This window comes from Pseudoalteromonas sp. S3260 (assembly GCF_005886925.1).
Lineage (GTDB): Bacteria > Pseudomonadota > Gammaproteobacteria > Enterobacterales > Alteromonadaceae > Pseudoalteromonas > Pseudoalteromonas tetraodonis.
This window is the reverse complement of sequence record NZ_PNCV01000063.1, coordinates 1-57429: the sequence shown is the minus strand read 5'-3', so window position 1 is coordinate 57429 and position 57429 is coordinate 1. Positions and strand designations below refer to the sequence as shown.

Annotated in this window: 59 protein-coding genes, 3 tRNA genes and 1 riboswitch (1 of these 63 only partly in view); of the genes, 37 read left to right on the top strand and 25 right to left on the bottom strand. The window is 39.0% G+C overall.

The features are described 5' to 3' along the window. Nucleotides 1-439 carry the 5' portion of a glycosyltransferase family 2 protein gene (locus CWC14_RS11525; protein WP_008115452.1) on the bottom strand. The gene continues 302 nt to the left of window position 1, outside the view, so the window shows 439 of its 741 coding nt (coding positions 1-439); the start codon lies at nt 437-439; the stop codon falls past the left edge of the window. Between the two features lie 210 nt (nt 440-649). Between CWC14_RS11525 and CWC14_RS11520 the strand changes: the two genes are divergently transcribed. Beyond that, complete coding sequence (locus CWC14_RS11520; protein WP_008115454.1) at nt 650-1480, top strand: sulfurtransferase; 831 nt, start codon at nt 650-652, stop codon at nt 1478-1480. Between the two features lies 1 nt (nt 1481). On the opposite strand, the gene CWC14_RS11515 is transcribed toward CWC14_RS11520, so the two are convergent. Next, nucleotides 1482-1832 (bottom strand): DUF5522 domain-containing protein, encoded by a 351-nt coding sequence (locus tag CWC14_RS11515; RefSeq protein ID WP_035112598.1) that lies wholly within the window; start codon nt 1830-1832, stop codon nt 1482-1484. 43 nt (nt 1833-1875) lie between these two features. On the opposite strand from CWC14_RS11515, the gene CWC14_RS11510 reads away from it, so the two are divergent. After that, nucleotides 1876-2202 (top strand): hypothetical protein, encoded by a 327-nt coding sequence (locus tag CWC14_RS11510; protein ID WP_008115457.1) that lies wholly within the window; start codon nt 1876-1878, stop codon nt 2200-2202. Nucleotides 2203-2315: 113 nt separating this feature from the next. Here the strand turns inward: CWC14_RS11510 and CWC14_RS11505 are convergent, their stop codons facing one another. Beyond that, a complete protein-coding gene (locus tag CWC14_RS11505; protein WP_008115459.1) occupies nt 2316-3284 on the bottom strand; it encodes a class 1 fructose-bisphosphatase in 969 nt (322 codons plus the stop codon). A gap of 154 nt (nt 3285-3438) precedes the next feature. On the opposite strand from CWC14_RS11505, the gene CWC14_RS11500 reads away from it, so the two are divergent. Next, nucleotides 3439-5868, top strand: coding sequence for a zinc-dependent metalloprotease (locus tag CWC14_RS11500; RefSeq protein WP_008115460.1), 2430 nt, complete (start codon nt 3439-3441; stop codon nt 5866-5868). A gap of 139 nt (nt 5869-6007) precedes the next feature. Beyond that, on the top strand, nt 6008-6781 hold the full coding sequence (locus CWC14_RS11495) for a YggN family protein (RefSeq protein WP_008115461.1): 774 nt from the start codon (nt 6008-6010) through the stop codon (nt 6779-6781). 75 nt (nt 6782-6856) lie between these two features. Here CWC14_RS11495 and rsuA read toward each other — a convergent pair whose 3' ends face one another. Continuing rightward, nucleotides 6857-7555, bottom strand: a complete 699-nt coding sequence (gene rsuA, locus CWC14_RS11490; RefSeq protein ID WP_008115462.1) for a 16S rRNA pseudouridine(516) synthase RsuA — start codon at nt 7553-7555, stop codon at nt 6857-6859. A gap of 58 nt (nt 7556-7613) precedes the next feature. Between rsuA and zapE the strand changes: the two genes are divergently transcribed. Next, nucleotides 7614-8723 (top strand): cell division protein ZapE, encoded by a 1110-nt coding sequence (gene zapE / locus CWC14_RS11485; RefSeq protein WP_008115463.1) that lies wholly within the window; start codon nt 7614-7616, stop codon nt 8721-8723. Between the two features lie 83 nt (nt 8724-8806). On the opposite strand, the gene galE is transcribed toward zapE, so the two are convergent. Continuing rightward, complete coding sequence (gene galE / locus CWC14_RS11480) at nt 8807-9823, bottom strand: UDP-glucose 4-epimerase GalE (protein ID WP_008115464.1); 1017 nt, start codon at nt 9821-9823, stop codon at nt 8807-8809. A 251-nt stretch (nt 9824-10074) separates the two neighbouring features. Here galE and CWC14_RS11475 point away from each other — a divergent pair, with 251 nt between their 5' ends. After that, nucleotides 10075-10563 carry a DUF3016 domain-containing protein gene (locus CWC14_RS11475; RefSeq protein WP_008115465.1) on the top strand — a complete coding sequence of 163 codons (489 nt, stop codon included), beginning with the start codon at nt 10075-10077 and terminating at the stop codon, nt 10561-10563. Nucleotides 10564-10616: 53 nt separating this feature from the next. Here CWC14_RS11475 and CWC14_RS11470 read toward each other — a convergent pair whose 3' ends face one another. Then, entirely contained in the window at nt 10617-10907 is a 291-nt protein-coding gene (locus tag CWC14_RS11470) for a hypothetical protein (protein WP_008115466.1), read from the bottom strand. 116 nt (nt 10908-11023) lie between these two features. On the opposite strand from CWC14_RS11470, the gene CWC14_RS11465 reads away from it, so the two are divergent. Continuing rightward, nucleotides 11024-11233: a hypothetical protein gene (locus CWC14_RS11465; protein WP_008115467.1), complete on the top strand. Its 210-nt coding sequence runs from the start codon at nt 11024-11026 to the stop codon at nt 11231-11233. On the opposite strand, the gene epmB is transcribed toward CWC14_RS11465, so the two are convergent. Continuing rightward, nucleotides 11230-12243: an EF-P beta-lysylation protein EpmB gene (epmB, locus tag CWC14_RS11460; protein WP_138563020.1), complete on the bottom strand. Its 1014-nt coding sequence runs from the start codon at nt 12241-12243 to the stop codon at nt 11230-11232. The two genes, CWC14_RS11465 and epmB, sit on opposite strands and share 4 nt — an antisense overlap. A gap of 40 nt (nt 12244-12283) precedes the next feature. Here epmB and efp point away from each other — a divergent pair, with 40 nt between their 5' ends. Beyond that, complete coding sequence (gene efp / locus CWC14_RS11455) at nt 12284-12850, top strand: elongation factor P (RefSeq protein WP_010390517.1); 567 nt, start codon at nt 12284-12286, stop codon at nt 12848-12850. A 60-nt stretch (nt 12851-12910) separates the two neighbouring features. Then, on the top strand, nt 12911-13885 hold the full coding sequence (gene epmA, locus CWC14_RS11450) for an elongation factor P--(R)-beta-lysine ligase (RefSeq protein WP_138563018.1): 975 nt from the start codon (nt 12911-12913) through the stop codon (nt 13883-13885). 101 nt (nt 13886-13986) lie between these two features. Here epmA and CWC14_RS11445 read toward each other — a convergent pair whose 3' ends face one another. After that, complete coding sequence (locus tag CWC14_RS11445; RefSeq protein ID WP_138563016.1) at nt 13987-16086, bottom strand: TonB-dependent receptor; 2100 nt, start codon at nt 16084-16086, stop codon at nt 13987-13989. 102 nt (nt 16087-16188) lie between these two features. Between CWC14_RS11445 and CWC14_RS11440 the strand changes: the two genes are divergently transcribed. The 8 genes from CWC14_RS11440 (at nt 16189) to CWC14_RS11405 (ending at nt 23816) form a co-directional block, all read left to right on the top strand. Further along, nucleotides 16189-16587 carry an acyl-CoA thioesterase gene (locus tag CWC14_RS11440; protein ID WP_008465083.1) on the top strand — a complete coding sequence of 133 codons (399 nt, stop codon included), beginning with the start codon at nt 16189-16191 and terminating at the stop codon, nt 16585-16587. A 126-nt stretch (nt 16588-16713) separates the two neighbouring features. Further along, a complete protein-coding gene (locus CWC14_RS11435) occupies nt 16714-17112 on the top strand; it encodes an META domain-containing protein (protein WP_283957450.1) in 399 nt (132 codons plus the stop codon). Nucleotides 17113-17212: 100 nt separating this feature from the next. Further along, nucleotides 17213-17319: riboswitch (TPP riboswitch) on the top strand. A 139-nt stretch (nt 17320-17458) separates the two neighbouring features. Continuing rightward, complete coding sequence (thiC, locus tag CWC14_RS11430; RefSeq protein ID WP_138563014.1) at nt 17459-19411, top strand: phosphomethylpyrimidine synthase ThiC; 1953 nt, start codon at nt 17459-17461, stop codon at nt 19409-19411. 103 nt (nt 19412-19514) lie between these two features. After that, complete coding sequence (locus CWC14_RS11425) at nt 19515-20516, top strand: FAD-dependent oxidoreductase (protein WP_028834527.1); 1002 nt, start codon at nt 19515-19517, stop codon at nt 20514-20516. Between the two features lie 7 nt (nt 20517-20523). Continuing rightward, nucleotides 20524-20718, top strand: coding sequence for a sulfur carrier protein ThiS (gene thiS / locus CWC14_RS11420; RefSeq protein WP_033104272.1), 195 nt, complete (start codon nt 20524-20526; stop codon nt 20716-20718). Nucleotides 20719-20722: 4 nt separating this feature from the next. Then, a complete protein-coding gene (locus CWC14_RS11415; RefSeq protein ID WP_013463960.1) occupies nt 20723-21514 on the top strand; it encodes a thiazole synthase in 792 nt (263 codons plus the stop codon). A gap of 12 nt (nt 21515-21526) precedes the next feature. Continuing rightward, nucleotides 21527-23053, top strand: a complete 1527-nt coding sequence (thiE, locus tag CWC14_RS11410) for a thiamine phosphate synthase (protein ID WP_138563012.1) — start codon at nt 21527-21529, stop codon at nt 23051-23053. Then, the gene (locus CWC14_RS11405) at nt 23037-23816 is read left to right on the top strand and encodes a HesA/MoeB/ThiF family protein (protein WP_138563010.1); all 780 of its coding nucleotides are present in this window, start codon (nt 23037-23039) and stop codon (nt 23814-23816) included. The genes thiE and CWC14_RS11405 overlap by 17 nt, the downstream gene beginning before the upstream one ends. Nucleotides 23817-23924: 108 nt before the next feature. Here the strand turns inward: CWC14_RS11405 and asd are convergent, their stop codons facing one another. After that, nucleotides 23925-24791 (bottom strand): archaetidylserine decarboxylase, encoded by an 867-nt coding sequence (gene asd / locus CWC14_RS11400; protein WP_171036845.1) that lies wholly within the window; start codon nt 24789-24791, stop codon nt 23925-23927. A gap of 14 nt (nt 24792-24805) precedes the next feature. Continuing rightward, nucleotides 24806-25864, bottom strand: coding sequence for a small ribosomal subunit biogenesis GTPase RsgA (gene rsgA / locus CWC14_RS11395; protein WP_076922723.1), 1059 nt, complete (start codon nt 25862-25864; stop codon nt 24806-24808). Between the two features lie 122 nt (nt 25865-25986). On the opposite strand from rsgA, the gene orn reads away from it, so the two are divergent. The 4 genes from orn (at nt 25987) to CWC14_RS11375 (ending at nt 27178) form a co-directional block, all read left to right on the top strand. Further along, nucleotides 25987-26532 carry an oligoribonuclease gene (orn, locus tag CWC14_RS11390; protein WP_008115490.1) on the top strand — a complete coding sequence of 182 codons (546 nt, stop codon included), beginning with the start codon at nt 25987-25989 and terminating at the stop codon, nt 26530-26532. A gap of 154 nt (nt 26533-26686) precedes the next feature. Continuing rightward, nucleotides 26687-26762: transfer RNA gene (locus CWC14_RS11385), tRNA-Gly, on the top strand. Between the two features lie 165 nt (nt 26763-26927). Beyond that, a tRNA-Gly gene (locus CWC14_RS11380) sits at nt 26928-27003 on the top strand. Nucleotides 27004-27102: 99 nt separating this feature from the next. Next, a tRNA-Gly gene (locus tag CWC14_RS11375) sits at nt 27103-27178 on the top strand. Between the two features lie 149 nt (nt 27179-27327). Here CWC14_RS11375 and CWC14_RS11370 read toward each other — a convergent pair. From CWC14_RS11370 to CWC14_RS11360, 3 genes are all read right to left on the bottom strand, one after another. Next, nucleotides 27328-27756: a secondary thiamine-phosphate synthase enzyme YjbQ gene (locus CWC14_RS11370; protein WP_076922707.1), complete on the bottom strand. Its 429-nt coding sequence runs from the start codon at nt 27754-27756 to the stop codon at nt 27328-27330. Then, nucleotides 27753-28220 (bottom strand): chemotaxis protein CheX, encoded by a 468-nt coding sequence (locus CWC14_RS11365; RefSeq protein WP_076922706.1) that lies wholly within the window; start codon nt 28218-28220, stop codon nt 27753-27755. The genes CWC14_RS11370 and CWC14_RS11365 overlap by 4 nt, the downstream gene beginning before the upstream one ends. Before the next feature lie 63 nt (nt 28221-28283). After that, nucleotides 28284-28718 carry a transcriptional repressor gene (locus CWC14_RS11360; RefSeq protein ID WP_076922705.1) on the bottom strand — a complete coding sequence of 145 codons (435 nt, stop codon included), beginning with the start codon at nt 28716-28718 and terminating at the stop codon, nt 28284-28286. Nucleotides 28719-28810: 92 nt separating this feature from the next. Here CWC14_RS11360 and CWC14_RS11355 point away from each other — a divergent pair, with 92 nt between their 5' ends. Beyond that, on the top strand, nt 28811-29431 hold the full coding sequence (locus CWC14_RS11355) for a MarC family protein (protein ID WP_008115498.1): 621 nt from the start codon (nt 28811-28813) through the stop codon (nt 29429-29431). A 425-nt stretch (nt 29432-29856) separates the two neighbouring features. Here the strand turns inward: CWC14_RS11355 and CWC14_RS11345 are convergent, their stop codons facing one another. Then, nucleotides 29857-30156: a pyocin activator PrtN family protein gene (locus CWC14_RS11345; protein WP_138563008.1), complete on the bottom strand. Its 300-nt coding sequence runs from the start codon at nt 30154-30156 to the stop codon at nt 29857-29859. Then, nucleotides 30153-30512, bottom strand: a complete 360-nt coding sequence (locus CWC14_RS11340; RefSeq protein ID WP_138563006.1) for a hypothetical protein — start codon at nt 30510-30512, stop codon at nt 30153-30155. The genes CWC14_RS11345 and CWC14_RS11340 overlap by 4 nt, the downstream gene beginning before the upstream one ends. Nucleotides 30513-31107: 595 nt before the next feature. Here CWC14_RS11340 and CWC14_RS11335 point away from each other — a divergent pair. From CWC14_RS11335 to CWC14_RS11305, 7 genes are all read left to right on the top strand, one after another. Beyond that, entirely contained in the window at nt 31108-31563 is a 456-nt protein-coding gene (locus CWC14_RS11335) for a hypothetical protein (protein WP_138563004.1), read from the top strand. Further along, nucleotides 31556-32092: a hypothetical protein gene (locus CWC14_RS11330; protein WP_138563002.1), complete on the top strand. Its 537-nt coding sequence runs from the start codon at nt 31556-31558 to the stop codon at nt 32090-32092. Before CWC14_RS11335 ends, CWC14_RS11330 begins: the two co-directional genes overlap by 8 nt. Then, the gene (locus CWC14_RS11325; RefSeq protein ID WP_138563000.1) at nt 32092-32403 is read left to right on the top strand and encodes a hypothetical protein; all 312 of its coding nucleotides are present in this window, start codon (nt 32092-32094) and stop codon (nt 32401-32403) included. Before CWC14_RS11330 ends, CWC14_RS11325 begins: the two co-directional genes overlap by 1 nt. Beyond that, nucleotides 32396-34228 (top strand): type IV secretion system DNA-binding domain-containing protein, encoded by a 1833-nt coding sequence (locus CWC14_RS11320; protein WP_138562998.1) that lies wholly within the window; start codon nt 32396-32398, stop codon nt 34226-34228. Before CWC14_RS11325 ends, CWC14_RS11320 begins: the two co-directional genes overlap by 8 nt. Beyond that, nucleotides 34221-36698, top strand: a complete 2478-nt coding sequence (gene mobF, locus CWC14_RS11315) for a MobF family relaxase (RefSeq protein ID WP_171036844.1) — start codon at nt 34221-34223, stop codon at nt 36696-36698. Before CWC14_RS11320 ends, mobF begins: the two co-directional genes overlap by 8 nt. A 234-nt stretch (nt 36699-36932) precedes the next feature. Continuing rightward, complete coding sequence (locus CWC14_RS11310) at nt 36933-38729, top strand: DNA methyltransferase (RefSeq protein WP_138562994.1); 1797 nt, start codon at nt 36933-36935, stop codon at nt 38727-38729. A gap of 5 nt (nt 38730-38734) precedes the next feature. After that, entirely contained in the window at nt 38735-41347 is a 2613-nt protein-coding gene (locus CWC14_RS11305; RefSeq protein ID WP_138562992.1) for a DEAD/DEAH box helicase family protein, read from the top strand. Between the two features lie 72 nt (nt 41348-41419). Here CWC14_RS11305 and CWC14_RS11300 read toward each other — a convergent pair whose 3' ends face one another. Both CWC14_RS11300 and CWC14_RS11295 read right to left on the bottom strand, forming a co-directional pair. Further along, a complete protein-coding gene (locus CWC14_RS11300) occupies nt 41420-41695 on the bottom strand; it encodes a hypothetical protein (RefSeq protein ID WP_138562990.1) in 276 nt (91 codons plus the stop codon). A gap of 446 nt (nt 41696-42141) precedes the next feature. Then, on the bottom strand, nt 42142-43356 hold the full coding sequence (locus tag CWC14_RS11295) for a tyrosine-type recombinase/integrase (protein WP_138562988.1): 1215 nt from the start codon (nt 43354-43356) through the stop codon (nt 42142-42144). A gap of 180 nt (nt 43357-43536) precedes the next feature. Between CWC14_RS11295 and dusA the strand changes: the two genes are divergently transcribed. The 7 genes from dusA to CWC14_RS11260 all read left to right on the top strand — a co-directional run bounded on the left by dusA (nt 43537) and on the right by CWC14_RS11260 (nt 48333). Beyond that, on the top strand, nt 43537-44505 hold the full coding sequence (dusA, locus tag CWC14_RS11290) for a tRNA dihydrouridine(20/20a) synthase DusA (protein ID WP_138562986.1): 969 nt from the start codon (nt 43537-43539) through the stop codon (nt 44503-44505). Between the two features lie 236 nt (nt 44506-44741). Beyond that, the gene (locus CWC14_RS11285) at nt 44742-45422 is read left to right on the top strand and encodes a PspA/IM30 family protein (RefSeq protein WP_138562984.1); all 681 of its coding nucleotides are present in this window, start codon (nt 44742-44744) and stop codon (nt 45420-45422) included. Between the two features lie 10 nt (nt 45423-45432). Then, nucleotides 45433-45639, top strand: a complete 207-nt coding sequence (locus CWC14_RS11280) for a PspC domain-containing protein (protein ID WP_013463970.1) — start codon at nt 45433-45435, stop codon at nt 45637-45639. A gap of 10 nt (nt 45640-45649) precedes the next feature. Continuing rightward, entirely contained in the window at nt 45650-45976 is a 327-nt protein-coding gene (locus CWC14_RS11275; protein ID WP_016900286.1) for a hypothetical protein, read from the top strand. A 78-nt stretch (nt 45977-46054) separates the two neighbouring features. After that, nucleotides 46055-46564 (top strand): copper chaperone PCu(A)C, encoded by a 510-nt coding sequence (locus CWC14_RS11270; protein ID WP_076922702.1) that lies wholly within the window; start codon nt 46055-46057, stop codon nt 46562-46564. Between the two features lie 8 nt (nt 46565-46572). Next, nucleotides 46573-47559 (top strand): DUF2333 family protein, encoded by a 987-nt coding sequence (locus CWC14_RS11265; protein ID WP_013463973.1) that lies wholly within the window; start codon nt 46573-46575, stop codon nt 47557-47559. A gap of 3 nt (nt 47560-47562) precedes the next feature. Then, the gene (locus CWC14_RS11260; protein WP_138562982.1) at nt 47563-48333 is read left to right on the top strand and encodes a TIGR04219 family outer membrane beta-barrel protein; all 771 of its coding nucleotides are present in this window, start codon (nt 47563-47565) and stop codon (nt 48331-48333) included. 76 nt (nt 48334-48409) lie between these two features. On the opposite strand, the gene CWC14_RS11255 is transcribed toward CWC14_RS11260, so the two are convergent. Together CWC14_RS11255 and CWC14_RS11250 are read right to left on the bottom strand one after the other, a co-directional pair. Further along, complete coding sequence (locus tag CWC14_RS11255) at nt 48410-49294, bottom strand: TIGR03899 family protein (protein ID WP_138562980.1); 885 nt, start codon at nt 49292-49294, stop codon at nt 48410-48412. Further along, nucleotides 49263-49811, bottom strand: coding sequence for an SRPBCC family protein (locus CWC14_RS11250; protein WP_138562978.1), 549 nt, complete (start codon nt 49809-49811; stop codon nt 49263-49265). The genes CWC14_RS11255 and CWC14_RS11250 overlap by 32 nt, the downstream gene beginning before the upstream one ends. A gap of 289 nt (nt 49812-50100) precedes the next feature. On the opposite strand from CWC14_RS11250, the gene CWC14_RS11245 reads away from it, so the two are divergent. Then, complete coding sequence (locus CWC14_RS11245; RefSeq protein ID WP_138562976.1) at nt 50101-52284, top strand: YgiQ family radical SAM protein; 2184 nt, start codon at nt 50101-50103, stop codon at nt 52282-52284. Between the two features lie 87 nt (nt 52285-52371). On the opposite strand, the gene mgtE is transcribed toward CWC14_RS11245, so the two are convergent. From mgtE to CWC14_RS11215, 6 genes are all read right to left on the bottom strand, one after another. Continuing rightward, nucleotides 52372-53730, bottom strand: a complete 1359-nt coding sequence (mgtE, locus tag CWC14_RS11240; RefSeq protein WP_024601347.1) for a magnesium transporter — start codon at nt 53728-53730, stop codon at nt 52372-52374. Between the two features lie 139 nt (nt 53731-53869). After that, entirely contained in the window at nt 53870-54142 is a 273-nt protein-coding gene (locus tag CWC14_RS11235) for an HPr family phosphocarrier protein (RefSeq protein WP_013463979.1), read from the bottom strand. 19 nt (nt 54143-54161) lie between these two features. Beyond that, nucleotides 54162-55004 carry an RNase adapter RapZ gene (gene rapZ, locus CWC14_RS11230; RefSeq protein WP_138562974.1) on the bottom strand — a complete coding sequence of 281 codons (843 nt, stop codon included), beginning with the start codon at nt 55002-55004 and terminating at the stop codon, nt 54162-54164. Between the two features lie 19 nt (nt 55005-55023). Further along, nucleotides 55024-55476, bottom strand: coding sequence for a PTS IIA-like nitrogen regulatory protein PtsN (gene ptsN / locus CWC14_RS11225; protein WP_013463980.1), 453 nt, complete (start codon nt 55474-55476; stop codon nt 55024-55026). A gap of 4 nt (nt 55477-55480) precedes the next feature. After that, nucleotides 55481-55768 carry a ribosome hibernation promoting factor gene (gene hpf, locus CWC14_RS11220; RefSeq protein ID WP_010390562.1) on the bottom strand — a complete coding sequence of 96 codons (288 nt, stop codon included), beginning with the start codon at nt 55766-55768 and terminating at the stop codon, nt 55481-55483. Between the two features lie 26 nt (nt 55769-55794). Further along, complete coding sequence (locus tag CWC14_RS11215; protein ID WP_138562972.1) at nt 55795-57294, bottom strand: RNA polymerase factor sigma-54; 1500 nt, start codon at nt 57292-57294, stop codon at nt 55795-55797. Between the last annotated feature and the right edge of the window lie 135 nt (nt 57295-57429).

Below are 57429 nucleotides of genomic sequence, written 5' to 3'. Positions count from 1 at the left end.
CATGCACTAAGTTTCTGTTGTAACTTGTTTTTTTCTTGTTGTATATACGGGCAATATGATCAGGGTGCCAGCCACTGTGATAAATAAACTGGCCACAAAAATATGTTAGCCGATTTATTCTTAATACATTTTCTTCACTACACCTAGGCAAAGTATTAAGTATCTCATTTTTTAATGTTTCACTAACTTCTTCATCGCAGTCAATAGCAAAAATCCAGTCGTTACTAGCTAACTGTTCAGCTCTTCGACGTTGCTCGCCAAATCCTTGCCAATCCTCTCTAATGAATATCTTATCGGTGTATTTTTTTGCAATTTCGAGTGTATTATCTGTACTGCCTGAGTCAAGCAGAATAATCTCGTCAGCCCATTTAACTGATTCTAAACAGCGGGCAATTGTATTTTCCTCATTCTTACAAATAATACAAACAGATAGTTTCAAAATATTCTTCTCATAATTAAGTTACTGACGATAGATCCTAACATAAATCCATCTACAAATTAGTTACTATAGTATTCCAAAGTATTACTTCTATGACCATTTTTATAGCTATTTTTAAATAACCAATGCTAAAGTTGATATTACCTAATTACTTAGTATTGTTTAATCTAATAGTTTGATTATATGGTTCTTTACTCTAGGGGATTTTTTATGAAACATCTTGTTGATGCAAAGTGGCTTAACATGCGTTTAAAGCAAGCTAACCTGGTTATTTTTGATGCGGGTATGTTACGTCCCTCAGCTGCGGGGGAGTACTCACCCGTTGCCATGCTACCTAAAGCACAACGGTTTGATATCAAAAAAGAACTCGCAGATCCCTCAAACCCATTGCCTAATACCTTGTGTAGTGCAGAACAATTTACTCAAGTGATGCAAAAAGCGGGAGTGAATCACGATTCACTTGTGGTGATTTATGAAGATGCAGGGTTATTCAGTGCAGCTAGAGCTTGGTGGATGTTTAAAGCCATGGGGTTTGATAACGTAAAAGTCCTCAGTGGCGGTTTAGCCAAGTGGCTTGAACTTGGGCTTCCGGTTGAATCAAACTATACACAAGCATCATTAAAAGGCGATTTTATTGCTCAATACCGGCCTGATTACTTTATTGATAAAAAACAGGTGCTAAGTGCTACTGAGGATGCCAATACAGTTATTTTAGATGCACGCGCTTATGAGCGCTTTACCGGCAAAAGTAGTGAGCCAAGAGCCGGAATGCGCAGCGGCCATATTATTAATAGCTATTCGCTACCTTTAAATAGTCTATTAGAAAATGGCGAGGCAAAATCACTCGACTTTATAAAGGCAAAGTTTAATGAATTAGTTGGTAATGCAACCCACTTACAATTTAGCTGTGGCTCTGGCGTTACTGCCTGTGCGCTTGCGCTGTTCGCTGATGAATGCGGCTATAGTAATTTAAGTGTGTACGATGGCTCGTGGAGTGAATGGGGAGCCGACAGTTCACTGCCAATTGCAGCGGGAGAGTAGATTAATTGTAGGGACAATTTTTACACCCGTTTTTGCAGCAAGTACCCCGTTTTAAAAAATACCACTTACTAAACACCATGTAACTATTTTGCATGGTGTAATCTAACCCTTCAATTAAATTATCATTGCTTCTAAATTGTTTAGCAAAAGCGATTTGAGCTTTTATTGGTTGGGTGTATATAGTCTCTAAATAGCTATTTATTTTAGCAAGAGTACATGATCGGCATAAGCAGCTGGTTGCTGTATCATTGAGTGGTAAAATAGCGGGTAACTGATAACACCAACATGCGGTTATATCATTAACATTACAGTTAAGCGTTGTATTACATTGGCTGCAGTTTATCTGGGTCATTTTAGGTCTTATTAACAGTAGAGCAGCAAGAATAACAAACATTATGAATATACAAAAAGCATTGGCTGAATTTATTACATTTGGCGAGCAAAGAGATAGTGCCATTAGTGTGATTGTTTCAACCGCAGCAAGCAATAAAATCTACCTGTACACACTCACAAAGCCTGTACTAATTAATGTACTTACGCGTTGTTTCAATAAAGAAATTGATATTGACGATTTACAGCTGTGGGCAAATGTTATTGAGTCGCGAGATGACATAAATTGCGCTGAGCATGAAGGTGTTATTTACGCGCTAAGTAATAGCGAGCAAATGGGCGAGTTGACTCATCAAAAGCTCGCACAGTTGTTAAAGCTGTTACAACAGTAGCAGGTGGTTATCAGAAAGTATGAAAGGTTTTAAGCAACAGTTTTCAGATGTTAGTAACCACTACTGGGCTAATCTCTAGCTGACAACTGAAACCTAAAACCTGTTCTTAAAGTTTACTTATGATAGCTCAAGCAAGTTTCTACTTCGTCTTTAGAGCCTAAAATAACCGCAACACGCTGATGGATGGCATCAGGCTGAATATCCATAATACGCTCAGTGCCTGTTGAAGCAATACCACCTGCTTGCTCTACTAGCATTGCCATTGGGTTTGCTTCGTAAAGTAAACGCAGTTTGTTAGGCTTATTAGGATCTTTAGTATCAGTTGGGTAAGTAAATAAGCCACCACGACTAAGTACACGGTGTACATCGCCAACCATTGCAGCAATCCAACGCATATTGAAGTTTTGAGCACGAGGGCCTGTATCTCCGGCAAGTAAATCATTAATGTAGTTTTGCATCGCCGGTTCCCAGTGGCGCTGGTTTGAGGCATTAATTGCAAATTCATTGGTTTTAGCAGGAATAGCGGCAAAATCTTGGGTAAGTAAAAAGCTACCTTGGGTTTTATCTAAGGTAAACATGCGTGTACCTTTACCCGTTGTTAGCGCAAGCATGGTCGATGGCCCATACAGTACGTAACCTGCAGCTACTTGTTGATGCCCAGGTTGCATAAAAATCTTTTCATCAGCAGCATCAGAGCCCACAGGTGCTTTCATAATCGAAAAAATAGTGCCTACTAGCGAGTTAATATCGGTATTTGACGAACCATCAAGTGGGTCAAATGCAACAATGTACTCAGCATCTGGATTACCGGCAACGGTATAATCTTCTTCTTCAGAGGCAATCGCTTTAACTGTGCCTGACTCCAGCAATATATCTTTTAATAACTGATTAGACAGTACATCGAGTTTCTTTTGTGTTTCGCCTTGAATGTTTTCATCGAGGGTTGAGCCTAATACGCCCGATAATTCACCTTGACCGACGCGAAATGAAATTTCTTTACATGCCGCTAAAATAGTACGAATTAACGACAAAAGTTCTCTTGAACAGCCATCTTCTAGTAATACTGGTGGGAGTCTACGCATTCTTTTTTCCTGATAACGTGTTAAAACTAATCATAATGTGAGAGAAATTAGTTTAGAGCGCTGAAATTCGTCTTAAATAACTGTATTGTATAAATAACCCCCTATAATGGGGTAGCTACATCGCATTTAAAACGCTAATAACAAAGATAAGATTATGCAAAAAATATCACGATTAAGTTACATACTCTTTACTGTGCTGCTCTGTATGATAACCCAAGCGCACGCAGCAATTAAGTCTATTGACGAATTTACTGAAAAAATGAACCATTTCCCGGGTTATTTTTCTTTCTTTTACGATACGCAAAACGGCAATGTGTATTTAAAGGTCGATAAACTTGAACAACAATTTTTATTACAACACAGCTTACCTTATGGCGTTGGTTCTAACGACATAGGTTTAGATAGAGGCCAATTAGGCGGTACTTATTTGGTACAGTTTGAGCGCTTCGGCAATAAGGTTATGTTGCGCGCTGTAAATACTTACTACCGTGCTAACACAAGTAATCTAGCAGAGCAGCAAAGCGTTAAAGAAGCGTTTGCATCCAGTATTTTGGCGGGTTTTAAAGTTGTCGCGCAAGATGACAATGCTGCATTAATTGATTACACCCCCTATTTACTAAGCGATGTACATGGCGTAAGCCGTACTTTAGCTGCGCGCAAGCAAGGGCAGTTTAGCCTTGATGAGTCACGCAGTGCGGTATTTATGAATCGCTCAAAAGCATTTGTAAAAAATACTGAACTTGAAGCCATTCTCACCTTTAAAGGGTCTAAACCAGGTGAATATGTGCGCCAAGTGAGTGCTGATCCATACGCGCTAACCGTGCATATGCACCATTCATTAATCAAATTGCCTGATGACAATTACACGCCACGTAAATTCAGCCCGCAATCGGGTTATTGGAGTGTGGAGCATAAAAATTATGCAGCAGGGCTCGATGAGTCTATGTATGTGCGTCACATTCCACGCCATCGGTTAATAAAAAAAGATCCGAGTCTGGCTGTAAGTGAACCGGTCGAACCCATTGTGTATTACTTAGACCCTGGCGTACCTGAACCAGTAAAAACGGCTTTATTAGAAGGCGGGCAATGGTGGAATGACGCCTTTAATGCAGCAGGATATAAAAATGCATTTGAAGTTAAAGTGCTACCAGATAATGCTGATCCTATGGATGTGCGCTACAACGTTATTCAATGGGTGCATCGCGCAACTCGTGGTTGGTCTTATGGCAGTTCAATTATAGACCCACGTACAGGCGAAATTATTAAAGGCCATGTCACACTAGGATCGCTACGAGTACGCCAAGATATTTTAATTGCTGAATCACTGGCAGCGCCTTATTTAAAAGGCAATGAAGTAGCAAGTACCTTACAGGCAATGGCACTTGATCGTATTCGTCAACTCAGTGCTCACGAAATTGGTCATACACTGGGTATTGCGCACAACTTTGCTGCGTCAGTAAATAATCGTGCTTCGGTGATGGATTATCCACATCCGTTATTGAGCTTTGCAGATAATGGTCAGTTAGATGTATCTCAAGGTTATGCTAAAGGCATGGGGGCATGGGATACCCAAGTGATCAAATATGGCTACAGTGATTTTACCGGCCAAGATGAAAGCGCAGCACTCGCTGCTATTTTACAGCAAAATAAAGCGCAAGGTTTGGCGTTTATTTCTGACAGTGATGCCCGTGCAAAAGGTGGGGCGCACCCTACAGCGCATCTTTGGGATAATGGCAGTAATCCAAGTGAAGAATTACTTAGAGTGCTTGATGTGCGAAAGCAGGCGCTTGGGCAGTTTGGTATTAATAATATAAAAACTGGGGTTGCGCTATCGCAATTGGAAGAAAAGCTAGTACCGCTTTATTTGTTCCACCGTTATCAAGTTGAAGCGGTTGCTAAGCTTATCGCGGGCGTTGATTATGACTATGAGATACGCAGTGATGCACCCGTTAAAGGCGCTCAAGTTGTAACTAAAGATGCTCAACAACAAGCGGTTAATGCCATTTTAGCGACCCTAAAAGCAAGCAACTTAACGATTCCAGAGTCGATACTTTCCTTAATCGTACCTAAAGCGTATGGCGAGTCTAAATCACGAGAAAGTATAGTGGGTCGTACCGGCTTAACTATGGATGCACTTGCATTACCTGAAGTCGCCGCGCAGCATAGCTTATCGCTATTACTTAATGCTCAACGATTAAATCGTTTAGCACAGCAACAAGCACGTGATAACCGCTTTTATGGCTTAGATGAGCTGCTTAAACAATTAAATAAGCAGGTGTTTAATGTATCAGCGCCTGCCACCATGACAGGAAAAGTAACGCAACGAGTACAGTACTTAACGGCAAAAACTATGGCTGATCTTGTCGCTAGCCAAACACTAAGTCCAGAGGTGCAAGCGCAACTGCATTTTTACTTAAATAAACTAGCGGATGAGTTTAATCAACACTCTTTACTGAGCCATCCTGAAGTAGGTGACAGCGCATTTAAAGACTATTTAGCGGCGCAAATTAATCAGTTTTTAACAACAGGCCAGTGGCCTGATAACTTTAAAGCGTTACCCATACCACCAGGCTCACCTATTTAATAGTACAAGCCAGAGGATAAAGGTGCTGTATAAACGTTACGTTTCATGGTGCCTTGTTTTTAGGGTGTTACTTTTGCTTGCATAAAGTTGGTTTTTTGTTAATCTAGCCACCCCCTATTTTAGTCTTTTTGAGGTGTTTATGGCGTTTTTATCTCGTTCGATATTGGCGTTATCAATGGCACTTTTAAGCTGCAATGCAATCGCACAAAAGCAATGTGATGTTGAACTTCGTCATGGTTTAATTATTACCGATGATGTGATCCGTATTGTTGATAAAGGCCAAACTAGGGTGCAAATTAACAATAATAATCAACTGTTTATTCGAGGCTACTGGGTCGATTTAAGTACCGACGAAAGTAAAGTGCTAGAACAATTTAGCAATGGTATTCGTCAAACGGTTCCAGAGCTGGTCGATTTAGCGACTGATGGCGTAAACCTTGGGCTTAGTGCTATTGAGCATGTTGTTGAGGGCATGTCAGATAAAGAACCCGAAGTGCTAAAAACGCAATTACAATATGTAGAGCGTGCACTTATGGATAAGTTTAAGCGTGGCGACGACTTCTTTTTTATAGCCCCTCAATCGCTTTCCCAAATTGATGATTTTTTTACTAAAGAAATTAGCCAAAAAATACACTCTGCAGTACATGGCTCTTTGGGGGCTATTTTAATGTCGCTCGGGGATGCGTTTAAATCTCGAGAAGGCAATATAGAAGACCGCATGAACGACATGGGGCAACGCATGGATATCATCACCAAAGAAATCGATAAGTCGTTGCAAAAAAAAGCCCACCAATTAGAACTTAAAGCCTCTGAATATTGTGAATGCTTAAATTCTCTTGATATTACAGAGTCTCGCCTACAAGCCATTGTACCCGGGATGACAGACTTTGATTTAGTGCAGATTAAATCATAAGAGCAGGTTTTAGGCGTCAGGTTTCAGAAAGGGCTGCGGTCAGTTTGAAGCTGTTTTCCTAATACCTAAACAGCCTTACAGTTTTATCTCTGCGGCGGTTAGTGGGCGGTATTCACCTGCAGCCAGATCTTCACCTAACTTTATACCCGCAATTTGTTCACGATGTAATTCAACTACTTTGTTATCTACCGCTGCTAGCATACGTTTTACTTGGTGATACTTACCCTCAGAAATAGACAAGCGTAAACCATAATTCCCCAAGCGCTCAGCAATAGCAGGGCGAGTTAAATCTTTTTCATTGTGAAGCTGTACACCGTCGCGTAATTGCTGCAGTGCATCATCGGTAATCGGCTCTTGGGTTTCAACCAAATAGGTTTTAAATTTATTCTTTTTCGGCGAGGTAATTTTGTGTGACCAGTCGCCATCGTTAGTAATAAGCACTAGGCCAGTGGTGTCTATGTCTAAACGCCCAGCAATGTGAAAATCGGCCATGTTTGGCTCATCAAGCAAATCAAATACGGTTTTGTGTAACTCATCTGAATTAGCGCATACATAACCTACCGGCTTATTGAGCATAAAGTAGCGTTTACCTAAAAAAACTAATGGCTCGTCATAAAACAGCACGTCATCTTGTTGAGTAACTTGAAAGTCGAATGCCGTGATCACCTCGCCATTAACGCTAGCCGCTTGGCTTTTTATTGCCGCACGGGCTTTTGAGCGTGGTAACTCTGCTAAATGGCTAATAAATTTATCTAAACGGCAAGGAAATTTCATGTTGTTCACATTTTTAGTCGGCTACAATGACCGCGAGTATAGCGGATAGTGAAATACCATGACAGAGCCCAGCACAGAAATTTTAAGCCTGTACCACCGCAAAGTTTCATCAGGAGAGCTTGTTTTTGATGCGGCGCAGCACCAAGCCGTGAGTGCGTTACAGTCTTTGAGTGAGCAATTAAATCAGCCAACAAGCTGGTGGCAAAAAGCACGGTTAATCAAAGGGGTATATTTATACGGTCCTGTTGGCCGAGGTAAATCTATGCTGATGGATTTATTTTATAAAAACTTACCCACAGAAAAAAAGCAGCGCCTGCATTTTCATCACTTTATTGAAAAAATTCATGCTCAATTGGCCAAGTTACAAGGGGATAAAAATCCGCTACAAATAATAGCTAAACAGTGGGCCAAAGAGATAAAGGTACTGTGCTTTGATGAGTTTTTTGTTAGTGATATTGGTGATGCCATGATCATGGCTCGGTTATTTAACGCTTTGTTTGAACAAGGCGTGGTACTAGTCGCAACCTCTAACGCAAAACCCGAGCAACTTTATTACAACGGTTTGCAACGCGCGCGATTTTTACCAACTATCGATTTAATAAATGCGCATTGTCATGTAATTAACGTAGCGGGGGAGGAAGACCACCGCTTCAGGTACGGTAGAAGCAGTCGTCATTATTTTATTAACTTGCCCGATGCTGAATTTGAGGCTGGGTTTTTATCCGCACATTCTCATGCAATGCGTAATAATACAATAACTGTGCATGGCCGAGTGCTTCCTTATTTATTAAAAACTGACGATGCTTTACTAATTGATTTTATGGCATTGTGCTCAGGCCCTCGTAGCGCCAATGACTATATGTTTTTAGCAGAACAGTTTTCGGTAGTATACATCGCGAATGTGCCAATAATGGGAAAAGAGGCAACTGGTAAAGTTATTGTGCATGGTATAGAAGACAGCTATCAGCGCGAAAAGCAGCAGTTAGATGAACATACTCTTGATGATGAAGCTAGGCGTTTTATTGCCTTAGTCGATGAGTTTTATGATTGCCATAAATTACTGGTTATTAATGCCCAGGCTGACATTAACGAGTTGTATCAAGGTAAAAAATTAAGTTTTGAATATGCGCGAACCCAGTCTCGCATTGTTGAAATGCAAAACTGGTAGAGGTAAAAAATAGGTGCTAGGAATAAGGTTTTAGGCTCATATCAAACTAAAACCTAAAACCTAAAACCTAAAACCTAAAACCTCTATTTTCTGTATCCATTTGGATTATTTGATTGCCAGCGCCAAGTATCTTGCATCATCACATCAATACCACGCTCAGCTTGCCAACCTAGTTCACTAAGGGCTTTTTCTGGCGCAGCATAACAGGCTGCAATATCACCAGGGCGACGAGGCGACACCGCATAAGGGATAGCTTGGTCGCTAGCCTTAATAAACGCATTGACCATTTGTAATACTGAATAGCCGTTACCGGTACCAAGGTTATAAACAAGTGCGCCGGTTTCTGCGGCTATTTTATCAAGTGCTTTTAAATGCCCTAAGGCTAAATCCACAACATGAATGTAATCGCGCACACCAGTACCATCTACCGTGTCGTAATCATCGCCAAATATAGCGAGCTGCTTTAATTTACCAACCGCAACTTGTGAAATGAAAGGCAGTAAATTATTAGGAATGCCATTAGGATCTTCACCAATTAAACCTGACTCATGTGCACCAACAGGATTAAAGTAGCGCAAAATAGCAAACGCAAAGCGCTCATCTGATTTAGCGATATCTTGCAGCATCATTTCAACCATTAGTTTAGACGTACCATATGGGTTGGTTGTACCGCCAACGGGGAAGTCTTCGCGTATTGGTAAGCTTGCAGGGTCACCATAAACTGTTGCAGATGAGCTAAATACCAGTTTAAACACACCCGCGTCACGCATAGCATCAACTAGTGTTAATGTTCCTTGTACGTTATTTTGATAATACGCGATTGGTTTGGCTACCGACTCACCAACCGCTTTTAAACCTGCAAAATGAATTACACTATCAATGTTATGTTTTGCAAATACTGAGTCTAAAAAGGATTTATCTAAAATATCACCTTGATAAAAAGTAATTGCTTTACCGGTTATTTTTTTCACTCTCTCAAGTGACTCTTCAGAGGAGTTACTTAAGTTATCGATAACGATAACGTCGCTGCCTTGCTGTAAAAGTTCTAAAACGGTGTGTGAGCCAATATAGCCTGCGCCACCGGTTACTAAAATTGCCATGAATGCTCCTTGGAAACCTCTGTTCAATTACCCTAATTTCACCATAAATAATGAGTTTTTACATGTATTATTTTATTTGCTTTGTAATAGTATGATCGTAAACCGTACTTTCGATTACATTTTGTGCAATTTTAATAACACCTCAGCGTAAAGATTAAGTTATAGTTCATATGTAATTGCTAAAGTGATGTATAGCGATTTGTAAAATATTCAATTGATCACAATGATCAAAATACTCGTTGGAGAAACGTATGAACTTAGTTAAAAAAATAGCAATGTTGATGTGTATTGCACTACCGAGTGTTGTTTGCGCGGGTGAGGCTCAAGTGAAATGGCATGACTTTAATGATTATCGCGATGTACGCCCATCAAACCAAACTAAAGGCTCATACCATAAGCAAATAGCCAAAAGTATTGATGAACACTTTGCAAAGCTCAGCGAGCAACTTCCTAAAAACTACAGTTTAAAAATTGAAGTCACCGATTTAGATTTAGCCGGAGACGTACGCTATGGCGGTGTTAACGAAATTCGGGTGGTTAAACCCATTCACTTTCCACGCATTGAATTTAACTATGTGCTTAGTGATGAAAGTGGCGTTGTCGCACAAGAAGATAACGTAAGTCTAAAAGATATGGGTTTTATGGATAAAATTAAAATGGGTCGAGATGAAGCGTTTTACTACGAAAAACGCTTATTAACAGAGTGGTTTGGTGAGCAAGTTTTACCGCGAATTAAGTAACATAGCGCAAAACATCTGTTCAACAGGTGTTTTGCGCAGTAAGCCCAGAGTGCTTACTTAAAGGTGGCCAACAAGGTTAGTAAGTTTTGTAGTTTAATAACTGCTTGTTTTAGCTTTTCTTCATCAAAACCGTCGCTCGATAAGCTTTCTACATCAGCGGCAACGTCTAAAACGTACGGCTTAAAGCGTTTAGCTTCAAAGCTAAATCCAGCGTCCTCGGCAAATAAGGCTTTAAATTTTCCGTGGCCTTGCTGTTGTAACTCATCGAGTTTTTTATCAGCATCAAGCGCCTGACGGTAAACAATTTTTAAGTTGGCGTTGAGTTGTTCAATTATAGAATCCATGGTTTTCCTAAAGCTTAGTGCAATGTTGCCGATAAATACTTAAGTGGGTTGGTAAAGTAATTTACCAATTCAACGACTATAATACGTGTATTACATTTAAATGTCAGGTGTGAGTTATGAATATATCAGGTGGAAATCTACCTACAATCCCTGGTGCAGGCCAAGGCGCAGAGGTTTTAACTGCTGCTTTATCTAAAAAGCAACAGCAAGCTGATGGCGCCGCTGCACTTGCGCTTATTGAAGGTGCTACACAATCCTCAAGTGCGCAAACACCGGCTAAGTCGGTTACTGCAACACTTGGAAATAATGTAAACGTTTATGTTTAAACCAATTTGAGGTCAATAGGGGTTTTACTTTTTTGGCCCCCTATTTCTCTTACCAGTTTAGGCACTAAAAATCCTGGCAGGGCTTCTAAAAGCTCTGCCATTATTTTTATGGCCTGCGCCTCATCTATATCAAAATGACTTGCGCCTTCTACCTTATCCAGTAAGTGTAAATAATAAGGCAGTACATCCGCATCAAATAACGCTTCACTTAAGTTTATTTGCGCATCAACTGTATCGTTCACATCTTTTAAAATAACCGCCTGGTTTAACAGTAGCACATCTGCTTTTTTGAGCATGTTCATGGCGTTTTTAAAGTCATTATCTATTTCGTTTGCATGGTTAATATGATTAACGAATATAATTTTTAATGGTGACTTTGCTAATCTTTCACATAATTGTTCAGTAATACGTGCAGGAATAACCACAGGCAAGCGGCTGTGTATGCGCATGCGTTTAATTTGTGGTATTTGCTCAAGCTCATCTAAAAACCAGCTAATAGCATCGTCTTTGGCCATTAGTGGATCACCACCACTTAAAATCACTTCGTTAATATTTTTATCCGATTTTATATAGCTCAATGCATCAATAAGACTACGTTTATTCAGTTGGTTTTCTTGATAAGGAAAATGGCGTCTAAAGCAGTAGCGGCAATTTACAGCACAACCGGTTTTAAACATGACTAAAACACGCGATTTATATTTATGTAACAGACCCGGTTGATTGTTATCTTGCTCTAGTAACGGGTCTTTATTAAACCCCGATTTAGTTAAAAACTCTTGATGGCGGGGCATAACTTGCAGCAATAAAGGGTCATTTGCATCGCCGTGACGAATTTTTTTTATAAAAGGCAATGGCACACGAACAGGGAACAAGCTACGAGCTTTTATGTCGTTTTCATGGACTTGGCTCGATAAACCAACCATTTCTAGCAACACTTTTGGGCAGGTAACTACATTTGCTAATTCTTTTTGCCAGTTTTTATGCAAATTTGCTTCATTTCTTTGTATCATTGGCACGTAGATTACTCGAAAAATATAAATAGAGGAAACGATGGCGAATTATAGCACCAACGAGTTCAAGGGCGGCCTAAAAATTATGATGGACGGCGAACCTTGCAGTATCTTAGAAAATGAAATGGTAAAACCGGGTAAAGGCCAAGCGTTTAACCGTGTTCGTATCCGTAAGCTTATCTCTGGCAAGGTACTTGAAAAAACCTTTAAATCGGGTGAATCGGTTGAAGGTGCTGATGTAATGGATACCGATTTAGCGTACCTATACACAGACGGTGAATTTTGGCATTTCATGAACAACGAAACATTTGAACAAATCGCTGCTGATGAAAAAGCACTGGGCGATGCTGGCAAATGGTTAGTTGAAAACGATGTATGTACTATTACATTATGGAACGGCAGCCCAATTGCTGTAACTCCACCAAACTTTGTTGAGCTTGAGATCACTGAAACCGACCCTGGCCTTAAAGGTGATACAGCAGGCACGGGTGGTAAACCAGCAACGCTTAGCACAGGTGCTGTAGTACGTGTTCCATTATTCGTACAAATTGGCGAAGTAATTAAAGTAGACACTCGCAATGGTGAATACGTAAGCCGTGTTAAGTAAGCTGTAACACGCCTTATTAATTAAATCCCGGCTTAAGCTGGGATTTTTTTTGGAGAAAATATGTCAGCTGATCTTTGGGCGCCGAGTGCCAGTATAGAAATACTTAAGCAACGCGCAACAATTATGCGCAGCATTCGAGAATTCTTTTATGTTCGTAATGTAATGGAAGTCGAAACACCGAGTTTAAGTGCTGCCAGTGTAACCGATGTGCATTTAGCCAGCTTTAATACTACCTTTATAGGCCCAGGTCACGCTGGTGGGCTACCCCTGTTTTTGCAAACATCTCCAGAGTTTGCGATGAAACGCTTGTTAGCGGCCGGCTCAGGCGCTATTTTCCAGCTTTGTAAGGCATTTAGAAATGAAGAAGCGGGTAGTCATCATAATCCTGAATTTACTATGCTTGAATGGTATCGTCCTGGGTTTGACGAATTTGCTTTAATGGACGAAATCGATGAGCTAATGCAGCTTATTCTTGAGGTTGCGCCTGCAGAGCGGATTACCTACCAACACGCATTTGAACGCACGCTAGGGCTTGATCCATTAACTGCCTCTATCACGCAGCTACAACAACTCGCATGCGAACATGGCTTTGCTGATATTGCTAAAAACGAGACTCATAAAGATACCTTACTGCAATTATTATTTTGTATGAAAGTAGAGCCGACTATTGGTCAAGACATCCCCTGTTTTGTGTATCACTTTCCCGCATCGCAAGCGGCACTGGCACAAATCTGTGAGCACGATCAGCGAGTTGCAGGGCGCTTTGAGCTTTATTATAAAAATATGGAGTTAGCCAACGGCTTTAATGAACTCACCAATGCCAAAGAGCAAGCAAAAAGGTTTAACCAAGATAACGCCTACCGCGCTGCTAGTGGCTTAAAACAAGTACCTATGGATACGCGTTTAATTGCGGCATTGGAACATGGTTTAGAGCAATGTGCGGGGGTTGCATTAGGGATTGATAGACTCGTGATGCTAGCAACCAATAAACAAAAAATAAAAGAAGTGATTGCGTTTGATGTGGCAAGAGCTTAAAGCAGCTAATAGCTTTTAGCGGTCAGCTATCAGATAAAAAAACACCGCGTTTGCATTAAACGCGGTGTTTTTTATTCTCGAACTGACAACTGGTCGCAGTATTACAAATTAAGCGTAAACGTAACACCGGCTACGCGAGGCTCGCCTAATTGTGTGTAAGTTTGGGTTGCGTAACCATCTAACGGGTTGTTGCCAAATTCAAAACCGCGAGTTGGAACGGTTTCATCAAACACATTACGTGCCCATGCGCGTACAGCCCACATATCGGCTTCGTAACCAAGGCTTACATTCACTAAGTTTGTGTTTGGAGCTTGTGCATTATGGCTGTCTGAGAAGTAATAATCATCTTTACCTTCAACACCTAACATAGCATATAACTCATCAGTAACATTGTAGCGTGCACTAAATGCATATTGATATTTAGGCGCTTGTGCTTGCTCACGACCGTCTTGATTTAAACCAGATTTAGTAACAAAGTCATTAATTTTAGTGTCTAAGTATCCGGCACTTCCGGTAATAAATAAGTTTGGTGTTAGTTGATAGCTGCCTTCAATTTCAAGACCATAGTTACTGCCAGAGCTGGCATTGGCGACATAACCGGTAAATTGTTGGTCTGATACTTGCCACGACTTTAATTGAATATTGTCACGGTGCATATAAAATGCAGCTAAACGCAGGGTAAACTTATCATCCAATGAGCTGCCTTTAACACCAAACTCACCACTCCATAAGTACTCTGGATCAAAGCTAGTATGCTGTTTGAAAAAATCAGCATCTAAACTTAACCCTTCATCTTTTGCTTTTGCTAGCGCTTCTGAATTAATCCCACCGGCTTTGTAACCGCGCGTGATACTGGTATAAATCATGGTGCGGTCAATAACTTGGTATTCAAGTGCAACCTTGCCACCGAGTATAATATCGTCAGTTTCTTCAATAAAACCGTTACTATCTGTGTAATCACCTTGATATTGCTCAACACGTAAACCGGTAATAAGCGTAGTTTTTGGGCCTATTGCTGTGGCTAATTGGCCATAAGCTGCCATGTTATTGGTTTCATAGGTTGAGGCAAATGGATTGGCTAACCATGTATATTGACGCTCAAGGTCAACATCGCGGTTTTGATAGTAAATACCCGCCACCCAATTACCTGTTTTGCCATTAAACTGCAGATCGAGCGCTTGATCATCACGATCGCGGCTATAAATATCTGTTGAGCTATAACCTTCTGGGTGCAGACCGGCAGCACATAATTGCGGCTTACTTGTATCGTTACATACCCAGTCTTCATCAAAACTATAAAAAAGCTCAGTATCAATGGCTGAAAGGTTTAAGCTGACATCAAAGGCGTCAAAACCGGTGTAAGTATTATTAAGGCCAACAGCATAGCTTTGTTGGTTATCTTCGCCCGGTTGATCAGCAAGACTGTTGCGAGAATTATCAAGGGTAAATGCATCATAACCGTTATTGATATCGATATAGTGCAGGTTTAGCTCTGAATTTAAATGAGCTGTGAGTTGGCTATTTAATTTAAAGCGGGCAACTTGTTCATCTTGGTTTTGTGTTTCATCATTTAAATAGAGGTTGTTTACGTAACCGTCAGATTTTCTGCGAAAGTAGCTAACGCGTGCACTGGTATCATCGGTTAAACCTGTGCTAGCAGCAACGCCTGCTTCATGGCTGTTATAAGTGCCAGCACCTAAATGTAATTTTAAACTAGGATCGCTGGTTGCATTAGCTGATTGCATTTGAATCATACCCGCCATGCCATCGGCGCCAAAACGTGTACCTTGTGGACCACGGTAAATTTCTACTTGGTCAATATCAAATAATAATGGGCTGCCACCAAGGCCAGAATAATTTATACCGTCAATCACTAAACCGACAGATGGGTTAATTGGGTCGACGAATTGTGAACGAAGTCCCACCCCTCGAATTTGAATATAACGTCCGCGCGAGGCGCCTGAAGCAAAATTCACATTTGCAGCGCTTGCTAGCATTTCATCTAAATAAGTAGCCCCTCTGAGATTTACTTCATCCTCAGAAAATAAACTTGCGCTGGCACTTAGCGTTTGAATGCTTTCTTTTTGAAAGTCACCAGTAACAATGATTTTCTCTAGGTCGGTGTCATCTGCATTGGCGTAGATTGGGGCACCGAATAGTGGTAATAACGTGGCTGTAATTAAAGACAAACGTAAATTCATTAGGTTACTTAACTCCATTTTAGGGACTTGTATGGTAGCAATTATTTCAACACTTGTGCTATAAACGCGGCAATTATACGTTAAATAATTTGGATTACTAATATGACCTTTAAAGTAGACTTTAAAGTGCGTGACTACGAGTGTGACCTACAAGGTATTGTAAATAATAGTGTTTATTTTAATTATCTGGAGCACGCTCGTCATGAGTTTTTATACGCACAGGGTGTTGATTTTGCACAACTTGCCAAAGATAAAATTAACTTAGTGGTACTTCGCAGTGAAATGGATTACAAGCAGTCTTTAAAGCCAGCGGATGAATTTTATGTAGCAGTAGAGCCTGTACGCATTAGTCGCCTTAAATTTGCGTTTAAACAAACGGTAGTTCGCAAATTAGACGAAAAAGTGATGCTCAATGCCTTAGTAATAGGCACGTCGGTTAACGAGAAAGGTCGTCCATTTTTACCACCACAGATAGATAACTTATTCCAAGCAATTGCATAATTCCAAATAGCACTGCTTTTAAACTAGCTTAGAACAAAAATTTACATTTAAAACATGCATTTTTAACGGATAAACCTGACAAATATTGATACTATTACATTAATTAGACAATAAGTTAGTAGTAACATGAAATTAGCAGCAATACCGATGCTTGTAATCGGTTTATGTGTTGGTTGCGCATCAACAGGGACAGTTACCACTGAGCAGCTAAAATATACACAATGGCAATTATCAAAGGTTGATGGTTTGGCCATTCCCGCATCTTTTAAAGCATCAATGAGCTTTATAGAAGCGCTACAAATAAATGGCTTTGCCGGATGCAATAAGTTTTTTGGTGAAGGTTCGCTTGAAGATAGCAGCTTGAGCGTAAGCAAATTAGGTATGACACGTAAATCATGTGGCCCTGAACTGGATGAGTTTGAACAACAGTTTTTACAAGCTCTGCAGCAAGGTGCAGTGCTTAACATGCAAGACCAAAAATTGGTGATGCAAGGCGAACAAAAATTTGTGTTTATCCCTAAGTAAATTTTACACATTTTGAAAAACAGCCCCTTGCAGGGAATTTTCAACTGGCGTACACTCATAGCAGATTTGATTAAAACATTATCAAATCAACGAACAATTTAACTACTTGTCGGAGTGCCTAAGTTTTATTTAGGCTGAGATCGCGAAAGCGGGATCCGTGAACCTGATCAGGTTAATACCTGCGTAGGGAACAAGCTGCCTAAACGGGACGCTTGTGCGTCTTTTTTTATGCGCACAAAAAAGCAACATCCGTCTTAGGCCGCAAAGTCGCATAAAGCGACTTTACGATCTTTCTCTATTCCATCGGAATATCTGGCAAGACAACCCTTAAGCAATGAGGTAAGTCATGTCAAACACTACAAAAAAATCGTCGCGCCGCGAAACCCGTGCCGCTGCATCTGACTATATTTATAACCTAACGGGTCAACCATTCCCAAGCTCTCATAAAGTGTATGTTGAAGGCACGCAAGAAAATGTACGTGTGGGTATGCGTGAAATCACATTGAGCGATACTTTTATTGGTGGTGATGAACAAAACCCAGTGTATGAGTCAAATGCACCATTGCGTGTTTACGATACATCAGGCCCGTATACTGATCCTGAATTTAAATTGGATGTGCGCAAGGGACTTAATAAATACCGTGAACAATGGATTGAGAGCCGTAATGATACCGAAGTACTAGAGTCGGTAACCTCACAGTTTGCACAGCAGCGTATGGCTGATGATGGGCTAGATCATATTCGCTTTGAGCATTTACCAAAAATTCGCCGTGCAAAAGCGGGTAAAAATGTCACCCAAATGCATTATGCTCGCCAAGGGATAGTCACCCCAGAAATGGAATATGTAGCGATACGTGAAAACATGGGGCGTGCGCAAATACGTGAAGAGTTACTAGCTGCGCAGCATAAAGGGGAGTCGTTTGGCGCGAGTATTCCTGAGTTTATTACTCCTGAATTTGTGCGTGCTGAAATAGCGCGTGGTCGCGCTATTTTACCTAACAATATTAATCACCCAGAAACCGAGCCTATGATTGTTGGTCGTAACTTTTTAGTTAAGGTTAACGCCAATATAGGTAATTCATCAGTGGGTTCATCTATAGAAGAAGAAGTTGAAAAAATGGTGTGGTCAACCCGTTGGGGTGCCGACACCGTAATGGATTTATCAACTGGGCGCTACATTCACGAAACCCGCGAATGGCTAGTGCGTAATTCGCCAGTCCCTATTGGTACTGTACCCATTTATCAGGCCCTTGAAAAAGTAAATGGCGTAGCTGAAGACTTAACGTGGGAAATATTCCGCGATACTTTAATTGAACAAGCAGAGCAGGGAGTTGACTACTTTACTATTCATGCCGGCGTGCTTTTGCGCTATGTCCCTATGACAGCAAAACGCGTAACCGGTATTGTGTCGCGTGGCGGCTCTATTATGGCCAAATGGTGTTTAGCGCACCATAAAGAGAACTTTTTATACACCCACTTTGAAGATATTTGTGAAATTTTAAAACAATATGATGTGTGTTTTTCACTAGGGGACGGTCTGCGTCCGGGCTCTATTGCCGATGCTAACGATGAAGCGCAATTTAGTGAGCTTCGTACCTTAGGCGAACTGACTAAAATAGCTTGGAAGCATGATGTACAAGTGTTCATAGAAGGCCCTGGGCATGTGCCTATGCATATGATCAAAGCCAATATGGAAGAGCAACTTAAACATTGTGACGAAGCGCCCTTTTATACCTTAGGCCCACTCACCACTGATATTGCACCGGGGTACGACCATATAACCTCAGGGATTGGGGCTGCGCAAATAGCTTGGTATGGCTGTGCCATGCTGTGTTATGTAACACCGAAAGAACATTTAGGTTTGCCAAATAAAGAAGACGTTAAAGAAGGCCTTATCACCTACAAAATTGCCGCTCATGCCGCCGATTTAGCCAAAGGTCACCCCGGTGCACAAGAGCGAGACAACGCGCTATCAAAAGCACGCTTTGAATTTAGATGGCACGACCAATTCAACATTGGTTTAGACCCGGTTCGCGCCCGTGAATACCATGATGAAACACTGCCACAAGAATCAGGTAAAGTAGCCCACTTTTGCTCCATGTGTGGCCCTAAATTTTGTTCGATGAAAATAACCCAAGAAGTACGTGACTACGCCAAAGATCTAGAAGCGCGCGGTATTGATCCTAATAACGTGGGTGATGCCATTGAAATCAAAATGGTTGATGTAGAGGCCGAGATGAAAGCTAAATCTGAAGAGTTTAAACAATCAGGCTCAGAGATTTACCATAAAGCAATATAAAATAGGTTGTGAGTTGCGAGCATCGAGTAGCGAAATGTTTATCTTAGCATCTTGTTGCTCGAAGCCAGAGATCCGCATCTCGCAGCTAAATGTAGGAGTGTTTATGTTTTATGACATTGCTGTGGTGGGTTTTGGTTTAGCGGGGCGGTTGGCGGCGCTTGAATTAAGTAAGCAGCACCGTATTACTGTATTTGAAGCTGATGATGAGCATACCCAAAATAGTGCGGGTAAAGTGGCGGCGGCTATGCTGGCACCGCTAGCTGAATCGGTTATGTGTGAACATGATTTAGCGCTATTGGGAGTAGATTCTATTGCTCGCTGGCCTGCTATTTTAGATGAGTTAAACAGTGAGGTGTTCTTTCAACAGCAGGGCACCTTAGTGGTTGCTCACCCGCAGGATAAAGGTGACTTACAAAGTTTTGCACAGCGAATAAAGCCGTTACTAAATTTTAGTGCCAAAGCGGTTAATACGCAGCAAATAGCGGATTTAGAACCTGAGCTTACAGGGCGTTTTAATCAAGGGCTATTTTTACCCGGTGAGGCGCAAATAGATAACCAAGCCTTTTATAAAGCCAGCTTTAGGTTGCTAAATAAGCGCAAAGTAAAGTTTGTGTTTAATCAACGCGCCAGCATCTTTGATAATAAAGTGAATAATCGAGAGTTTGATTACATTATTGATTGCAGAGGGCTTGGAGCCAAACAAGATCAGCCACTTCGAGGCGTGCGCGGGGAAGTGGCAAGGTTATATGCCCCTGAGGTTAACTTAACGCGGCCTGTGCGGTTAATGCATCCGCGTTACCCTATTTATATTGCACCTAAACCTAATCATGAATATGTCATAGGGGCAACGGAGATCGAATCGCAAGATACAGGTCCTGCAACTGTGCGCTCAACCCTTGAACTATTATCGGCGGCCTACACTGTTCACAGTGGCTTTGCCGAAGCGCGATTATTAAATATTCAAACAGGCTTACGCCCAGCGTTTAGCGATAATCGCCCACAGGTAAAAAAAACGAGCAAGGTTATCAGTATCAATGGCTTGTATCGCCACGGCTATATGTTGGCACCCGCGCTTGTGGCACAAGCATTATCGCAAATAGAGTGAGTATTAAATGAACATTACAATTAATGGTGAGCTTTTAAATGTGACTAGCCATGCGCTGCTAGAAATAGTAAAAAACGTGGGCGCAATGGCGCCTTATGCCGTGGCTGTAAATGGAGAGTTTATTCCTCAGAGTCGCCATAGCCATGTTGTTATAAATGAAGGTGACAGTATTGAGTTATTGTCACCTATCCAAGGTGGATAGTGCTATGCAAAGCAAAGACTGTTTAACAATTTATGGTGAGCCAATCAATAGTCGCTTGTTAATTGGGTCTGCGTTATATCCGTCACCAGATATAATGACGCAATCAATTAAAGCCTCAGGTGCTGAGATAGTCACCGTATCACTTAGGCGACAACAAAACGCGGCGGCAGGGAATGATTTTTGGCAATTAATCAAAAACACCGGTTTAAAAATACTGCCAAATACTGCCGGATGCCACAGCGTCAAAGAGGCTATTAACCTAGCTAAAATGTGCCGAGAAGTATTTGCTACCGATTGGATAAAACTTGAATTAATAGGCGATGACTATAATTTACAGCCCGATCCATTTGCATTACTTGAAGCCACAAAAATATTGATTGATGATGGGTTTAAAGTACTACCTTATTGCACTGATGATTTAGTGCTGTGTCAGCGCTTGAATGGATTAGGCTGTGAGGTGCTAATGCCGTGGGGCGCGCCTATTGGCACCGGTAAAGGATTGTTAAATAGTTATAATTTAAAAACCATTAGAGAACGCCTGCCTAATACAACATTAATTGTTGATGCTGGGTTAGGTTTACCATCGCATGCCTGCCAAGCACTTGAATTAGGGTATGATGCGGTATTATTAAATTCAGCCATTGCAGGGGCGGGTTGCCCAGTGACTATGAGCCGTGCATTTAAAGCTGCGGTAGAGGCAGGGCGTTTTGCATACAATGCCAAAGCAATGCCCGAAAAAGACGTTGCAACCCCCTCAACCCCAACAATGGGTATGCCATTTTGGCATCAGCAGTAAGGAAATAAAAATATGACAAACGTAGTGTGGACAATTGCTGGCTCTGATTCTGGCGGCGGTGCGGGCATTCAAGCCGATATCAAGGCAATGCAAAGTTTTGGTGTGCATGCTTGTACTGCGATCACCGCGCTTACCGCTCAAAATAGCTTAGGTGTAGAAGCTATTAATGCAGTGTCTACCGATATTATTGAGTCCCAGTTGCTTGCACTTGAAAAAGACATGAAAGCCAAAGTGATAAAAATTGGCATGCTTGCTAATGTGCAGCAAATTCAGTTGATCAGTGAGCACATAAGCCACTACAAAACCAAATGGCCAACCCCGCCGGTTATTGTGTATGACCCTGTGGCTATTGCCTCAAGCGGTGACTTACTAACAGAAGAAGACACCGTAAGTGCGATAAAAGAATGTTTACTACCGCTGGTGGATGTAATTACCCCAAATACCCACGAAACACAGTTATTAACGGGTGTGTATTTAATTGGCCCTGCAGCGATTAAAGAAGCGGCGAGTAAGCTGATGGCGTGGGGCGCAAAAGCGGTGGTGATTAAAGGCGGACATTGGGATTACCCAAGCGGGTATTGCATTGATTACTGCACACAAAACGGTGAAGACTATTGGCTAGGTAATGAAAAAATTCAAGTTCCTCATAGCCATGGTACAGGGTGCAGTATGGCGTCAGTAATTGCTGCGTGTCTTGCAAAAGACTATCCGTTAAAAGATGCGTTTATTTTAGCTAAAGCCTATATAAACCAAGGTTTAAAGCAATCAGTTCGCTATGGCGAGGGCATAGGGCCGGTTGCACAAACGCAGTTTCCTACCGATTTAGCGCATTACCCTCAGGTGATTGAACCGGGTAGCTGGTTAGGTGATGAGTTGGATTTTGATGTGCCGCTTGATTTTAATATGGCTGCTGATTTTGCAGCCTGTGAAAGTAAAAAGCTTGGCCTCTATGGTGTGGTTGATAGCATTGAATGGCTAGAAAAGTGCTTACAGCAAGGAATTAAAACAGCTCAGCTTCGTGTTAAAAATAAAACGCAGAATGAGCTAGATGAACTGATTGCCAAAGCGGTCACCTTGGGTGAGCAGTATAATGCGCAGGTATTTATAAATGATTACTGGCAACTTGCCATCAAACATGGCGCCTATGGGGTGCATTTAGGACAAGAAGACTTAGAGAGTGCAAATTTAGTTGCTATAAAAGAAGCTGGCCTGAGACTTGGTCTCTCTACCCATGGCTTTTATGAAATGCTTCGGGCGCATAATTACCGCCCAAGCTACATGGCCTTTGGCGCGATTTATCCTACCACCACCAAAGACATGACAGGGCAAATACAAGGGCTTGAAAAGCTCAATAAATTTGTACCGCTTATGCAGAGTTACCCTACAGTCGCTATTGGCGGTATTGATTTAAATAGGGCGCAAGAGGTTGCTAAAACGGGCGTGGGCAGTGTAGCCGTGGTGCGTGCTATTACCGAGGCTGATGATTATGTAGAGGCAATCAATACCTTAAAATCGGTGATAAATGAGAATGCCTGCTAACATGCAAACGCAGCAGCTCAGCGACAAAGAAACTCTACGTTATAGCCGCCACATATTACTTGATGAAGTGGGGCTTGACGGGCAGTTAATGCTGAAACGTTCAACGGTTGCCGTAGTTGGTGCAGGTGGCTTAGGTAGTCCTGCGCTGCTGTATTTAGCGGCAGCTGGCATTGGGTCGCTTATTTTAATTGATGACGATGTAGTTGAACTGTCTAACTTGCAGCGCCAAGTGCTCTATAAAGTAAATCATTTGGGGCAAAACAAAGTTCGCGCGGCTGGAAAAGTGCTTGCGAGCCTTAACAATCAAATAAATATAATAACCCACACTCAAAAGCTGGATGATACCAACAGTGCGTTGCTCTTAAAAAACGCCGACATAGTGCTTGATTGCTCTGATAACTTTAGTACCCGTTATGCGGTTAATCGCTATTGCATTGCTAATAACACTCGCTTAATTACAGGGGCTGCGCTGGCAACTCAAGGGCAATTAATGGGGTTTGATTTTAGACAAAGTGACAGTCCATGTTACAGCTGTGTTTTCCCTCAAAGTAGCGATGCACCGGTTATAAATTGTAGTAATGCCGGGGTAATTAGCCCTTTACTTGGGATTGTTGGGTCAATGCAGGCACAATTAACCCTCAATATGTTGTTAGGTCATTTTAAGGGGAATGTGTTTATAACGTTTGACGCATTAAGCTTAAAGCAACAGCATTTTAAGATGACTAAGGATTTAGCGTGTAAAGAGTGTGGCGGGTATGAGTAATGAAAAGCTTGGCTTTTAACGTGAGTAAGCTCTCCGTCTACAAGAAAAGAACACCGCGGTTATTGAAAAGAAACGCGGTGTTTTTTAAGCTCGAACTGGCACTACCTATTAATCATCAATTTTTGCAAAGGCAGTGCCTAAACGAGTAACTACCTCTGGGAGTTGATCGTCTAATATTTCTGCTTTGTTCGCACCCCATGCGAGCACAACCGTTGAGCCTAATTTAAAGCGACCCATTTCTTCCCCTTTCTTAAGGGTGATCGCGTTTTCGCCTTTAGTTGGGTAGTTCCAGCTAAACACATCACTGCCAGCTGGTGGAGTCACTGTGCCAGCCCAAATAGTTTCTATGCTGGCAACAATAGTTGCGCCTACTAAAACCATAGCTAGAGGGCCAATTTCAGTTTCAAAAATAGCTACTACACGCTCGTTACGGGCAAATAAATTTGGTACGTTTTGAGCGGTAAGTGGGTTTACTGAAAATAAATCGCCCGGTACATAAATCATTTTGCTTAGCGTGCCATCAATTGGCATATGAATACGGTGGTAATCTTTTGGTGCCAAGTAAATAGTTGCAAATTTACCGCCTAAAAACGCGGTTGTGTCGTCTTGTGATCCACCTAACAATGCTTGTAAGCTGTAATCGTGACCTTTAGCTTGAATAAGTTGACCATCAACAATGTCGCCTAGTTGGCTAATTGCGCCGTCTACTGGATGAATAATAATATCGTCATCTTCAACCATAGGACGCACACCGTCTTTTAACGGACGGGTAAAAAATTCATTAAAGCTTTTGTAATGAGCCGGATCTGAATATTTAGCTTCGCTCATATCTATTTTATATTGTTTAATAAATAATTTAATTAATGCGGTTGTTAACGCACCGGCTTTTGCTGCAGCAAGTTTACCTACCACACGAGAAATAAAGTGTTTTGGCATGGCATACTGCATGGCGATTTTAAATTTATCTAAACTCACAGGTTATTCCCTTATTATACGCGGGGCGCACGAGCGCCTGCACGGCCATCGGCCATGGTTTCTAAAATACGGTGGTAGCTTTCAAAGCGTAATTTTGAAATATCGCCATCGACTACCGCTTGTTTAATTATACAGCCCGGATCGTTTAAATGTTTACAATCTCTAAACCGGCATCCGCCTATAAATTCTCTAAATTCTTTAAAGCACCAAGTGACGCGTTCAACATCTAAATGCCATAGGCCAAATTCACGAATTCCCGGTGAGTCAATTAAATTACCCCCACTCGGTAAATGATGAAGGCGCGATACCGTGGTGGTGTGCTGGCCAAGCCCGCTGTTTTCAGACACTTCTTTAGTCAAAATTTCAGCATCCGGCAGTACAGTGTTAACTAAGGTAGATTTACCCACGCCACTTTGACCAACAAAAATATTGTTTTTGCCCGCAAGTACTTCTTTTAACTCATTAATGCCTTCGCCAGTTATATTACTAACCAGCAGCACCTGATAATTAAGCTTACGGTAAATGTCGAGGATTTGTTGTATTTCGTTTAAACCAGCTTCATCAATTAAATCAATTTTATTAAGTACTAAAATGGGTTCGATACCCATGTCTTCACAGGCAATTAAATAGCGGTCAATAATGCTCGGGGTAAACTCTGGCAGTACCGCTGAAACCATTAAAATTTGATCAATGTTAGCGGCAATCACTTTAACCCCATCATAAAAATCGGGGCGCGTGAGTTGTGAACGGCGCTCTTGGGTTGCTTCAATAACACCCGCTAAATCACCTTCACTTACTTTTGCACGGCGAAACAATACTTCATCGCCGCAAACCAAGTTCGATACGGTACGACGAATATTACAACGTAATACATCACCGTTTTGTGTTTCTACATCGGCATGTTGTCCAAAGCGGCTAATAACAATCGCATTTTCCACTTGACCTAAATTATCTGTTTGCCATTCTTGCGCGCCGACTTTTGCCGGTTTTGTATCGGCATTCGATAAGCGCTTTTGATGATTTGCCTTGATCCTACGGGATTGGCCTTTACTTAATTTTTTCTGTTTTGCCACTTGAGGCCTATAACCTGAGTTAAATGCCGAGTTTGCCAAAAAAAGCTTTAGCTCGACGGTTGATGCTAATATGATATATCGAAATGCGTTGGATCTAAAGAAAAGCACCGTTTAAGGTAATTATGACTATTAATAAATCAAATTTAATTTGGCTCGATCTGGAAATGACCGGACTTGAACCAGAGACTGACAAAATACTTGAAATTGCAACTGTTGTCACTGACGCTGATCTGAATATATTAGCCGAAGGCCCAACCATTGCCATTCATCAAAGTGATGAACTACTTGATGGTATGGATGAGTGGTGTACAACTCAGCATGGCAAATCAGGGCTTACAGCGCGTTGTAAGGCAAGTACTTTCGATGAAGCTTATGCCGTTGAGCAAACCCTCGCGTTTTTAAAGCAATGGGTGCCAGCGGGTGCTTCACCTATGTGTGGTAACTCGATTGGCCAAGACCGTCGTTTTATGAATAAGTATATGCGTGAGCTTGAAGACTTTTTTCATTACCGTAATTTAGATGTAAGTACCATTAAAGAACTTGCTCGTCGTTGGAAACCAGATGTATTGGCTCAAGTGAATAAAAAAGGGTCACATTTAGCGTTAGACGACATTAAAGATTCGATTATGGAATTAAAAGTTTACCGAGAAAAGTTTTTTAATTTATAAAAAATACTTGCAAAGCACCCTAATTATTGTAAAATCCTGCCCCGCTCAAGACGATAACCCCCGCGGGGTTAGTGTGTTTGGGCTTAGGTTAAAGATTCAAGATGAAAGGTTAATGGAGCAAGGTTCAATATTGATAGAACCTAGAACCTAGAGTGCGGCACTAGCTCAGTTGGTAGAGCGCGACCTTGCCAAGGTCGAGGTCACGAGTTCGAGCCTCGTGTGCCGCTCCAATTTCTCACCAAAGAAATTGGGGTAGAAATAAAGATTCAAGGTCAAAGGCGAAAAGGTTTAATTTTGGCAAAACCTAGAACCTAAAATGCGGCACTAGTTCAGTTGCCAGAATGTTGAACGCGACCCGTCGCGCACCAACGGACAAATTACTGACTATTTTTAATGCGGCACTAGCTCAGTTGGTAGAGCGCGACCTTGCCAAGGTCGAGGTCACGAGTTCGAGCCTCGTGTGCCGCTCCAATTTCTCACCAAAAGAAATTGTAGTAGAAATAAAGATTCAAGATGAAAGGCGAAAGGAACAAGGTTTAATTTTGACAGGACCTAGAATCTTCATATAATGCGGTACTAGCTCAGTTGGTAGAGCGCGACCTTGCCAAGGTCGAGGTCACGAGTTCGAGCCTCGTGTACCGCTCCAATCTTATTTACTTTCCAGATATTCATTCTCAAATAGCAAACAATGACCCATACGCGAATCACTATAAATTTAATTTATGTAACTTTTTTAAAGTGTTCAATGTGTGAGAGTGACCTATGTTGTAAAACCTAAAACCTAAAACCTAAAACCTAAAACGTTTCGCCTTGCAAAGTGGCAATAATACGCCTAACCCCGCCATGATCGCGATGTTCGCCTAAGTATATTCCTTGCCAAGTCCCCAGCGCTAATTGACCATTATTAATAGGTATCGTTAACTCGCAACCTAAAGTGCTGGTTTTAATATGAGCAGGCATATCATCATCGCCCTCATAGTCATGACGATAATAAGGCTGGCGCTCAGGTACAAACTGATTGAAGTGGCTTTCCATATCCATACGCACGGTCGGATCGGCATTTTCATTAATGGTTAAGCTGGCAGAGGTGTGTTGAATAAATAAGTGTAATAAACCTATTTTTAGTTGGCTCAGCTGTGGGAGTTTAGTCAGTATGTCGTTATCAATTAAGTGAAAGCCCCGCGAGCGAGGCTTTAATGTAATCGTGGTTTGCGACCAGCTCATAGCTTATCAAAGCTCACTTCAATGTTTGCATTACCTGCATCACTGGTAAATGGCATAATAATTTTTTTGCCGTCACTTTTATGCGTAATAGTATGGTTTTTACCAGACACAACAATGGGGGTTGCCATGGCAAAGTCATAGCCTTTTTCACCTAATAGGTTTTTAGCACCACCGGTGACCATATTGGTTATTTCGCCGACCATGTCAGTGACTTCTTCATTTATGCTGTCAGGTCGCTCACCTAACATACGTTCCATTATAGTCAGCGCTAAACTTTTGTCGAAGGTTATTGAAAATGAACCGCGAGTTTGGGGGCCAACCATACCAATTAATCCCGATACATCACCACAGGCTACTTCATCGGTTTTAATGCGAGGTTTACCTGGTTTTAACTGAGTTTGAGCCATGGTGCTCAGTACATTCATCAAAGAAGATAAAAAGGGATTAATGAACTCTACATTCATATTATATATCCTTAAATTGGTACTGATAAAGGTTATACGCAAAGTATAGCTATAGTCGCTTATCTATGCTCGACAAGCGTCACATTTACCGTGTGCTTCTATTGTTTGCCCAGAAACTACAAAGCCACTTTCGGCTGCCAAGTTATTGAGCTCATGTGAAATTACTGTTGAGTGCAGCTCTTTAACAAAGCCGCAGCTATCACAAATTAATAGCTGAACAGGATGAATATGATCAAAATGATGACACAGCATAAATGCATTGGTGCTTTCAATTTTATGAATAAAACCGAGTTCGGCTAAAAAGTCTAAAGCACGATAAATCGTTGCAGGTTTAGCACCTGTTTCAGTGACTTTCAATTGCTCAAGTAAATCGTACGCCCCCACACCACCTTGGGCACTGGCCAATAAACGAAATACCTTCTCGCGAATTGGTGTGAATCGCGCACCACGGTTGTCGCACACTTGTTTTGCTTTACTTACGAGTGATTCTATATTCATCTTCTCTCATCCTTACGCTGCCGTGATATACTAACATACTGTATTGTAGTTGCAGCGTTTTATTAACCGATTTAGTGAAAAGGTACTCATTAATGCATGAACTATTAGCTATATTTATTTTCTTTTTTGCGGTTATCGATCCAATTGGCACAATCCCGGTTTTTATCGCCGTAACTCGTGGAGATGACGACAAGTTTAAGCGTAAAGTGATTTTTAAAGCCGTGGGTGTGTCTGCTTTAGTGCTGTTATTTTTTGTAGTTGCTGGCGAGCAATTACTGAATGTGATTGAGATCCCGCTCTCGGCATTTCAAATAGCAGGTGGTTTAATTTTATTAATTTTTGCACTTTCCATGACCTTTGGTGAAAGCAAGCCTGAAGCTGAAATTAAAAGTGTTAGAGACAGCACTGAAACCGCTATTTTTCCGCTCGCTATCCCATCAATAGCCAGTCCCGGTGCCATGTTAGGTGCGGTATTAATGACACGCAATGAGGAATATACCTGGGTTGAACAAATGATTACTTCATCAATGATGTTAGCTGTTTTAGTGGTGGTACTGATTTTGTTATTACTTGCTACGCATGTACATAAAATAATAGGTGATAGTGGGGCGAGTATTATTAGTCGAATTATGGGGTTAATTTTAAGCTCAGTCGCGGTAACTAATATTTTAAACGGTATTGCACAATACTTTGGCTTGCAAGTGTTTGCTTAATATTGCTGCGCATAGGGCTTTTGTGTAAAATGCAGCGCCGTTTAAGCTGTGCTTAAATTATAAATTTTTGAGGACTACATTTTGGATAAACGTACTTTAAATCGACGCTTTTCTGTTGCCCCCATGCTCGATTGGAGCGAAAGTTGGTTTTAAGCTAATATATAGCAGGGTTTAGTGTTTTTAGTTTTTTGCTTGGGGATGCTTTGGGGATAATTTGGGCTGCTGGTAGCACTTTTTAAAGACAGTAAGTAAAGATATTTTTGAGTCAGGTCAGTAGCAATGTTTTAAGTAAGGTAGAGCTTGTTTTCTGGGGATAAATGGGGTTGTTTTTAAGCAGAAATGATGCTGCTTTTAGACAAAAAAAAAGAGACTGTTTTAAGAGTCTCTTTGCTAATTTAAAATTTGAGTTTTAGATAATGATTTCACTAGTTGTTGTAAAACTGCTGAAACTTTTGCCATTCTATATGAGCCTTAACTGTTGTTTTCTCGATGTGCTGAGCTAGATCATCAATATTGATCACAAAAGGAAGCTTTTGGCTCTTTCCAATTCTAAAAACTGGCAATGGTAGGGCATGTTCGTTTGCTCTTTTTTTCGCAGTATCATAATTCAATCCAAAATATTCTTCGCACACGTCTTCTAACTTAATTAATTTATCGTAGTTAAATTTTTTCAATAAAACTGATAGTGTTGAATGTTCATTTTCAGATACTCTTTTACTTATCATTGCGATACCTCATTATTGTACAAAGAACTATTTTCAAAAGAGCTAACGCTGCTTTTTTCTACGCCTTGATTGCTAGATGCTGAAGTAGCTGTTGGGGTGCTTTCTAACCAGCCATTTTCATCTAACCAGTACAGCATTTCAGTTTGATCAGCATTACTGAAGTCTGGTTGTTTAGTTATATTAAAAAGCACTGCTACAAGCTTCATATTATAGTAATCAAGACCAGCTGATATTCGTAATAAACTAACGCCGTAGCTCTGATTACAAGCAGACGCTGCTGCATGGGCAAGTGTATAAGCGGCTTTGCAGTGACCCATTTCAATTATTTTTTGTTTTACTTCATCTAATGATTTCATATTTCGACCCCTATATTTTTTGAATGAAATTTAAAAACTTACTGTTAATTAAACTAAGTTGAAATCTTATGATTCATCTTGATTTGATGGGAGAATTATAGAGAGAGGAATTTAAAAAGTAAACGTATGCTATTGTTTTTAAAGGGGAAATTATATAATAATACAACCATTTTGATATTATTATAAAGAAAAACTTTATTATCATATAATTTACATATGATGTTTTTTTAATAATTCATTAGAGAATCAATAAGATATTTTTTAATTGGAGCATTTTTGAAATTTTTTTATTAAAAAGTAAAAATAATTAAACTTAGAGGACTTTTTAAACCAAAAACAAGACAAATTTGCGTAGTATTATATAATTTCACCAAGCTTATTCGTTACTTCAAGGTGTTGTTTTATATATTATTATATAATATCTCTAAGCTTATTTTTATTTTTACACGGCTATAGACTTCTTTTTTTTTAGCGATATAACTAAAAGTAGAAGCAAACTTTTATGGCACTTTAGTAAAAAATTATTGATAACGATAAAATAGTATTAAGGGTTAAAAAACGAGCTTCTTTTTATATAAATTAAAAAGGAGAATAAATGAGTAAAACTATTAATGAGGTAGCAAATCTACTAAAAGAAAATTTTGAAAATAGAACAAGTAATGATGGTGAAAATTTTGTCACATGTTCTGAGGGTATTCTGAAAGAGTTCATTCGTGAAGTTCATGATGAACAGTTACCAGATAATTTTATTCATCAAACAATTCAAAATTGTATCGAGTCAGTTGCAGACGGCCGAACAGATATAAACGGCATACTTGAAGATGTTACTGCTGATATATATACAGAAGATTTAGTTAAATGGTCATCTTCAAACTTAAATCGTATTTCAATTATTAATGATGTTTTATGTGAAAATCAAATAGAAGATTTTAACGAGTTATTACAGATAGCTCAGTCACGTGAAATTGAAGAGATATGCTATGCAACATTGTCATTTTTAACAGGTGAAGCTGAAAATACTCCTGCTAATGAGGAGTATGATTATGAATAATGAAAATTTATGTATCATTACAAATTTAATGTTACTTCGTCTTAGAGATAAGTTAGTTAAACAAACTTCATATGTTCTAGTGCCTGATGTAATGCCATATGGCAGTCAGAATAATAAAATAGTTACTTTGCAAAGCTTTATTCATTACTTGAACAATCAACGATTCAAAGAGCATTTATCACTTTGTATGAATGATATTGAGTTAAATGAATACAGTTTTAGCAATGAAGAACTTCAGACTATTAGAAGTAATATCTTAGAAGTATTAGAGCTATATTTTGCTACGAGTAAGTTTGAGTTCAATAACTTAAAAAAATCTTCTCTAAAGATCAACTACACCCCACGCCACTATGTGGCTTCTCATATACTGCACTTAAAGTATAAAAAAGCTGTATTTTCCAATGATTCTTTTGCAAAAATCTGGGAGTTTATTTGGGACGCCCAAAATAGCAATTTAAACGAAAAAGTTCAGCAATTAATAGGGGTTTTAAGCCTGTCCTATGGTGAGAGTTTTAGGGAGGTAGATTAATGCAAACTAAAACTCATAAAGTAACTATTAAATTTACATCTTCTGATTATGAACATTTAAAAAAAGAGGCTACTGAGTTAAAAATGCCAATGGCTGAACTTGTTAGAAATTCATGGTTTGAAAAGCAGAATGCTTTAGCTGTATTTGAAGAGTTCGATAGGCGTATTAATCTAATAGAGAGCTGTATAAACAATCAAAAGAATGAACTAAAGCAGCACTTTAACTCTAACGACACTAAACTTCTGGCGATATACAAAGTGCTAAAAAGCTTATCTTCTTCTGAAAACAATCAGGAGAACAGCCATGACTAATAAATTAAAAGCTAATTATTTTGATAGTTCTAAAAGTGCTCCTTCTGTCACTACTTATTCAATACCACTTATACTGCTGAGTTCTATTTTTACGTTAATACTCACATTTACTTCAGTGTTTTATCTAATTGTTGTGAAATATACAGAAGCATTAGATGTTGGTGAGATATTACAATTAACTTTTTACAGTTTAATGCACTTACTTGGATTTTTTCAAGATGAATTAAATTGGCTAGATTGGTTTTACCTGCTTGATAATGATAAACAAAGAGAATTTATAATTGCGACTAGTATAGTCAGCTTTTTATCACTATTAGCCAGTTTTATAGCTGGCAAATGGGCTTATAAAAAAAGTTACCAATCATCAGAAAGAAAAATCTCAGGTGCTAGCCGATATGAAAGTAAAGAAGCAATTAACAAATTATCGAAAGCATTAAAAGAAGATTATAAGTTTGCAGGTTCTGGTTTACCGATTCATCCCCAATTAAATTTATCTAAAAACAGAGAATCTCAAAATATTCTAGTATTGGGGCAGATTGGTGCAGGTAAAACACAAATTATTGCTCCAATAGTTAAAGATATTATTGATAGAAAAGCTAAGTCAGTCGTTTTTGATTACAAAGGTGATTTTACCGAATGGTTTGCATCATACGAGCAAGTTATGATTATTGCACCGTGGCTCAAAAGCTCAATAGTTTGGTCTATTGGTAAAGATATTAAAGATAAACATTCAGCTTTATTATTTGCTACCTCTGTTATCCCTAAAAACCAAAAAGACCCCATGTGGAGTAATGCTGGGCAGATAATATTAACGGGGTGTTGCTTATTTTTAATTAAAAAGCATGGTGAAAATTGGGGCTGGAAAAAATTATCTGTTTTATTAAATTCACCAACAGATATTTTAAAAGCAAAGTTACAACAAGTATTACCTGAAGCCGCTAATTTAGTAGATCCAAACAGCAAAACTTCTCAATCAATTTTATTAACTATGTATAGCTATGTTAGACCTATACATGATTTAGCTTTAGCGTGGGGTGACGCAAAAGGTGGCATATCATTAAAAAGTTGGGTTAAAGATAAAGGAAATAAAACCACTTTAATAATTAATCAGAACCAGCAGTATGAGCAATTATCAAAATCACTTGCTGAATTAGTTTTAAATTTAATTTCGCATGAATTATTAAGTTTGAGCGATAGTAATAAGCGTGAATTTTATTTTTGTTTAGATGAAACCGCTCATTTGAATTTTGATATTGCTAAAACGGTATCAGTAGCTCGATCTAAAGGTGCAAGGTTTATAGTCGGTATTCAAGATCTTGGTTTATTAAGTAAGCAATATACTCAAGAGGAAATCAACGCATTTTCTTCAATGATTGGCACATTAATAGTGTTAAGAGTGGGTGCTGTTGGTGATTCAATTACTAAGTTATCGAAAGCTTTAGGTGAACAGCAATTTGAGCGATTAAACCCATCTTTTGATAAAGAAGGTAAATCAACATTTTCTTGGCAAAGACTGTCATTACCAGTAGTCGCAGAAACAGAGTTACTGAATCTCCCTCAAGCTAATAAGAAGAACGGAGTTACAGGTTTTATATCAATTGCGGGTACTAATATCGTCGGGAAATTAACGTGGCCTTTAACCATATTACCCAAGGTTAAATTTGATAACCAACCAGCAAAATGGGTAATTAGTGGTAGCACTGACCCTAAAGCAGAGAAAGCTTCATTATCTAAGAGTAATAAAGCTAGGAATAAAAAAGTAAATTTATCTGAACTAGATGATGCTTTTGCCGATGATAAGCAAGGCGGTGATACCAATGATTAGTATCACTCGTTTGGGTAAAGCTCAAGAAGCTAAAATTAAGTATTACACTGAGCTTGCTTCTATTAAATATTATAACTCTGAGTTTGAGCCACAAGGTATATGGCATGGGCAAGTTGCTAACCAGTTTAGTTTAAAAGATAAGCCTGTTGAGCATGACTTACTAATGCAATTTGCTTCTGGATTTAATAAACAAAATAAAGCATTGGTCGGTAATGCAGGTGAAGAACATCAAATAGGTTTTGATCTAACTTTTTCTGCTCCAAAGTCTGTTTCTGTATTGTTTGGTTTGGCAGACAAAGAAGTAAGGGAACAAGTTCAGCAATGTCATTTAAATGCAGTAAAAATGGCTTTGTCATATATAGAAGATAACTTGATTGAAGTTAGGGCTGGCACTAATGAGTATGGCGAGAGATTAAAAATAAAGACTAATAATGCCCTGTTTGCTATTTTTGAGCATGGCAGTAGCCGCAGCTTAGACCCTCAACTGCATTCACACTGTATTTTACTTAATTTCTCTAAGCTAAAACCGCAAGAATGGCGATGCTTAGAAACTAAGAATCTATTTAAATATCAAAAAGCCATTGGTGCTATGTATCGTAATGAATTAGCACATCAATTAAAGTCAGAGTTAAATTTAGACATTGAACCCGATGAAGAGTTTTTTAAATTACCATTAGTGCCTGACGATGTTTGCCAAAAATTTAGTAAGCGTACAGAGCAAATTAATGAAGAGCTTGCACGTTTAGGATTTTCTAGTTCAACGAAATTAAAAGAGTTAGTCGCTTTATTTACACGTTCTAAAAAAGTACATAAATCACGTAGTACCTTGTATACACTGTGGCGTGAACAAGAAAAAGACTTGGCGTTTGATATTGAGTCTATCAATAAAGCAAACAGCAACTCTAAACCAAAATCAATAGACTATTATTTTGAAGAAATTTTAGATGATTTGGTTTATCACCATTCTGTATTTGAATATAAAGATGTTATTGAAGTCGTTAATAAACATGCCCAGTGGCTGGGAAAGGGGGCTAAAGCAGCTAATGATTATGCTGAAAGGTTAATCGAGACTGATGTTTTAAAAGAGCTTTATCATCCAAAAATTGGTCGTTGTTTTACTACAAGCAAACAATTTGAATTAGAAAAAAAGTTTTATAAAGAGGCGGTTGAGTATTCAAAGCTAAAAGCACAACCAAAAAGCTCTTCAGAAAAAAATCAATTTTTAGATAACGATGGTAATAATTTAATTGAATCAGAAATTAGCTCATTAGGTTTAAATGCTGAGCAAGCTTTAGCATTAAAAGGTATATGCAATTCTGGTGATCTTTCTCTACTCAATGGTAAACCTGGGACAGGTAAATCATTTTTAATGAAAGCATTAAATAATATCTACCAAAAAAATGAGTTTAAAGTTGTAGGTTGCTCAACAGCAGGTAAAGCAGCGCAAGAGCTAGAAGAAAGCTCAGATATTAAATCTCAAACAATAGACTCTTTATTATATGAACTTGAGTTTGAAAGAACTGAATTTAATGAAAAAACTTTAGTGGTGCTAGACGAAGCTGGAATGGTGGGGGTTAGAAAGCTCGCTTTATTGTTCAAGTATATAAAAGCCGCTAATGCAAAAGTTTTGTTGGTAGGTGATTATAGTCAATTACCGCCTATTGAAGCGGGAAATGCTTTTTATCGCTTATTAAATGAAGTCAAACCGTTTGAATTAAATAAAATTCAACGTCAAAAATCTGAAATTGACCGAGCTAACATTAACAAAATTGATAATGGCCATATCAAAGAGGTGTTTGAAGATTTAGATAAAAGGGGACTTTTTAACTTTAATCAAGATCATATAGAAGCTAAGTTTTCTATGGTCAATGATTGGTTTGAAACGTTTAAAAATAAAACAACGGAATCACTGATGCTAGCATCTAAAAAAGCTGATGTTCAGCACTTAAATGTCTTAGCTAGAGAAAAATTAAAACAAAATAATATCATCAAAGGCATTCCTGTTTTATTTACTAATCATAACGATGAAAAGCTAAAGCTGGGTATTGGTGAACGTATTATGTTTCGCTCTAACTCAAAAAAGCTTCAGGTAAAAAATGGTACTACAGCAACAATAACGGCACTGAAAAAAACAAGAGCAGGTAAAGCAACTGTAAGTGTTCGGTTGGACTCTGGTAAAGAGTTTGAATTTAACGAATCTGATTATGATGCTGTTGAATATGGTTATGCTTCAACAGTGCATAAATCACAGGGGATGACAGTCAATCATGCGTATGTTTACTTAAATCAGCAATTTTTAAATAAAGAATTACATTATGTGCAAATGAGTAGAAGCCGTTTAGCTACTAAAGTGTATTGTGCTCACTCTTTATTAGAAAAAACACAATACATAGAAGAGCTATCTTTGCAGGCCAATCAAAACACTCAAAGTCGAGAAATCTATGATGCCAATGAGGTTGCGATGGAGTGACTTTTATATCAATTACAAAGGTATACTTTAATACTGGTAAGTGCCTTTTTTGTTAAAGGGGAGGATTAGTGTAAAACAGCTAAATTACATCTTGCTCAGTATTATTAGAGATGAAAAAACATGATCGTTAGGGAGAGGTTACTTTATTTAACGTGATGATTTTTAATTGATTGTCTAGTATAATCTGCATAATTTCAAACTTGTCTTTTTGGCATAAAAAGTAAAGAAAACAAAATGTTACCTATTATAAGCGCTCTAACTAATGTCCTTAAATCAGATGAAAGACTTGTTATAGACGGAAAGCTCGCTAAAAACAAAATCGTTGAACTGGCTTTAAACCTTGATTCCCCGTTATTGAAACTGCTCTTGTCTGATGAACAGTTAAAAGGTCATTTCTTCCAAGATGTTGATGGAATGTTGATTTTCGATAAAGTGGCGTTCCAACGCTTTGTAAACAACAAATCATTCCTACCTGATAGTTTCACACAGTTCAAAAATAAGATTGGTCTTTCTGTAGACACTCACTACTTAAAAGAATCTAATGATGTGGTTCTTTCTTGGCCGTACAAAGATTGCGTGATTGAAGGTGGTCAAACGAAAGATGATCAAAAGCGAGATGAAGTATTTTGGAATGAGACTCTTGCTCCAGAGCAGGTTGATAACCTTCTTGCTCCTAAAGCTCTGACCAATTTTAAAAGATATGACGATAATGGTGAGCATTCCGAATTTACTATCGGTGATGCAGATAACCTAATTGTAAAAGGTAATAACCTACTTGCATTAAGAAGTATTCTTCCAAGATATCGTGGCAAAGTTAAGTTAATTTACATAGATCCTCCATATAATACACATAATGACAGTTTTTGTTATAACGATTCATTTAGTCATTCTACGTGGCTAACCTTTATGAAGAATCGTCTATTAATCGCTAAAGAACTTCTAGCTGAAGATGGTTCCATCTATGTTCAATTGGATTATAACGAAATTCATTATGCAAAAGTTCTTCTTGATGAGATTTTTGGTCGTGATTTATTCCAAGCACAAATAATATGGAAGAGAACTTACTCTAGGGGCGATGCTCAAACATATGGCGCAAGTCACGATACGATTCTGTTTTATTCAAAATCAGAATCATTTACTTTCAATAAAACTTTTACAGAATATGATAATGATTATAAAAAGAGATTCAGCCACAAAGATGAACGTGGATTGTTCCAAGATCGAAACCTTTCTGCTAAGGGTTTAAAAGGTGGAGGTTATAATTATATTTGGAAAGGTAAAGATGGTTATTGGCGTTGTCCTGAAACGACAATGAAAAAACTCGATGATGATAATCGTATATACTACACAAAGAATGGTACACCAAGAATGAAGCAATACTTGCATGAAATGCAAGGTAGAGCAATACAAGATATTTGGGATGATATTAATGTAATTAATTCCCAATCAACAGAACGTGTAGGTTATAGCACACAAAAACCTGAAAAATTATTAAAACGTATCATTGAGAGTTCATCAGATGCTGGTGATATTGTTGTTGATTTCTTTATGGGAAGTGGAACAACTCAAGCAGTCGCACACAAAATGAATCGTCAATATGTTGGTATTGAACAAATGATCTATATTCAGGACACTACCATACCTCGACTAAAAAGCATTATTGCAGGTGATAAAAACGGAATCTCTAAAGAAGTTAATTGGCTAGGTGGTGGTTCTTTTGTTTACTGCGAATTGGCTGAACTAGCTTCAAAATACTCAGATAGAGTAGAGAAAGCTCAAAGTTCAGAAGAATTAATCAAAATTTGGGATGAACTAAAAGATAGTTCAAACCTCTCTTATAAAGTCAATCCAAAACAATTTGATAATAATATTTTATTATTCAATGAGCTTTCTTTTGAAAACCAACAACATTTTCTTATTGAAGCAATTGATAAGAACCAACTTTACGTCAATTATTCAGATATTGATGATGAAAGTAATGATATTTCTGAACAAGATAAGAAATTCAACCAAATGTTTTACGGAGCATAACGATTATGGCAATGCTTCACGAAACATTAAGCACTTTAAAAGATGCGCTTGGTGAAAACGTTTTTTCTGATCTTGTACCTGATTATATTAAAGATAACCTGAACAATAGTTTTGAAATGCGTCCATACCAAAAAGAAGCATTAGGCCGCTTTGAGTTCTATCTTGATAAATACCAGAAAAAGCCCAAAAATGAACCAATAAATGTGCTATATCATATGGCTACTGGTTCAGGTAAAACATTGATTATGGCAGGTGAAATGCTCACGCTTTACAAGCGTGGGTATCGTAATTTCATTTTCTTTGTTAATAGCACTAACATCATTAGAAAGACCAAAGAAAACTTTTTAAACAAAGGATCATCAAAATACCTTTTTAATAGTACTATTAATATTGACGGTGAGCAGGTCAACATCAAGGAAGTTGATAACTTTGCAACGACTAATTCAAGTGACATAAACATTGTTTTCACTACTATTCAAGGTCTTCACGCTGTAATGCTCTATCCGAAAGAAAATGCTCTTTCTATGGAAGACTTTGAAGATAACAAAGTTGTTTTGATTTCTGATGAAGCTCACCATATTAATGCAGAAACAAAAAATAAGAAAAGCAAAGAAGAACAACATTCTGTAGATAGTTGGGAAAATACAATTAGTGAAATTTTTTCAGCAAATAAATCTAATGTTATGTTGGAGTTTACCGCTACAGCAAACATAGCAGACCAAAAGATAAAAGAAAAATATGAAAATATTATTATTTTTGATTACCCACTCAAAAACTTTAGAGAAGATTTATACTCTAAAGAAGTTAAAGTATTGCAGTCCGACAGCGAAGCTTTTCCAAGGGCTTTACGTGCAATTATTTTAAGTCAATACCGCCGTAAGGTTTTTGAAAAGCATAAACTTATTATTAAGCCTGTAATCTTGTTTAAAGCTAAAACTATAGCTGATAGTGAAGCTTTTCATAAAGAGTTTATTGAAACTATTGAAAAGATTGGTGAAGAAGATTTAGAAGCAATAAAAAACACTTCTAAGGAAGGTGATGTAATTTATACCGCTTTCCAATTCTTTGAAAAGAATAACATTACATTAGAATCTTTAGCTTTAGAACTACAAGAAGACTTTACTGTAGAAAAGACAATTGAAGTAAATAGTAAAAAAGCTGTGACATATCAAATAGAACTCAATTCATTAGAAGATTCTGATAATGAAATACGTGCTATTTTTGCTGTTGATAAGCTTAATGAAGGTTGGGATGTTCTTAACCTCTTTGATATTGTTCGCTTATACGATACTCGTAATAAGTGGGGTAAAACAGCTACACAAGAAGCACAGTTGATTGGTCGTGGTGCTCGTTACTGTCCTTTTAAAGTTGAAGATGAACAACCACTATACCAACGTAAGTATGACATTCTAGACGACACTGTAGAAGCGCACGAACTTAAGATTTGTGAAGAGCTATATTATCACTCAGCTCACAACCCTGAATATATCAGTGATTTGAACATCGCACTTCAAGAAATCGGTATCAAGCCAAAAACTCGTAAAGAGCTTTCGCTAAGAGTAAAAGATAAGTTCAAAGAAACATCGCTATATAAATCTGGTTTGATTTACGTGAACAAGCGAGTTGCATATGATCGTACAAAGGTTAAAGGTCTTGATAGTTCTATTATAAATACGAGTTACTCTTATGCCATTAAGACAGAACACTCGAATGAACTTACTATTTTTGAAAGTGCTATAGTTAAACATCTAAAAGTAAAACGAGAACGTATTAATTTAATTGATGTGGGTAAACACATTATAAGAAAGGCAATGGCGACCATTCCTGCTTATAAATTTAATGAACTAAAAATTTTGTTCCCAAGTTTAAAAACAATAGATGAGTTTATTGTCTCAAGTGATTATCTAGGCTCGATAAAAGTTGAGATTAGTGGGCGAGAAGATATTTTAGAAAATGTCCCACAAATTGAAAAGTTGAAACTGTGTAAGAAAGTTCTTGGTAAGATTGCTGAACAGTTAAATGTAAATCGTATTGATTACGAAGGAACAAAAGAGTTCACACCAAAAACCATTAATGAATTGTATGATAAGGATAAGATTCTAAACATATCAAATGATGGTTTGACAGAGCAAGAGTTTGGTATTGCTCAAAGCGAAACAACCAATGACGAACTTTCTTTAGATCTTTCAGATTGTGATTGGTTTGTCTTCAATGAAAACTATGGAACTTCTGAAGAAAAGTATTTCGTTAGATACTTAGATACAATGATTGATGATCTTAAATCAGTTTATGATGATGTTTATTTATTAAGAAACGAAAAACATTTTAAACTTTACACGTTTGATGATGGTCGAGCATTTGAGCCTGATTTCTTATTGCTTCTAACTAAGAAAGAACAAGATCTTGAACTAACTTATCAAGTGTTTATTGAACCTAAAGGTTCACACTTGTTTGAAAACGATGCTTGGAAACAAAACTTTCTACTAGATTTAAAGGCTACACATCAAATTGAGCAAGTTTGGCAGGGTAAAGAGTTTATAGTGTGGGGATTACCATTCTATAATCATCAGTCTTCGAAGGCAGATTTTATGCCAGAGTTTGAGGAACTATTGAATTAATTCAATTGATTATCAGCCCACCTTAGAGTGGGCTTTTTACTTGTCTGAACTAATACAACTAATACACCTTAATTAATTTCTATTCATCTCATTTGTTGCTAGTAGATGTGCCATTTTTTGCATTAAATCGATTGCAAACTCTCTATCTGTTTGTCCCCAATTATCACTCATTCGCAACTCAGTAAATGTATATTGAGCATGCGGATGACCAGCTTCTTCAAAATACTCAGATATTTTAAGTGCTCTTTCATATCCATGTAAGCCTCTAGCAGCTTCACGAGCTTTTCGTATGTGATAATTATAATTAGCTTCATGACAACTCGTATTTCTTTTCTTTTTAATACCCATATAAATCAAGTCTCCAGTTTTAGGTAAGAGGAGACGATAGGCGCAATTACTTATTCATCTCCTACTTAGTGAAATAACCAAGGTTTTTCATAATATGGGTCCAATCTCGACAAAAAGGAATATTGTTATGTTACACATCGAATATCGAAATATTGCTTTTCGATTTTACATAAGTTAAGGGGTGTAAATGTAAAAGTCAATATTAATTTCTTTTAAAACAATATCTTACGTTGTATTATTATATAGTTTAAGGCTCTTTATAAGATAAGTTCGTGAAATTGATATGTATTTTTCATCAAAAAATTTTCAAGAAAAAAATAGAAAGTTAAAATATTTATTTAGGTAGTTTCAAAGACTTCAGATTCAAAAATTTAGCTTAATGGGAGGGGGAGAATAGCTCTGATAATCTATTGATATTTAAGTATCAGAGCACAATTACAACTAATTTAATCTTGAGTTAACGCTTGTTTTATTTTCCTATCATATTCTTCAACAATATCACTTGGTCTGATTCGTGCGTAAATTCTGTTTAGAACATCAAGGTTTGTATGACCTGAAACTACAGCAACTTTTGAAATATCCCAACCTTCTTTAATCAGCTTTGTTATTCCGAACGATCTCAAATCATGAAAAACGATATGTTCAATGTTAATACCTTCAGCTATAAGTTTTTGTCTAGTAACTCTCCAACCTGCCCCAACGCTATCAGCAACATAGGGAAATATCCTGTTGTCTAAGTCAAAATTTGGGGATATCGCAGCTTCAGCCTTTCTTTTTTTTAAAATTTCAAATGCACCACCGATCAGCGGAATTTCTTGATTGAAATTTTTCTTGGTTGGGTGTTTTCTGTCTCGGATAAATAGTGTTTTTCTGTCTTCTTTAAAATCTCTCCAAGTAACACGACAAATTTCACTCACCCTCATACAAGTTGCTATCGCAAAATCTAGAATTGTTAAATATGGAATTTTAGCAGCATGATGCTCTTGGCGTTTAAACAATCCATCCCTTAAGTATTCAAAGTCTTTATCACTAATTGTTGTGTCACGCTCATTAGCTTTAAATTCTAGCAATGCAGCTTTAGGGCTTTTTTTGTAATCCTCTTTATAATGTTGCATAGCATCTTCGATAAACTTAATCGAGCCATTCACACCATAGCTTCCTGCTTTTTTAATTACCGATTTAATATATCCAATATCCATGTATGTAGTGTAACCGACAACCCCATCAACATATCTTCTCTGATGACAGAATTCATCTAGATCTGATTTCCTTAAAGTACTCACTCGTTTATTTGCAATTTTATAAGATGTAATTTTAAGTAAACCATAATACTTACTATCCCCAATATTTTTTCTCTCATTTTCAGGATCGTCTATATAGATGCAAATAAGTTCGCCTAATTTAATTTCCTTTAACCTTGAATTTGCAATCTTTTCTTGCTGTTCAATTTCTTCATCTAAGGTGGGAATGCCGTAACGATCTAATTCTTTTACTTTTTTATCTCGCCAAATTTCAGCTTTTCTTAATGTTTCGAAAGATGCATTTTTCTCGTAATAGCCCGTAGGCCTATTTTTGTCGCGAACTCTAACTTTTACACGGTATGACGTTCCTTTTTTTCCTTCGCGGATATCTATATACCCTCTGGCTTTTGCTTTAGTCATTTCCCCATCCTGTAGTACAATATAATGATATAATTAATGTAATGAGATTAGCAGTTAGTATCCCCAAATAAAATCCCCATGGGGACGTAATTGCTGAAAATGTCCTAAAAAAAGCCTATAAGAGAATTAATATGCGAGAATCTAAAAGTCCTGTAGCTATTGTAAATGTTGGTATCTTTAATGAATAAGCTGGATAGAAGATTCTCCGTTGCTCCCATGCTTGATTGGACTGATCGCCATTGTCGTACGTTTCATCGTAAAATGACAAAGCACACCGTCCTCTACACTGAAATGATCACCACAGGTGCTATTTTGTTTGGCCGTGGTGACTATTTGCACTTTAATCAACATGAAGGCCCAGTAGCGCTGCAGCTGGGGGGCTCAGATCCGCAAGCGCTAGCACAGTGTGCCAAGCTTGCAGGTGAGCGCGGTTATGATGAAATAAACCTTAACGTAGGTTGTCCATCAGATCGTGTGCAAAATGGGCGTTTTGGTGCCTGTTTAATGGCAGAGCCCGAGCTTGTGGCAGAGTGTGTTGCTGCAATGAAAAGTGAAGTCAGTATTCCTGTTACGGTAAAAACGCGCATTGGTATTGATGAGCAGGATTCCTATGAATTTTTATGTGCGCTTATTGAAGCATCGCATAAAGTAGGCTGTGATGATTTTATTATTCATGCCCGTAAGGCATGGCTAAAAGGGTTGAGTCCAAAAGAAAATCGCGAAGTTCCTGAGCTTAACTACCCCCGTGTTTACCAGCTTAAAAAAGATTATCCACAACTTGATTTAAGTATTAATGGCGGTGTTAAAACCATTGAGCAAAGTCTTGAGCATTTACAGTACATAGATGGGGTGATGGTTGGGCGAGAGGCTTACAGTAATCCATTTATGCTAAATGAAGTGGATGAAAAAATATATGGTGATGCTGCTAATACTCAGTCACGTCATGATGTTGTGCGCTCTATGTATGATTACATTGAAGAAGAGATGCGTTTAGGCGCTAACTTTTGGCATGTTGCTCGCCATATGTTGGGTATTTTTCAGGGACAACCCGGTGCGCGTGGTTTTAGACGCCATTTATCTGAAAATGGCCATGGCAAGCAAGCTGATTTGAGTGTTATGGATAAAGCACTAAGTTACGTACCCGAATAGCAGATCCTCTGTATAGAAAAAAGCCACCTCAGGTGGCTTTTTTTGATCCCAAATTTTGGTCAAAAGTTTAATTTATTAGCCAATTCGACTTAATTTCATTCAGTGGTGAGTCATTAATTTACCTACTTAAAATAACTTAACCACATGATATTTAATGAAAATAAAACCATTTTAAGTTGTTGGCATAACTCTTGGAATCCTGTTGATGTATAAATAAAAATCATCAGGAGAATAACATGGGCATATTTAACCGCGTAAACGACGTCATTCAAGCAAATATCGTAGCTATGCTTGATAAAGCAGAAGACTCAGAAAAGTTACTCAATTTAATGCTTACTGAAATGCAAGAAGCGCTTAATGAGTGTCGTAGTACGGCAGCTGCACTTTTATGTGAAGAAAAGAGCATTAAACGTCAAATAAGTAACAAACAGCAAGCGCTCGCAAATTGGCAATTAAAAGCTGAGCATGCTGTGGCAAAAAATCGTGACGATTTAGCTAAATCAGCATTAGCCGAAAAACACACAGTTGAACAAAACATAGAGTACTTGCAAACGCAGCTTGAAACATTGCAGCAATCGATTGTAAAAATCACAGAAGACTGCGAGCGCTTACAGCAAAAAATGACGCAGGCAAAAGCAAAGCAAGCACAACTTGCAAAGCGTGAAAACGTAGTTGAGGCAAGGGCAAAAATAAATACGCAACTACAAAGCGATAAAGTGGCTTTTGCCTTATCACGATTTGAGCAAATAGAGCGCCGTGTTGAGAGTGTAGAGTCGCAAGTTGAAGCGTATGAGCTCACAGATACTGCGAGCAATACAGCTATGCAAATTGAGTCACTGGTTAAAAACGAAAAAATTGATGCAGAACTGGCTAGTTTAAAAGCAAGTTTAAATACTGCTAATAAACAAACAGCTTAAGGAGATTGTTATGAATAGTTTTAATACACACCGTCGTTGGTACAAAAATACGCTTAACAAAAAAATATCAGGCGTCTGTAGTGGGTTAGCTTACCGACTAGACTTTCCGGTATGGTCTACTCGCTTAGTGACTGTTTTATTATTTTTAAGTTTTCCGTTTGCAGTGGCGCTAGGTTATTTAATTGCTCACTGTTGCCTTGAAGAAAAAGCAGTGTAAGGAGAGCAGCATGAAAACATTCGCCGTGTGCCTAGTTATTGTTGCGTTGTTTTTAATTAATAGCGGTTCAATTATTCACTTTGATGTGTGGCAGTTTCCGCTATGGATCTCAGATATTAGCTGGACAGGTATAGAGCTCATTGGTGCATTAGTTGCTATTATCGTTGTTATTGCGATTGTTGCTTTAGTGACGATGGGGTTAGTTGGCGCGGCGATGGTGGCACTGGCTGGTACTATTTTAGCTTTTTTATTCGGATCATTGATGATTGCTTGGCCGTTATTGTTTGTAGCAGGGCTGTGTTGGTTAATCGCAGATAACAAAAAAGTCGTCTCTTGAGCTTAAATTAGCTGCCTAACATAAGGGAATTATGATAAATTTGAACTATATTTTTTTGTTTTAACAAGGATTTTACTGATGATTAAACAATGTATTTCGATAGCAAGTGCATTAATGGTGGGTGTTTTTTCGTCTTCGTTAATGGCGCACGAAGGACATGAACACGATAGTGTTGTTGCGCAGCTACAAGTAACACATGCGCAAGTAAGAGAGTTTTTGCCGGCAACCAAAGCGAGTGTGGCTTACTTTAGTATTAAAAACCACAGCAATGTACCAGCAACGTTGACTAAAGCGACAATTGATGGCCTAGGGCGTGTTGAAATTCATGAGCACGTTCACGCTGACGGTATGATGAAAATGCAAAAAGTCGAATCATTGCTTATTAAAGCTCACCAACAACTTGATTTTAAGCCAGGCAGCTATCATTTAATGGTATTTGAACCACAAGAACCGTTAAAAGTAGGTCAAGACCGTAAACTCACGCTATATTTTGAAGACGGGAACCGAGTATTTACCAATGCAAAAGTCGTTTCGTTAGCCTCACAAGCTGAGTCGGTAAAAGCATCGAAAGATCATAGTCATCATTAGGAGGATAAATGTCACAGCATAAAGGAAAAATAATAACGGCACTGGTACTGTTATTTGTCGTGTTTTACGCCATTGCAGTGTACTGGAGTATAGAGCCTTCACGTTTTGATGTTGTGCAAAATGCTAAGCAACAAGCGCAGCAACGCAGTGAAAAACTAGTCACAGGTTATGTAACAACTTCAACACTCATCACTGTAGCTGATACGCTTTTAACTAAATCAGGCGGTTACTTATCAAATGATGTGCTACCACCGAGCGTAATAATGGACAATATGCCGGCCTGGGAGTATGGTGCGCTGGAAATGGTGCGTGATTTAGCGTTGTCTATGCGAAAAGATTTTAGTCGCTCACAATCGCAATCAACTGAACACGAAGCGCTCAAAAAAGCTCAGCCACAATTTAATATCAGCTCTGAAGCATGGGCATGGCCAAGTGCTGAGGGTGAATACCAAAAAGGAATTGATTATTTAATGGTATATCGTTCTCAAATAGCCAATCAGCATGAGCGCGATAGCCAATTTTACTCTCGTGCAGATAACCTACGCAGTTGGTTAAAAGAAGCTGAAAAGCGTTTAGGCAGCTTAAGTCAGCGTTTAAGTGCAAGCGTGGGTCAAGATAAGGTTAACACTGACCTCGCCGGTAACTCTTCAAATACACAGGCCACCTATACGCCTTTACAACAACAAATAAAAACATCATGGTGGGAAATTGATGATGTATTTTATGAGTCACGTGGGGCCACTTGGGCTTTACTGCACTTTTTACAGGCGGTTGAATATGATTTTGCCGATGTGCTTGATAAAAAGAACGCCCGTGTCAGCTTGCAACAAATTATTCGCGAGCTTGAAGCAACCCAAGAAACGGTATGGAGCCCAATGATTTTAAACGGTAATGGATTTGGTTATGTCGCCAACCATTCACTTGTTATGGCAAATTATATTTCTAGAGCCAATGCGGCACTAATTGAACTTAGCGAATTATTAGCGCAAGGATAAAAAATGAAAAAGTATTGTATAGCAGCAGCCTTATCAATGGCATGTTTAGCCCCTGTAGCACAAGCCGACACTGTATTGGGTTTATATGTAGGGGTTGATGGTTGGAAAGCAGATAATGACGGTAGCTTTTCTGATAACAATAACGCCCTGCAAAACTTCAACTTTGAAGATGAAACTTTTGTAAGTTATTACGCTGCGCTTGAGCACCCAGTGCCATTAGTGCCAAACTTAAAGTTAAAATACACTGAGCTTGAATTAAACGGCTCAACAGTGCTTGAAGACACATTTAGTTTTAACGGTACTGATTATGTTGTGGGCACGGGTGTTAATTCAGTGACTGACTTATCGCATATTGATTATATTCTTTACTACGAGATTTTTGATAACGATTTAATCTCAATTGATTTAGGTCTTAATGCTAAGCAGTTTGATGGTGAGCTTGTTGTAACAGGTACATCACAACAAGGTGGCGCTAACTTTACTGAAATCGAAGCGTTCTCTGGTGTTGTGCCGTTAGTATATGGACGTTTTGAAGCGGGTTTACCATTTAGTGGTTTAAGTGTTTTTGCTGAAGGCAGCTTTTTAGCCATAGATGACAGCAAAGTACAAGATTATCAAATGGGTATTGCTTGGGAATTTATTGATAACCTAGCCGTTGATGTTGCGGTTAAAGCGGGCTACCGTTCAATGACTTTAGAGCTTGATGATGTTGATGATATTAATACTAATATTGATGCATCAGGGCCGTTTGCCGGTATTCAAGTTCACTTTTAATTAAAGTATTATTTTGAGCCACCTTGTGTGGCTCTTATTTTTAAAAGCTAACACACGCTTTAGTCATCTCTGTTTGCTATTTTAAAGAATGCCAAACTAATTCAAACTCCCCTTCAAATGCTGAACCAATTAACTGTTTGTACACCTTGTTAATTGGGTAGTTCATTAATCTAAATAGTTCATCACCTGTTTGAGTAAACTTATAATAGCTAAGCACCAAATCGTTACTTTTTGCTTTTAAGGTTAGTTTTTGTGATAAAAAGGATAGGGTGAACTCTTGTCCTACTTTTAATGCCGCTGACTCTATTTCTTTACGATACAGCAAGTTTAAATCCATTAAAGTTAGTACGTCTGGAAAGCTCACGCCGCTTTTACCTATGCTTAATGACACTTTATTACCTTTACCTAGTAAATCAAATAACGAGGGTTTTTTGTAATACCCCAAGAATATTAGGTGGCTGCTATCCTTTTCGTTATACCCAGAAATAGACACGCATTTTCTTAATGAATCGGCTTCGCGCTGGGTCATGTGCTTGAGTGTTTGTAAACTTTTAATAGAAAAAGTACCTGGGCTAATGGTTTCGCCAGTAAAAATTTTTGCCCACAACACTTGCATAGATTGATTTGAGGTATCTTCACATAAGGCTATAAAGTGCTCTACCCAATCAGCATCGGGCTGTTTGGCGCAAGCAACATCAGGACAAAACTCCATTGCTAAGGCTAAAATAGTCTCAATATTTTGTTGTTGTTTAATCAGTAGTAAGTCTTGTCTTTTTTGTGCACGCGCTAAAATTGAATGCTCGCTATTAATACTATAAAGCGATTTGGCTTTATTACCTTGAGGATTATAGGTTTTTTCATCAATGGCAGGCGTATTACTCACTTTTGTGACCGAGTAACCTAGCAGTGACTCAATAATATTGGCAAGTTTAATCCTGGCTTGTGCGGTTTTGACTGTCATGGCTTTCCATTATTGCTTGTGCATCACTGAGTTGAGCGACCGTTTTTAAGTTATTTAGCCCTAGGGTCACTATATTACCTAATATATTTTCAGCAAATATAGCAACGTACCCAGAAATAAGCGGCATCGTTGCTTGTCCTTCTATATGCCACGTGACGGTTTTTGTGTGCGGGCTAAATAGCAATTTGCTAGTGATAATATGCTCTTGATTAAATAACACACTAAGTACAACTTCATTATCGCTTAATGATGATATTGTCATTTCGCCTTTGCCCCATTTACCTTCCCAAGATTGGTAGGCTCCTGCGCCAGAGCTCGGTTCTCCAATATTAAACTTAATATTAGGGTCTATTTGTTGCCAGGGCGACCATTTATACCACTGGGTAAAGTCCTCCACTAATGACTTTATTACGGGAGCGCGTGCGTTAATCTTTATACTTTTTTGCACATGATAATTTTGTGGTAACAATAATCCAACGACAACAAAAACCAGGAGTAAAATGATTGAAAACTGCATTATTTTTTTAAGTAGTTTAATAGGTATTCCTCATCTATTTTAATTTACAGCGTCTATCAATTATTAATTATTTAATAGTTTAACGAAGTCGCGGTTGCTTTTGATCTATTTTATCTACCCTGTATTATTTCAAAAGCAGACATTAGCCGTAATAAGTTTAGATGATTTATTAGTTTTAGTAATGCAATAAAGGTAAACAATTTTTAATCAGCGCTTTCATTTTGTGCTATATCAACGGGGATGTCGATAGGGTATAATTCGCGCCTTTTGTTATTGAACGGCCAATTTTATGAGCACATTAAAAGCTGATCGCGCCTTATTCTCATACCCCAAGTATTGGGCTGAGTGTTATGGCATAGCTCCATTTTTACCAACAACACGCGAAGAAATGGACGCGCTTGGCTGGGATAGCTGCGATATTATTATTATTAGCGGTGATGCTTATGTAGACCATCCTAGTTTTGGGATGGCCGTAATTGGCCGAGTGCTAGAAGCGCAAGGTTTTAGAGTGGGTATTATTGCTCAACCAGATTGGAACTCTAAAGATGCGTTTATGGCATTGGGTAAGCCTAACTTATTTTTTGGTATTACAGCCGGTAATATGGACTCGATGATTAATCGTTACACCGCTGAAAAACGAATGCGCCATGATGACGCATACACACCAGGAAATGTCGGCGGTAAACGCCCAGATCGCGCAGTGATCATTTATTCACAACGCTGTCGTGAAGCCTACAAAGATGTGCCATTAGTGTTAGGGGGCATTGAAGCCAGTCTGCGCCGTATTGCTCATTATGATTACTGGCAAGAAAAAGTACGTCGTAGCGTATTATTTGACGCTAAAGGCGATATTTTAATTTATGGTAATGCCGAACGCCCGTTAGTTGAAGTAGCGCATCGTATCGCTGCCGGTGAAACCATGGATACCATACAGGATGTTAGAGGCACGGCAGTTATTCGTAAAGAGCCTTTACCCGGTTGGCGTGGCAGTGACTCAACAGCCATTGATAAAATTGGTAAAATAGACCCTATTCCTAATCCTTATGGCGCGGATGATGTGGGCTGTGCTAAATCAGAATTTAAGCAAGCCGGCATCGATTTACAAGCAGAAGCTGCAAAACCAATTACCATCCAGCCTGCTCGTCCTAAGCCGTGGGAAAAAACTTACGTTAAACTGCCGGCATTTGAGCAGGTTAGCGTTAATAAGCCTTTGTATGCCCATGCATCACGTATTTTACATCAAGAAACCAACCCAGGTTGTGCAAGGGCGTTATTTCAGCGTCATGGCGATCGTTCTATTTGGGTGAATCCGCCTGCTTATCCGCTTGAAACTCAGGAAATGGATGACGTGTTTGGTTTACCTTACCAGCGTATACCACATCCAAGTTATGGCGATGATAAAATCCCTGCTTACGATATGATTAAAACGTCGGTAAATATTATGCGCGGCTGTTTTGGCGGCTGTTCGTTTTGTTCTATTACCGAGCATGAAGGGCGGATAATACAAAGTCGCTCACAAGAATCAATTATTGAAGAGATTGAGCAAATTAGAGATAAAGTGCCAGGCTTTACTGGGGTTATTTCTGATTTAGGCGGACCAACCGCAAATATGTACAAACTGCGTTGTACCAGTAAAAAAGCAGAGAGTACGTGCCGTCGCTTGTCGTGTGTGTATCCTGATATTTGTAAGCATATGGATACCGATCACACACCCACTATCGACTTATATAAAAAGGCGCGTGAGGTTAAAGGGATCAAAAAGATCTTAATTGCTTCGGGCGTGCGTTATGACCTTGCAGTACGTGATCCTCGTTACGTTAAAGAGCTAGTAACCCATCATGTTGGTGGATATTTAAAAATAGCACCTGAACACACAGAAGATGGCCCATTATCAAAAATGATGAAACCAGGTATGGGCGCCTATGATGAATTTAAAGCGTTATTTGATAAGTACTCAAAAGAAGCGGGTAAAAAGCAGTATTTAATTCCATACTTTATTTCTGCTCACCCGGGGACTAAAGATGAAGACATGGTAAACATGGCTTTATGGTTGAAATCGAATGATTTTAAGCTTGATCAGGTACAAAATTTTTATCCGTCACCTATGGCTAATGCCACCACCATTTATCATACTGAAATGAACTCGCTACGTAATATTAAAAATAATACGGAGCAAGTACCTGTGCCTAAGGGAGCGCGCCAACGTCGTTTGCATAAAGCGATTTTACGCTATCACGATCCTGCCGGTTGGCCAATGATCCGCGAAGCCCTGCGTAACATGGGCAAAGCCAAGCTTATTGGTAAAGGACCTAACTGTTTAGTCCCTGAAGAAGGGCGAGATGAAAGACAAACCAAAGGCGGAAAAGGTAACAAGGGCGGTCGTCCTGCGCTGACTCGTCATACTGGCTTTAGCCAGTTTAAAAAAGCCAACACTAAACCTAAGGTAGGTGGTAATCGCCAGCGCGCTAAGTAGCCTTAACTTATGTAAAGTAACTATCGGCTTAAACAAAAACACCGCGTATTGATGCGGTGTTTTTGTTTAAAAACGTTTATAAAAAGATTAAATCAATAACCAAGTCGCAGTACCTAAGAAGGCAAATATACCAACAATATCAGTTACCGTGGTTAGTACCACACTGCCAGCAAGTGCTGGATCTATTTTCATTTTTTTAAGCAATAGTGGGATACTAGCACCCGCAATACCTGCTGCAACTAAATTCATAAACATAGCAAACGCTAAAACACCACCGAGTTTGAAATCCCATTGCCAAAGCGCAACGACACCGGCAATTAGGATAGACCAAACCATACCGTTAATCGCGCCGATAGCGAGTTCTTTTAATAATAAAAAACGTTGGTTAGTTTGGTTGATATGGCCCACCGCGATACCGCGAATAACCAAAGTTAAGGTTTGGCTGCCTGCAACCCCACCCATTGACGGGACAATGCCATTGAGCACAGCAAGAATTGGTAATATAGCTAAGGTGTTTTCAAAAAAGCTCGCCACAATTGCAGCCAGCAATGCAGTTAGTAAGTTTACACCCAGCCAAATTGAGCGCTTTTTAGAGCTTTTCAACACAGGTGCAAAGGTATCTTCTTCATCATCTAAACCCGCTAAACCCAGTAAACTGTGCTCAGCGTCTTCACGTATAACATCAACGATATCATCAATGGTGATCCGCCCAAGCAAGTGTGCGTTGTCATCAACAACCGGTGCCGATATCCAGTTATGACGCTCAAACAATTGTGCAACTTCGCTCTCATCCATTGAAATAGGAATAGACTCACAGTCTTCATCCATTAAATCATGAACAATTTTTTCAGGGGGGTTGGTTAATAAAGTGCTCAGCGATAGGGCGCCTAAAAAGCAGTTATTTTCATCAACCACATATAAGTCATCTGTACCCTCAGGTAATTCGCCGCGTAAGCGAATATAACGCAGTACCACATCTAGAGTCACATCGGGGCGAATAGTAACGGTATCTATATTCATCAATGCGCCAGCAGAGCGCTCTTGATACGATAAAGCCTGCGTTGCACGTTCTCTATCTTGAATATCCATAGCGCTAACAACGTCTTTATAAACAGTGTCAGGTAGGCTACGTAGTACTTCCCCTAAGTCATCATGACCCATGTCTTCGGTTGCAGCAGCAATGTGCTCGGGTGCCATTTGCGCAATAATGCCCAAACGTACATCTTCAGAAAGCTCTTCAAGCACATCACCTTGTACATCAGGATCAACAAGCTGCCAGAGCATACGGCGAATTTTATGCGGGGATGATTCTAAAAGAAGTGCGGTATCACAAGGCGCCGTTTTTGCCAGCATGCGTCTAACTTGAACAAATTGACCACTATTTAGTGACTTAGTCACCTGTTTTAGCTGTTGTAGTGGAATATCTTGTTCTAAAGCTTCAGGCATTGGCGTCCTTAATTAAATTGTATTACATGCTGGAAGGGTATAAATGCTATTCAATTTTAGTTTATCTTACTTTATGTGAGCAAACTAACTCAACCACTATTAACCTAAGCTTAGGATGATGAGTTAATAATGAACTTTTTTATTCTTGCTCATTAAATCGTTGGTCGATGAGTTCACCTATTGCGCTAAGTGCAGGCTCAGCGTCGGGGCCTTCGCATACCACCTTAACTTCTTTGCCTTGGCTGCTTTCGAGTAACATAAGTGCCAGCACGCTATCGCCAGCGGCTTGTTTGTCATCTTGAAATAAAGTGATTGTGGCATCAAATTGCACAGAAAGCTGAGCTAATACTGTCGCCGCTCTAGCGTGTAATCCTAATTTGTTTTTTATTAAAAATGTATTTTCTAAGCGCATTGCATGTTCTCACTCGGTATTATTCTTGTTCTCGGTGGCGAATTTTTACATTAGGATGGCTCATTGCAAAGCTTTCGCCAATGGTTTGCGCTAAATAAACAGAGCGGTGTTGCCCACCGGTACAGCCAATTGCAATAGTTAAGTAGCTGCGGTTATTTCGTTCTAAATGCGGCAGCCATGTTTGCACAAATGTTTGAATTTGCCATGTAAATTTTTGCACTATACTGTGACTTGCTAGGTAGTCTTTTACTGGTTGGTCCAGCCCCGTAAGTGGCTTAAGTTCAGGCTCCCAATGCGGGTTTGGTAAAAAACGGGCATCGAATACGTAATCTGCTTCTTTAGGGATGCCGTGTTTAAAACCAAATGACTCAAAGGTAATGATCAGTTGTTTATCTTTTTTTCCGAGTATTTTTTCACGAATAGATTCAGCAAGCAGATGCACACTTAAATCCGTGGTATCAATCATATAATCAGCACGGTTAATCAATACATCAAGTAGTTGTTTTTCTTTTTTTATGGCTAAATCAAGCGGCAAAGAATCAATAGATAAAGGGTGGAGACGTCGCGTTTCTGAAAAACGTTTTATTAATGTTTGATCGTCACTGTCTAAATAAAATACCGTTGGTTTAGTAAAACCAGGTAAATATTCGAGTATTTCATTAAATTGCTGTTGCTCTTTAGGTAGATTACGCACATCAACACTCACAGCAATTTTATTATAACTGTCGGAAACGCTGCGCACTAATGATGGTAATAAATTAAGAGGAATATTGTCTACACAATAATAACCTAAGTCTTCCACAACGCGTAACGCCACAGATTTACCTGAGCCTGAACGACCGCTTATAATTATTAATTCCATTTATCACCTTTCTTTATTACTACGATTGACTGACGATAACCTGATACAGTTCGCTATCCGATTTGGCGGCGCGTAACTGTTTACAAAATTCTTTATCATTGAGCTTATCAGCAATCGTGGCTAGCGTCTTCAAATGCTGCTGATTATCGCCATCGGGAACAATTAACGCGACAAAAATGTCAACCGGCCGGTTATCAATCGCATCAAAATTAATAGCTGTTTCGCTCACTAAAATCAAAGCTAGGGGCTCTTGAGCACCGCTCATGCGACCATGTGGAATAGCAATGCCTCGACCAATGCCTGTGCTTCCAAGCTTTTCTCTTGCAGTTAATGCATTAAGAATATCTTGTTGTGTTAAATAGGGCAGCTTATTGTGGGCCAGTTCACTGATAAATTCTAAAATTCTTTTTTTACTATTAAAAAGGACCGCAGCTTTACTGCAGTCCTGACAGATAAGTGAGCTTAGTTTCATAGTGTTAGTGTCGAGCAAGTTTCTCTTTGTGTTTAATTACTTGACGATCTAGCTTGTCAATGAGCGAGTCTATAGCGGCATACATATCTTGATGCTCAGTAGAGGCAAAAATCTCAGCGCCACTTACATGAACGGTTGCTTCAGCTTTTTGGTTTAGTTTTTCTACATCGAGAATAACGTGCACATTCGTTATGTGATCAGTGTGCCTCTGTAACTTCGAAAATTTACTATTTACGTAGTCTCTAAGCGAGTCGGTAATATCTACATGGCGACCAGTTAAATTCAGTTGCATAAACATTTTCCTCTTTGTTGTACGCCTTAAATCAAACTTTTACGTTGATTAGACGGGGGAATAGCTAGAGATTCGCGATATTTTGCAATGGTTCTCCTCGCTACTTTAATTCCTTGCTCTGCCAATATATCTGCAATTTTACTATCACTCAATGGTTTAGCTGAGTTTTCTGCAGCGATTAATTTTTTAATTAATGCACGTATTGCTGTTGATGAACATTCGCCACCATTTTCAGTACTTACATGGCTTGAAAAGAAATATTTAAGCTCAAAAATGCCACGTGGTGTGTGCATATATTTTTGCGTAGTAACACGTGAAATAGTTGACTCGTGCATTTCCACCATTTCAGCCACATCGTTAAGCACCATAGGCTTCATAGCCTCAGGGCCGTGTTCAAAAAAGGCCTGTTGCTGCTGCACAATACAGTTGGTTACTTTAAGTAGCGTGTCATTTCTACTTTCTAAGCTTTTTATAAACCATTTAGCCTCTTGTAAGTGCGAGCGAATAAACTGGCTATCACCACTTGATTTAACCGTACGCGTCATAGCTGCATATTGGCTATTTACTCTGATCTTAGGCATGCTATCTGGGTTTAATTCAACTACCCAACGACCTTTAACTTTTTTAACCGACACATCAGGAATAACGTATTCAGACTCTTCTCTGACAATAGTGTCTGCCGGTTTTGGGCTGAGCGTATGAATCAACGTCATGATTTCTTTTAGCTCATCTTCTTTAAGCTTTGTTTTTTTCATTAACGTGCGATAGTCACGTGCAGCAAGTAAATCAATATGCTCGGTTAAGATCATTTTTGTTTCGTTTAAAAAAGGTGTGTCTTTATCAAATTGATTTAGCTGAATACACAAGCACTCTTGTAAACTACGCGCGGCTATTCCCACTGGATCAAATAGTTGAATACGCTTTAGTACCGCTTCTATTTCGTCAAGTTCAACTTCATCTTCGCCGTCGTTTTCTTGGTTAAAGCTTTCTAATATTTCTTCACAGCTAAGGGTTAGAATCCCTGAGTCGTCCACAGCTTCTACAATTGCAATAGCTATCGCTTCATCGGTAGGGCTAAACGGCGTCAATTGAAGTTGCCACATTAAATACTCATGCAGCGTTTCAGTCGAAGAGCCTTGATAAATAGATTCATCTTCTGGCATTGGGCCCGATGAAGAGGCAGGAGCAGCGCTCATATATTCATCCCAAGTAACATCCATAGCCATATCATCGCTAATGGTGTCTTTGGTCATTGCTTCGCCGCTATCTTGCTCATACTCGCTAGGTTTATCGTCAGCTGAGGCACTTAGCGTTAAGTCATCGTTATCGGCTTTTTGTTCGTTTTTACCTGCAGTGTCTTCGCTGTAATCATGTTCTTCAACTTCAAGCAAGGGGTTGCTATCGAGCGCTTCTTGAATTTCTTGCTGGAGATCCAATGTACTGAGTTGCAATAAGCGAATTGCTTGTTGCAACTGTGGAGTCATTGTAAGTTGCTGGCCCATGCGCAGCTGTAATGATTGCCTCATTTATCTCTAACAATCCTTTTAAATTACGGTCTGTTGACCTTTACGGATTAAAATTTGTTCAAACTAGGGGCGGTTTAATTGCGGCGCGAGGTTTGTAACCTAGTGGGCTAAGTCAAAACCGAGCAAAGCTTCCGC

Coding starts and splice junctions, on each gene's coding strand:
- CWC14_RS11520 (WP_008115454.1), top strand. CDS start 650: ATGAAACATCTTGTTGATGCAAAGTGGCTTAACATGCGTTTAAAGCAA.
- CWC14_RS11515 (WP_035112598.1), bottom strand. CDS start 1,832: ATGACCCAGATAAACTGCAGCCAATGTAATACAACGCTTAACTGTAAT.
- CWC14_RS11510 (WP_008115457.1), top strand. CDS start 1,876: ATGAATATACAAAAAGCATTGGCTGAATTTATTACATTTGGCGAGCAA.
- CWC14_RS11505 (WP_008115459.1), bottom strand. CDS start 3,284: ATGCGTAGACTCCCACCAGTATTACTAGAAGATGGCTGTTCAAGAGAA.
- CWC14_RS11500 (WP_008115460.1), top strand. CDS start 3,439: ATGCAAAAAATATCACGATTAAGTTACATACTCTTTACTGTGCTGCTC.
- CWC14_RS11495 (WP_008115461.1), top strand. CDS start 6,008: ATGGCGTTTTTATCTCGTTCGATATTGGCGTTATCAATGGCACTTTTA.
- rsuA (WP_008115462.1), bottom strand. CDS start 7,555: ATGAAATTTCCTTGCCGTTTAGATAAATTTATTAGCCATTTAGCAGAG.
- zapE (WP_008115463.1), top strand. CDS start 7,614: ATGACAGAGCCCAGCACAGAAATTTTAAGCCTGTACCACCGCAAAGTT.
- galE (WP_008115464.1), bottom strand. CDS start 9,823: ATGGCAATTTTAGTAACCGGTGGCGCAGGCTATATTGGCTCACACACC.
- CWC14_RS11475 (WP_008115465.1), top strand. CDS start 10,075: ATGAACTTAGTTAAAAAAATAGCAATGTTGATGTGTATTGCACTACCG.
- CWC14_RS11470 (WP_008115466.1), bottom strand. CDS start 10,907: ATGGATTCTATAATTGAACAACTCAACGCCAACTTAAAAATTGTTTAC.
- CWC14_RS11465 (WP_008115467.1), top strand. CDS start 11,024: ATGAATATATCAGGTGGAAATCTACCTACAATCCCTGGTGCAGGCCAA.
- epmB (WP_138563020.1), bottom strand. CDS start 12,243: ATGATACAAAGAAATGAAGCAAATTTGCATAAAAACTGGCAAAAAGAA.
- efp (WP_010390517.1), top strand. CDS start 12,284: ATGGCGAATTATAGCACCAACGAGTTCAAGGGCGGCCTAAAAATTATG.
- epmA (WP_138563018.1), top strand. CDS start 12,911: ATGTCAGCTGATCTTTGGGCGCCGAGTGCCAGTATAGAAATACTTAAG.
- CWC14_RS11445 (WP_138563016.1), bottom strand. CDS start 16,086: ATGAATTTACGTTTGTCTTTAATTACAGCCACGTTATTACCACTATTC.
- CWC14_RS11440 (WP_008465083.1), top strand. CDS start 16,189: ATGACCTTTAAAGTAGACTTTAAAGTGCGTGACTACGAGTGTGACCTA.
- CWC14_RS11435 (WP_283957450.1), top strand. CDS start 16,714: ATGAAATTAGCAGCAATACCGATGCTTGTAATCGGTTTATGTGTTGGT.
- thiC (WP_138563014.1), top strand. CDS start 17,459: ATGTCAAACACTACAAAAAAATCGTCGCGCCGCGAAACCCGTGCCGCT.
- CWC14_RS11425 (WP_028834527.1), top strand. CDS start 19,515: ATGTTTTATGACATTGCTGTGGTGGGTTTTGGTTTAGCGGGGCGGTTG.
- thiS (WP_033104272.1), top strand. CDS start 20,524: ATGAACATTACAATTAATGGTGAGCTTTTAAATGTGACTAGCCATGCG.
- CWC14_RS11415 (WP_013463960.1), top strand. CDS start 20,723: ATGCAAAGCAAAGACTGTTTAACAATTTATGGTGAGCCAATCAATAGT.
- thiE (WP_138563012.1), top strand. CDS start 21,527: ATGACAAACGTAGTGTGGACAATTGCTGGCTCTGATTCTGGCGGCGGT.
- CWC14_RS11405 (WP_138563010.1), top strand. CDS start 23,037: ATGAGAATGCCTGCTAACATGCAAACGCAGCAGCTCAGCGACAAAGAA.
- orn (WP_008115490.1), top strand. CDS start 25,987: ATGACTATTAATAAATCAAATTTAATTTGGCTCGATCTGGAAATGACC.
- CWC14_RS11370 (WP_076922707.1), bottom strand. CDS start 27,756: ATGAGCTGGTCGCAAACCACGATTACATTAAAGCCTCGCTCGCGGGGC.
- CWC14_RS11365 (WP_076922706.1), bottom strand. CDS start 28,220: ATGAATGTAGAGTTCATTAATCCCTTTTTATCTTCTTTGATGAATGTA.
- CWC14_RS11360 (WP_076922705.1), bottom strand. CDS start 28,718: ATGAATATAGAATCACTCGTAAGTAAAGCAAAACAAGTGTGCGACAAC.
- CWC14_RS11355 (WP_008115498.1), top strand. CDS start 28,811: ATGCATGAACTATTAGCTATATTTATTTTCTTTTTTGCGGTTATCGAT.
- CWC14_RS11345 (WP_138563008.1), bottom strand. CDS start 30,156: ATGATAAGTAAAAGAGTATCTGAAAATGAACATTCAACACTATCAGTT.
- CWC14_RS11340 (WP_138563006.1), bottom strand. CDS start 30,512: ATGAAATCATTAGATGAAGTAAAACAAAAAATAATTGAAATGGGTCAC.
- CWC14_RS11335 (WP_138563004.1), top strand. CDS start 31,108: ATGAGTAAAACTATTAATGAGGTAGCAAATCTACTAAAAGAAAATTTT.
- CWC14_RS11330 (WP_138563002.1), top strand. CDS start 31,556: ATGAATAATGAAAATTTATGTATCATTACAAATTTAATGTTACTTCGT.
- CWC14_RS11325 (WP_138563000.1), top strand. CDS start 32,092: ATGCAAACTAAAACTCATAAAGTAACTATTAAATTTACATCTTCTGAT.
- CWC14_RS11320 (WP_138562998.1), top strand. CDS start 32,396: ATGACTAATAAATTAAAAGCTAATTATTTTGATAGTTCTAAAAGTGCT.
- mobF (WP_171036844.1), top strand. CDS start 34,221: ATGATTAGTATCACTCGTTTGGGTAAAGCTCAAGAAGCTAAAATTAAG.
- CWC14_RS11310 (WP_138562994.1), top strand. CDS start 36,933: ATGTTACCTATTATAAGCGCTCTAACTAATGTCCTTAAATCAGATGAA.
- CWC14_RS11305 (WP_138562992.1), top strand. CDS start 38,735: ATGGCAATGCTTCACGAAACATTAAGCACTTTAAAAGATGCGCTTGGT.
- CWC14_RS11300 (WP_138562990.1), bottom strand. CDS start 41,695: ATGGGTATTAAAAAGAAAAGAAATACGAGTTGTCATGAAGCTAATTAT.
- CWC14_RS11295 (WP_138562988.1), bottom strand. CDS start 43,356: ATGACTAAAGCAAAAGCCAGAGGGTATATAGATATCCGCGAAGGAAAA.
- dusA (WP_138562986.1), top strand. CDS start 43,537: ATGAATAAGCTGGATAGAAGATTCTCCGTTGCTCCCATGCTTGATTGG.
- CWC14_RS11285 (WP_138562984.1), top strand. CDS start 44,742: ATGGGCATATTTAACCGCGTAAACGACGTCATTCAAGCAAATATCGTA.
- CWC14_RS11280 (WP_013463970.1), top strand. CDS start 45,433: ATGAATAGTTTTAATACACACCGTCGTTGGTACAAAAATACGCTTAAC.
- CWC14_RS11275 (WP_016900286.1), top strand. CDS start 45,650: ATGAAAACATTCGCCGTGTGCCTAGTTATTGTTGCGTTGTTTTTAATT.
- CWC14_RS11270 (WP_076922702.1), top strand. CDS start 46,055: ATGATTAAACAATGTATTTCGATAGCAAGTGCATTAATGGTGGGTGTT.
- CWC14_RS11265 (WP_013463973.1), top strand. CDS start 46,573: ATGTCACAGCATAAAGGAAAAATAATAACGGCACTGGTACTGTTATTT.
- CWC14_RS11260 (WP_138562982.1), top strand. CDS start 47,563: ATGAAAAAGTATTGTATAGCAGCAGCCTTATCAATGGCATGTTTAGCC.
- CWC14_RS11255 (WP_138562980.1), bottom strand. CDS start 49,294: ATGACAGTCAAAACCGCACAAGCCAGGATTAAACTTGCCAATATTATT.
- CWC14_RS11250 (WP_138562978.1), bottom strand. CDS start 49,811: ATGCAGTTTTCAATCATTTTACTCCTGGTTTTTGTTGTCGTTGGATTA.
- CWC14_RS11245 (WP_138562976.1), top strand. CDS start 50,101: ATGAGCACATTAAAAGCTGATCGCGCCTTATTCTCATACCCCAAGTAT.
- mgtE (WP_024601347.1), bottom strand. CDS start 53,730: ATGCCTGAAGCTTTAGAACAAGATATTCCACTACAACAGCTAAAACAG.
- CWC14_RS11235 (WP_013463979.1), bottom strand. CDS start 54,142: ATGCGCTTAGAAAATACATTTTTAATAAAAAACAAATTAGGATTACAC.
- rapZ (WP_138562974.1), bottom strand. CDS start 55,004: ATGGAATTAATAATTATAAGCGGTCGTTCAGGCTCAGGTAAATCTGTG.
- ptsN (WP_013463980.1), bottom strand. CDS start 55,476: ATGAAACTAAGCTCACTTATCTGTCAGGACTGCAGTAAAGCTGCGGTC.
- hpf (WP_010390562.1), bottom strand. CDS start 55,768: ATGCAACTGAATTTAACTGGTCGCCATGTAGATATTACCGACTCGCTT.
- CWC14_RS11215 (WP_138562972.1), bottom strand. CDS start 57,294: ATGAGGCAATCATTACAGCTGCGCATGGGCCAGCAACTTACAATGACT.